Below are 57,005 nucleotides of genomic sequence, written 5' to 3' on the forward strand. Positions count from 1 at the left end.
TTTTGCTTTTTCGTTAGGTGTGTACTGTGTTCGTTTCATAGTGCCTCCGTTTGATTAAATATTACATTCAACCTAACTTAAAAAGCAACTTTTAGTGGTCTAAATTCTTGGGTCCATTATAAAGCGATACAAACACGTCATAGTACACGAAAGTTTAAAACTGATTCTGTAGAGAAAAACAAATTAGAATACATCATTGAAGCGGGTCGTATGGCACCGTCTGGCGGGAATACGCAGTTAACTCATTTTGTAGTTATCACGAATCCAGGGGTGTTGGCTAAGCTCATTACGTTGGTTCAAGAAGAGTATGGAAAAATGGAAATCACCGAAAATATGTTGCCTTATATGGTAAACATTATTAAAGCAGCCGCGGCAGGGACCTTTGTGTTCAATTACAATGCGCCAGCCTTGGTGATTTTGACTAGCCCTAGAACGTATGGTAATAATTTTGCAGACAGTGCTTGTGCTATGCAGAATATGATGCTTGCTGCTAATGAATTAAATTTAGGCAGTTGCTGGGTTAATCAGTTGCGGTGGCTCCACGATAATCCTGTGGTTATGGATTTCTTAGCCACATTAGGTATCAGCCAGGATGAAATGGTTTGTGCTAGTTTGGTCGTTGGTTATGCGAATTTACCTAATGGTTTGCCAATCCGTAAGGTGAATGAACCAAAAGGGTATAAGGTTACTTTCATCGATTAATTGATTTCATAGATTAATTCGTTTTAACGGTTACATTGGATTATTAGTTCCCTCACAACCATCCAGAAATAGCTGTTGAAATCCATAACGGCAGATTGTTCATGGGGGACAACGCAAGTCTATAGGGATGTATGGGTTTTTCCAAGAAGTAAATGGTAATTACTATAGCTTGCCCCAGGTGTGTGCATATTAGTTGATTTAGAAGCTCACTATTCAGAACTAGTGAAATAGAACAGTAGAAATGGTATTATATAAAGAAATAGAAAGGGGTATGTTATGCCAGGGTTAGGAACGGTCCTAAATGTAGTGCTCATTATTTTGGGCAATATCATTGGTCTCTTGTTTCGCCAAGAAATGAAGGAGAGCCTCAAGTCCACCCTTATGGTGGTGTGCGGCCTCATTATTATTTTCATCGGCCTCGGAGGGACGATCCAAAAGATGTTTTATCTCCTCGATGGGGCTCTACAGATGCATGATTCGATGATGCTCATTATCAGTCTCGTCATGGGTTCAGTCCTTGGAGAATGGATTGATTTACATAGCAAAATAGCCCACTTTGGTGAGTGGCTTAAGGTAAAGACGGGGAAACAGCGAGGATAGTGAGTTTACGAATGCTTTTATTACTGCATCCTTAACATTTACTATCGGTGCCATGGGAGTTATCGGCGCTATTGAGGATGGTATTAGAGGCAATTACACCATCCTCCTTGTAAAAGGCGTCATTGACGGCATAATCGTTATGGTTATGTGTTCGTTTATGGGGCGAGGGGCGATGTTTTCCTTTATTCCCGTTGGTGTTGTGCAGATTATCATCACCATACTCGCCTATGTGTCAGAGCCCTTCATCACGAAGGCAGCGATGAATAATTTGTCTTACGTAGGGTCTATTTTGATTTTTTGCGTAGGTTTGAACCTGCTTTGGCCTGACAAGATACGCGTAGCTAATCTACTGCCTGCTATTTTTATTGCTATGGCATTGTCCTATGTGCCGTGGATACCATAATATTTTGTGTTGTTGGAAAAGGAGCCTACTATGACAGAGTCTACCGTGAACGAACCAAGTATTAACGAACCAAGTATTAACGAACCGAGTACTAATAAATTGGGCACTACTATGAATAGCGGAGTGTTAGGTCATCTGCCTTTTGGTGTATGGCATGTTAAATTTCTCCTTATCATGGCGGTAGCCTGGGCCTTTGACGCGATGGACACGGGTATTATTGCCTTCGTATTGCCGAAATTGATGAAAGTATGGTCATTGTCGCCAGGGCAAATCGGTATAATTGGCAGTATGGGCCTCGTTGGTATGGCCATTGGCGCTGTATTAGCAGGGACTTTAGCGGATAAGTTTGGTCGCAAACGAGTTATGATCGGCATGATGGTGGTGTACGGTTTGGCTAGCCTTGGTTGTGCTGAATCTACTAGTTTTGAAATGTTGCTATTGTTCCGCATTATCGTTGGATTCGGTTTAGGTGGTCAATTGCCTGTAGCCGTTACATTAATTAGCGAATACGCGCCTATATCGCACCGAGGACGGATGATTGTATGGGTAGAAAGCTCTTGGGCGGTTGGTTGGCTGGTGGCGGCTATTATGGCCTATTTCGTCATTCCTGATTATGGTTGGGAACCAGCCTTTTACGTAGGTGCTCTTCCTGTGTTGTGGGCCATCGTTGTAGCCTTTACCATTCCTGAATCTGCTCAGTATTTAGAAAAGCAAGGCAATTATGACGCAGCCCGTAACATTGTCGGGCATATTGTACATGACGCTGGCACCGCTGGTACAGTGGCTGTAGAGGCGGCAAAATCAGCTGTAGTGGCTATTAACTCAGATGCCAGTGATACCACGAAATCAGTTAAAGCGTTCACAGTGGCTACGTTGTTTTCTAAACCGTATTTACAACGGACCCTCTGTTTATGGATTGTTTGGTTTGGTCTTGTATTTTCCTACTATGGCATTTTCATGTGGTTACCTACTTTGCTCGTTAAATCTGGACACACTATGATTCAGTCCTTCTCTTTTGTATTGTGGATGACTATAGCGCAAATTCCTGGTTACGCTGTTGCAGCCTATTTGATTGATTGCATTGGTCGCAAGAAAACATTGAGTTCTTTTTTGTTATTATGCGCTGTGTCGGCCTATTTCTTTGGTCACGCTACGTCCAGCACAGAAATCCTTGTGTACGGTTGCGCTATGTCCTTCTTTAACCTTGGTGCGTGGGGCTGTATTTACACATACACGCCAGAAATGTACCCTACAGAAGGGCGCGCTACAGGTAGTGGTTGGGCAGCCGCTTGCGGTCGCTGTGGCGGTATCGTTGCCCCTCTTGTGGTGGGGGCGCTCTTTACAGGACCTGACCAATTTGCCCTTATTTTCGGTATCTTCACCGGTGTTCTCGTTATTATTTCCCTAACATTGTGGTTCTTAGGTGTAGAAACGATGAACAAGGAATTAGATTATATTTAGTAGTGCCCTTTGGGGCGGCTAAATGTTCTATGGTTCAATTAACGCTCTGTGGTGTAATCAAACGTGCTATGGTACAATCATATTTTTTGAAAGGAAATTTCATGTTATACGTAACATATCCTAAATGTACAACTTGTCAAAAGGCTAAAAAATTCTTAGACGCTCACAATATTTCTTATACTGAAAGAAATATTAAAGAAGAGAATCCAACAGCAGCGGAAATCGCTAGTTGGTATCCAAAAAGTGACAAGAAAATCGAACGATTCTTTAACACCTCTGGTTTGGTGTATCGTGCAGAAAATTTGAAAGATAAATTACCAACCATGAGTGAAGAAGAAAAAGTAGCTATGTTAGCTACAAATGGTATGCTTGTAAAACGACCTATTCTAGTGCTAGATCACAAAGTACTAGTAGGCTTTAAAGAAGCAGAGTGGAAAGAAGCACTAGGTATTGCTGAATAATTAAGTATATAGTTTCAACGGATGAAGATGTTATGCGAGCTTTAAGGCTTAAAGCTAAAACACAAGACGATTTGATTGAAGCGGTTAAAGCAAGACTTGGTGGAGGTTGTGATGGAGGCTATGGTTCTTAGGTATCGTTATGTTATGCTGCTATCTATGAAGGACATTGCAAGGAAGATGCATTATACCCTTCGGTGGACGCAGATGATTCATGTTAAGGCGCTTACTCATTTTGAAACACTTCACCCCACTTCACCCTAGTTCATACGACTTCACCCCACTTCATCTAGAGTTCGCCCCCTAGGGTGTGATACGATTAAGCTGTAAGAATAGAAACTAATAAAGCCTTCATAGGAGAAATCCTGTGAAGGCTTTTGTCATAGATAAAGGAGAAAGCGATGCCGAGAAAACCAAGGAGATGCTGTGCGTATCCAGGGTGTCCGAAGTTGGCAGAAGAGAAGAGTACCTATTGTGCTGAACATAAGAAAGTTATGGATAAACAGTATCAGACCTATGAACGCCCTACAGATATTAATAAAAAGTACGGCAGAGCCTGGAAACGAATCCGTGACCGTTATGTTAAAGGCCATCCCTTATGTGAGATGTGTCTTAAACATGGTAAGGCAGTACCGGTGGAGGAAGTCCATCATATTGTGCCAATGTCGAAAGGCGGGACGCATAGCACGGATAACTTGATGTCCTTGTGCCAGTCTTGTCACACAAAGATTCATCTTGAGATGGGAGATAGATAAGAATGGTGCCAGGCGGGGCTAGTTTACGAGAGTTTGGTTTTATCAACCCTGTTATTATCGATAGTGATTATAACGTAATTGCTGGACACGGTAGAATTATGGCTGCCAAGGAAGAGGGGCTTAAAGAGGTGCCTTGTGTGTTGGTAGACTATTTGACGGAAAGTCAGAAAAAAGCCTATATCTTGTCGGATAACCGAATGGCTATGGATGCAGGGTGGGATGAAGAACTTCTTCGTATTGAAATTGAGTCACTTCAAGGTGACGGTTTTGAGATAGGATTCACAGGCTTTGATGAAAATGAACTTGCCGATTTGTTTGGAACAGATGATACATCGGATATAAAAGATGATGGCTATGATTTATCAGCAGCTCTTGAAAAGGCAACTTTTGTAGAAAAAGGTGATATCTGGACGGTAGGGCGACATAGGCTTATGTGTGGTGATGCTACTGCAAGTGTTGATGTGTCCACTCTTATGGATGGAAAGAAAGCGAACCTAGTTATTACGGATCCGCCTTACAATGTGGCTTTTGAAAGCTCTGATGGTCTTTCTATAAAAAATGATAAGATGACTACTGATAAATTTTATGAGTTTTTGCTCGCTGCTTTTAAAAATATGTCAAACCATCTTGAAAGTGGTGGTGCTGCTTATATTTTTCATGCAGACACAGAAGGTTTGAATGTTAGACGAGCTTTTTTAGATGCAGGCTTTCGATTAAGTGGCTGCTGTATTTGGGTAAAAAATGCACTTGTGCTAGATACCTTTGGTGGCAGTGGCTCTACCTTGATGACCTGCGAGAAGATCAATCGTATTTGCTATATGATGGAACTTGATGAAAAGTATGCCTCTGTAATCCTTCGTAGGTATGTAGAAGATACAGGGGATAGTGAGAATGTATTCGTTATTAGAAATGGAGAGAAGTCCACTTACTCAGACCTTGTAAAAGAGGTGGAAGAATAAATAAAATATACTAATTTAACCCTCGGTAGCTTATTTGATGGTTCTGGGGGTTTTCCTTTGGGCGGATTACTATCTGGGATTAGGCCTATATGGAGTTCAGAAATTGAACCTTTTCCGATTAGGGTTACAACTAAAAGACTACCACAAGTAAAGCATTATGGAGATATTTCAAAAATGAATGGTGGTGAGATTGAACCTGTAGACATCATTACCTTTGGTAGTCCCTGCCAAGATATGAGTATTGCTGGTAAACGAGAAGGACTTTCTGGTTCGAAATCTTCTCTTTTTTATCAAGCCATCCGGATTATAAAAGAAATGAGGTGTAAGACCAATGGTAGAAAACCAAGATTTATCGTTTGGAAAAATGTCCCAGGTGCATTTAGTTCCAACAAGGGCGAAGACTTTAGGGCAGTCATTGAAGAAATCTGCAAAATCAAAGATGAATCGGTGTCTATCCCTAAACCTAACAAGTGGTACACAGCAGGAAAAATACTGGGAAATCATTACTCCGTTGCCTGGAGACAACTTGATGCTCAGTTTTGGGGAGTACCCCAGAGAAGAAAACGCATCTATCTTGTCGCAGATTTTGCAGGTAGGAGTGCCGGAAAAATATTATTTGAGTCCGAAAGCTTGTCAAGGTATTTTACGCAGAGCTTCTGCTCGTGGCAAGGAACTGCCGAAAGTGCTGAGGCTGGCATTGGAGAGGCAAGCACTCTTGTTTTAAATGACCAAGGCGGTCAGCGTATGGATGTACTTGATGATAAGACATCAACACTTAGAGCAACGGCGAACCACCCACCTTGCGTTATGTTTGAAAATCATAGCCAGGATACTCGCTATACGGGGCCATTGGATGTTGCACCAACGGTTTCTGCAACTTATGGAACCGGTGGAAACAATCAGCCTTTTGTAACTACGGCAGGATTTTGCACAGAGCATTCATCTAAAAGCCGTGGTATTGGTTATGAGGAGGAAGTTTCACCGACTTTAAGAGCATGAACAGTTCCAGCCGCCATGGCATTAAATGATACTCCAAAAACCCTTAAAATCCGCAGTGGCTGCGAGGGCGGAGGAAAAGGTGCATTAATACAGGATAATAAATCTGCAACTTTATCTTGTAATAATGATCAGACGCTGTTCGAGCCGAAGGTATATGGAATATGTTCTGATGGCAGTAACTCCATGAAATCAAACAATCCTCACAGCGGCATTTATGAGGCTGATACTTCAAGAACGATTGATGGAAACGGAGGCAATCCATCGTGCAATCAAGGTGGAATGGCTGTTATAGAAAGTTTCTCTTTGCAAGGTTCTATGATTGGGGGAAAAGATGAGAATGGTCCTAACGGTGACGGCATTAACAAAGAGGTATCGTTCACCCTTAATACCACGGATAGACACGCAGTTTATTCAATGACAACAGGTGATTTTATGCAGGTCAATATAGAAAAAGCACCAACTCTGGCAGCAAGAGATTATAAAGCCCCCAATGTTGTATCACAGCCTTGCTATTCCATTGATAGAGAAACCTTTAACTGTGGGAAGAACTTTGCGAGAAATCTCGGAATTAAGGAAGATGGTGTTGCAGCTACTTTAAATGCGCAAGGACCATCAGCAGTTGCATGGAATGGAGAAAAGATATCTCCAGTTGAACCGAACTATACGGTTCGTAGACTCACTCCTATGGAATGTGGAAGGCTTCAAGGTTTTCCGGATTTTTGGTGTGAGAACCTTTGCACAGAAAATCCCACTAAGGAAGATATCACATTTTGGACAGCCGTCTTTGAAACACATCGAAAAATTATAGGAGAGTCTGCAAAGCCAAAGACAGAAAAGCAGATTATAAAATGGCTGAAAGACCCTCATTCCGATTCTGCAGAGTATAAAATGTGGGGAAATGGAGTGGCTCTCCCCTGCGTCTGTTTCGTGCTGATAGGCATTGTGTTATTTACACAAGAAACTGCTGATTAATCCAATAGTTGTTTTCTACAGAAAATCCTTAAATGACTTGCTATTTACAGCGTTTAGAGTGATATATGTAGTACCGAAAAAAAGAAAGGCGGTACGAAATATGCAAATTAATTATAATGTGACTGGAGATAAACGAAAATCACTAGTTGGTGCAATCAGTCAGGAACTGAATGCTCCTGCACAATACCTCGGTGCTCCCACATTTTCTTATGAAGTGGGTGGATACCACGTCGATAAAAATGGTGTGGTCACAGGTGAGGATAATTACGAGTTAATAGCAGACTTGAAAGGTTTACACGACCTTGCACCAGTCAGCGAGGAATATGACACACCTCTTCCAGAGGCAGAACCTATACCGGAGAATTTACAAATTCCATATGAGGAAGCACTTGGCAGAAGGATTAGCCCCTACCATGATTATGAGGAACCACCTATGTATGGAATACCTGAGCAAGATGAAACATTGTAACAAACGTGTAACTCTCTTCGTGCATCATCAATAAGTGCGAAATCAAAGATTTCCTTGTTAGTTAGGAAATTTGATCCGTTGAAAAATTCAGGACTAAAGGTCTTAATAGTAACCGCTCCATTCTCATATAAACTTATTCACTTATTTAAACATATTCGCTTACTTAAACGTAGTATTGGAATTAACCCGATGATTTTATTTAAACTTCTTTTTTAACTGTTCCAAAGCAAACTTAGTGTGCCCATAAAACTTAGACAATCCTTGATTATGTAATGCTGCGTAGAGCAATACTACATTCCTGCCACCAATAGGTGGGCGGTCCGGTGCATTCTCTTCGTCTCGCAAATAGTTCATTACATAGTCTACTTGTTCTTGTGAAATCTCAGGCTTTACTAGATTCAACCCGATACACCCAACACCATTACGAATAGCGCGATAGCGATAATATTGAACAAGCTCCGGCATACCTAACTCCGCAGCTAAAGGCTGTCGATACAAAAAGGAACAAAAAAAACCATACTTATTTTTAGCACTTAAATTGCTAGTAATAGAATTTTCATTTTCACAATTATAGTAATATAAAGGCTTTTGCAAGTAATAGATAGATTCTACCTGTTTAAACAGATCAGGCATAATCAAGAAATCTTCAAAATTTGTATTCTCTTGAAATCGAAGGGAGGACCACAAATGCTTTTTGTAAAACTTGTTCCACACAAAACAAGAAATTTTATCTTCAAGAATAGCTTTATATGCTGCCTCTCTATCTTTAAAAAACGCTGTATCCATAGACTGTGGCGTTATGGTGCCATGTTCTACAATGGAAATGTCAAAAATGACAACGTCTACTTCTTTATCGATGGCGGTGCGCAAACAATTCTCTACTAAAGTAGGATTAATATAATCGTCACTGTCAACAAAGACGATAAACTCACCTTTCGCTATATCCAACGCATCATTACGCGTGCAGCTAAGGCCCATATTTACCTCGTGATGAATAACCGTAATGCGTGGGTCACTTTCAGAATAGGTGTCACAAATCGCACCACTACCGTCTGGTGACGCATCGTTCACTAAAATAATTTGCAAATGACTATAGGTTTGGTTCTGAATGCTTTCAATGCATTTCCCAATATAGGCCTCTACTTTATACACTGGCACGATGACCGTCACCAATGGCTGATTTTCATACTTCATAATCGATTAACCCCCTTTATCACAGACGGTACTTATTTAGTCGCTTCCGCCCTCGTTTCAATGGTATTTTTGCCACTGTATAATCCAATTTGCTCTTAAGTACTTTCGCATGGAACTCTACCCAATCTAAGATGGAATCTTTGCGAATCTACACCTCTCACCACATAGGCATGCTGTCGGTACAATTAGTATAAACTAATTGTACCGACATGACAACTCACTGGCCAGTCATATGACGGTTCACAACCTCTTGCAACTCATTCCATTCTACAGGAACACTCTGTACGTACCATGAAACGCACACACCGTCCATCGGTTCTGTTAACACACGACACCGAACACCATCCCAATAATAAAGGGACAATTGAGGCTGCCCCTCCCTAGAATAGACAATCCAATCGTACATAAACTGGTCATTCCCTAGGTTTTGAATAAATCCGTCTAATTTAGGCATAGGTTCATATAATTCTATTTCTGAAAATCCCGCTTCCATCCCATTAACATCTACAATATGAACTTCAATCCACCGAGAAGCATTCGAAACTTCATCAACATTGTTGCAAGTAAGAATGACCTTTTTTATAAGGCTTTACAGATTGCTCCAGAGCGTATGAATTACTGCAAGAAGATGGATAGCCTTTTGGTAGAGAAAGTAAACCACCGCAAACCAAAGACTATGGAAGACATTGAGAAACTATGGTATGAGGGATACAGCGAAAGCACCCGCCAACATTACCATAAAAGCCGCTACCATTTCCTAAACCTGCATAGCTTTTTTACGGGTAACCATACGGTTGAACTGCGAGGCTTTAACAGCGAACTCCACGCAGGCAAGGTTAGAAGCTACATTGTACTTGCTTTAGCACTTAACAACCAAGCCTTGACGCAAAAGTGTGCCAGCAGTAAAAAGCCGCAAACCGACAACGAGAAGTTTGCAATGAGAAATTACCTTAACCGCATAGGCTTTATCGGCGAAGAATTTGCAAATTGCAGAGAACACTTGACCGCACACCTTGATGGTTCAGCGGCTTGGCGATTTCGGGCAGCCTGAACGGTTACCCCATAACAAGGAGGACAAAATACGATGAATAAAACACTTTATCTAGCTTATGGCTTCAATTTAAATCTTGAGCAAATGGCGCACCGATGCCCCACAGCAAAGCCTGTAGGGGCGACCATGCTAAGGGACTACGGATTATTGTTTTACGGTGGAAACGGCGGTGCTGTGGCAACTGTGGAGCCTTGTAAGGGCAAGGCCGTACCATGTCTGTTGTGGGAGATTACCTCAGATGATGAAGCAGCGCTTGACCGCTACGAGGGGTTTCCATTCCTTTACCGTAAGAAAACAGTCAAGGTTAAACTTGGAAAAAAGAACGTAGAAGCAATGGTGTATCTTATGAACGAAGGCAGACCGCTCGGTACTCCAAGCTGTCATTATTACAGCATTATTTTGGAAGGATATAATAAAGCAGGCTTTGATACCGGCATTCTAAAACAGGCTGTTGAAGATTCTATGGAGGAAAATGATGGACAATAAAATTAAGGAACAGATACTAAGGGTACGTGAAACAGGACTGACAAATATGTTTGATACATCAATTGTTCAGCGAATTGCCCATGATATGGAGTTTTTTGAACTGGTTGTTTATCTTGAAGATTACCGCGAGGAGTATGTAAAATTCATTCTCTATGGTGAAGAATAACAAATAACGTTATATCGAAAAGGACGGCTCCGCTGAGGGGCTGTTCCTCGTACACATAGATTTTAAGTCGCTGTCACAGGCGGCTATTTTTATTGCACAAAGGGTGGTGACGGCAAATGCGGAAACTGAAAAAATATAAGTCTACCAAGTTTAAGTCAAAGGACTCTGTTTACAATGAGGAGGCTGCGGATTATGCCGTCAATTTTATCGAGTGCTTATGTCATACCAAAGGTACATGGGCAGGTAAACCCTTTGAATTGATTGACTGGCAGGAGAGGATTATCCGAGATGTTTTTGGGACTTTGAAACCAAATGGCTATCGCCAGTTCAATACTGCATATATAGAAATTCTTAAAAAGCAAGGTAAATCAAAACTAGCCGCAGCCTCTTTACCTTTACGCTTACCAACGATAGTATCTATTTCCCAATGACCAATCTCAAGATGTAGCTTAACGATATCTGGTCGTTTATCAATACTTCGGCCAAAGATGCGTACGTTCTTTGCTTGTTTAGGCTTTGATTTTTTACGACTAAGCAGTTCTGGTACATCGAATAGGGAATGGTAGGCGTGATTGATTAAGGGCGTTATACAGCGTTTTAGCACATACGTCTAATGACCAGTTAGCTTTTTTAACTTGCTCTGCAACCCAAATAGCAAATGGACTTTCAGACGTAATGCGCTGTTTACGACCAGAACGTTTTCTGTTTTCATAGTAAACGGCTTGACCTCGACTAGGTACATACTCTGTTGGTCTGCCTCGATGTGTCGTCTTAGTTGCAGTGCCACGTTTTAATTCGTAGCCCACAGTACTAGGTGAGCAATTAAGTGCTTTTGCAATCTGGCGATAAGAGTAACCTTGCTTATGGAGCGCTTTGATTTCGCATCGATCTTCAAATCTTAAGTGTTGTCCTCTTTCGCGAGGTAGGGTATTAATGGTATTATTTAGGTAGTCCATAGTGATTGCCTCCGGTTAATTTTGTGTCGTAACTTAATTTTACCATTGATGCAATCCTATGGATCTTTTTATTTAGTTTTAGTGTTCAATTTCATTCTACAATTTACGATCCATATTTATTAGACGGCTTGCATATTAATCGACCTAATCAAGTCTGGGCTATCGATATAACATATATCCCATTATCTGCATCATGGCTCTATCTTACAGCTATTATCGACTGGTACTCTAGATACATCATCTCTTGGGAACTCAATGACTCATTAGAAATGAGCTTTGTTTTAGAAGCAAGTAGAAAAGCATTGTCTATGGCTACACCAGAGATTATGAATAGTGACCAAGGAAGTCATTTTACTAGTCATAAATTCACGGATCCATTTTTAAAAGCTGGAAGTAAAATTAGCATGGACCACCGTGGCAGAGCCTTTGATAATATCATGATTGAGCGTTTATGGCGCACTATTAAGTATGAAAACGTGTATCCAATGCAATACTACAGCCCCAAAGAGGCTCGTATCTTAATCAAAGAATACATCAATTTCTATAATACTGAACGGTATCACCAAAGCTTGGATTATAAAAAGTCAGCAGAAGTATATTTTTATAACTAGCCTTTGACCAAACTTAAATGTTAGCAAAAAATGGTCTTGACAATGGGGTCCACTTTAGTGTTTTACGATGACCTTTACCAGATATTAGAGCAATGTCTAGTTCAACTAACTTATCACGTAAAAACGAGAGCAATACTTCATCTGTATCCGCATCGACTTGTTCACCCGTAACGGCTAGAATATCTCCTTTTATGGTATCTAACTTCCCAGGTATCTTCGCAAGTTCTGTATTTACACGCTTTTTACACACAAAGGTATAACGGTTTGCGTCAGCTTCTAATTTAGTGCCATCAATAAATACTTCTCCGAAATCAATACTATCCTTTGTAGATAACCGTTCTATGAATTGAGCGAAAAGCCTTTTTAAAACTTCTGTCGGTATACGTGCAAAAAAGCGTTGAAAAGACATGTGGCTAGGGACTGGGTAGCCACGTAGTAACCACGTAGTAACAACATGTATTGTATATTCACTTGGCACTGATGCTTTATAGCACGGGTTGAATAAATGCCCTCTAACATCGCAAAACAATATACTTTAAAGAAGATGTCCGGCGGTACTACAGATTTTCTCCCTTTAGGAGAATATAAACGCTGCAACTCTGTATAATCCAACTCCTCCAATACAGCGTCTAGTAAACGTACCGGTTCATCATCTGATATCATCAAACCATAATCTAATGGTAAAACCATTTGGCGAGTGCCTGAAAGTTTGTTATAATTTTCTTGGTAATTTATGTTACTAGTCATACTTAAATTATACCAACAAAATAGCCCCGAAAGGGGCTATTTTGCTATACGGATATAGAAAATACGCGGCTCAATCATACTTTCGTATGACTAAACCGCGTGTTTTCATTTTAAGGAGCTATTTTGTTACAGTCCCTTTTTGTCGTGTCGCAACGATTAGAACCGGCCATCCTTAATCATTACAGTAGAGTCATCAACCATTGCTTTTAAGGCATCGTGGGATTCTTCGGTCATTCCATCTACTAAAGATCCATCGACCATATCGTTACGCTGAGCAGCTTCTGTAGTTACTGTTGGCTGTGATGCTTCTTTTTCAGGGAAGGTTACGATTAGAAGCATTTTGAAGTTTTCTATACCATAAACGGCATGTGGGTGATTGGCTGGCATAACAATACTTTCACCTGCATGCAAGATGTAGTCAACACCATCAATTGTGATGCGGCCAACACCTTCTAAGGCATTAACGATAGCATCCCCTTTAGATTCATGTGTGCTGATACCTTCGTCTTTTGCAAAAGCAAATAAAGTTAAACCAACACCATCATTTTGGATTAATGTTTTGCTTGCTACTTGGCCATCTTGATATGTCACTTGGTTTTTAAGTTCTAAAACTTCTTTTTCTGCAATATTTTTTAAGATACTCATAGTTAAAACCTCCTATTGAAATTACCGTATGGGACAATGTGATTATTGATTACGCGTTGTCGATGGTTTTAGTATAAACTTTTTAACTATAAAATTCTGTAGCTGTAGCTACAAATAAATGGATATATTTCGCATTTATACATAATTTTGTATTGATAGGGCATTTCTTGTTGGATTTTTTGACCATATTCTTGTGCTAAATGAATAAAATACGTATTGGCACCGCTTAGATAGGCATCTCTTCGTTTTGCTAAACAGAAATTCCAACATAAATCAGGAAAAATTTCAAACCATGAAATTTGGTCGTGGAGAGGATTGTGTAGTGCTAATGAATAGGAAATAATTGAACAGCAAACGGAAGAGGCAAGCTTTATTAATACATGATTTAGACTTGTTTCAATTAAAATTTGAGGCGTAAAATTTGCTGCTTCAAATTCTTTTTCAATAATATGGCGCATGGTAGAGTTAGCGAACATGAGCGCGAAGTAATCGTCTTCTAATAATTTTAAATCAATTGTTGGCAGCGATTGGCGTAAGGGCCCTCCTTGAGGTGCAAGGAGATGTGTTTTCGGCAACCCAAGGATAAGTTTTTCGGTAAAGATAGGAAGATATTCTAAATCCTCTTGCTCATCTTCTTTCTTTAAGAGGACAAGTCCTAAATCCAGTTTTCCTTCTTTGAGAAGTGTTTCTTGATGTGCTACGTACGTTCTTGGATATGTAGGTTAATATGAGGAAATTTTTCGTGAAAAAGAGGGAAAATAGCTGTAAAGAGATCAATACCATGCGCTTGCGTAGTTCCAAGAAAAATGTCGCCTCTGGCACCATCCTTTAACTCTCCTAATTGTGCATAGGTTACTTTTTGAATTTCCTGTATCTTTTTTGCATTTTCTACATAAATTTTCCCTGCTGGCGTTAAACTTAGATGTTGTTTATTACGCTGAAATAGTTGTAATCCGAGTTCTTCTTCTAGCTTGATTAATTTTTGATTTAATCCTGATTGACTTATGTATAGTGTTTTAGCAGCTCTACTGATATTGCCATGTTCTGCAATTGCCAAGATATAATCGGAACGATTGGTAATCATGAAGGAAGCCTCTTCTTAAATTTTATACTATACTCTCTTAGAATAGTTAAGTTTACTTGAATGCATGCGAGGTATACTACTCTGCTGAGCAGATTCTCTGGTTTTCAGAGGATATGAATTCATTACCTAGAAAGTCCCTTGGGTATGATACGCCTGATGATTTATTTGAAGCTTATTTAGATACCGTCTATGCAGCTTAAATTATTTGGTTAAAGGTGTTCAATTTGAACTTGCAATTTTAGGTTCAATTTGAACTTGCAATTTTAGGAAAATTCATATCGTTAAGCGGTAACTAAGACGTGAGTTATTATAAAATATAATGATAATGTAAACTCGATAATAAATTAATCTTGATTAGAATGACGTAGAGCAGTACCTATAAATAAGGACTGCTCTATTTTATTGACAGATAGTGTACGATATTATAATTTAAATATGTAATATGAAAATAATCTAATGAGCGTATCAGATTGGATAATAAAATTTAATGTTGGTGGGTGAATATAGAATGGAATCACAAAAAAAGATAGCACTTATTAATGATGTAACAGGATTTGGTCGTTGCTCTGTAGCCGTGGAGTTACCGTTAGTTTCTGCACTTAAGGTGCAGGGCTGCGTATTACCAACGGCTATTTTATCTGTTCATACTGGCTTTCCAGAATTTTATATTGATGATTATACAAATCGGATGACTGAGTATATCGACTCGTGGCTGCAAAATCAGCTAACCTTTGATGGTGTTCTTACCGGCTTTATTGGATCCAAAGGTCAGATTGAAATTATTATTGATTTTATAAAGAAACAAAAGCAAGGGACATCCAATCCGTTAATTATTGTAGATCCTGTGATGGGGGACAATGGACAGTTATATGCTTCCTATAATAAAGCAATGTGTAAGGCTATGCAAGACCTTGTGGCTCACGCAGATTTGATTATGCCTAATTATACAGAGGCCTGTTTTTTATTGAATCATCCCTATGGCGATGAATCATTAGTATCTCATCAAACTTTGGTTGATATGGCAGATAAACTGTCAAAACAAGGCCCTCAATATGTTGTTATTACGGGACTTTCACGAGGTGATACCATTGAAACACTTGTGTATGAACGAGGAAAAGAACCTGTGTTTATTAGTTCTAATCGTATCGGTGGTGAAAGGTCCGGAACTGGCGATGTGTTTGCAGCGATTGTAGCATCCAGTTTGGTACAAGGGGAAGCCTTAGAACCAGCTGTAAGAAAAGCAATTGAATTTATCCGTAAAACTTTGTATCATACAGTTAAGCTAGATTTACCCCATAATTATGGGCTAGCCTTTGAAGAGTTTCTAACAGAGTTAAAATAGAAAAGAGGTGGTATTCTTTGATTATTTATATGGCAGATCATGGTAAGTACATGAATCCTGAAACAAGTTTAGCCCAAGACTCTGTAAGTCCTAGGGGCCTATATATTAATATAACAAATCGTTGCCCTTGTGCGTGTACGTTTTGCTTGCGAAGCATGAAACATTTGAGTCAAGAAAATAATCTTTGGTTACAAGATGAGCCGACCGTAGAAGAGGTAAAAAAACTGTTGGATGGTGCACCTTGGGATGTTATTAATGAAGTTGTATTTTGTGGGTTTGGAGAACCTACAGAACGACTTAGTGATGTCATTACATTGCTGAAATATGTAAAGAAAACACATCCGATGTTAAAAACCCGTGTTAATACAAATGGATTATCTGACTTAGTCTATAACCGAGATACATCTGTAGATTTTGAAGGTGGATTTTTAGATACAATTTCTATCAGTCTCAATGATGTTGATGCAGAAAGCTATTTGGCGATAACACGCAGTAAATTTGGCATTGTTTCCTATGAGTCTATGTTAGACTTTGCCGTACATTGCAAAAAATACGTGCCTAATGTTGTTATGACCGTTGTAGACCATGTATTACCACCAGAAAAAATAGAACGATGCCGAGAAATATGCGAGGAACGAGGTTTAACCTTACGTGTTCGTCCTTATGAAGATAGTTAAGCATAAGAAAAAAGAGTAGCAACTCATTACGAGTCACTACTCTTTTTCTTACATGTATGGATAGTTTGATTTTTAGAAGTCTAGATTATTTAACAGAATTTAGAATTCATCCTTATGTTGCAAACTATAATAAAATGCGTATTGCTGCATGACCCCTGCCACATCACCATAACTAGGAAATGGATCGACGCCGTTGTACTTAGTGTTAATGATTTTTTCAATCCATGTATCCACAGGTGCTCGGCCGATGCGGTTATAGCCAAATAACATAATGCAATTGGCTACTTTGTCGCCCACGCCTTTGATGGATTTTAGCATGGTGAATAATGTATGGTCATCGAATTCATACCATTCATTAGTGACGATAGTATTGTATAATGCTTGTTCAACTGCATCCTTAACATAGGGTAATCGATAACCTAGCCCACATTCAGATAATATGTCATCGGTTGCGTCCTTTAATTGTTCAGGTGTAGGGAACAAATACACTATTTCGTGCTCTGTTGTTACAAGACTACCGAAATGTGTACAGAGGGCCTCTACCGATTTCTTGATGGCAGGAATGCTTTTTCGTTGTGAAAGTATAAACGTGATTACCATTTCCCATGGATCTTGGCGTAAGATACGGATACCTAATCCTTCACGAGTGGCCTTTTTCATGAACGTATCCTTGGTGGTTAAGCGTCTAATTTTCTTATAGCTCCGCGTTAAATCGAAATAGGGAAGCCATATGGTATTCCATAGTTCCTCTGTACAACTGATATCGTAGCTTTCATCAGATAACTGTTTGATATATAGAATGTGATTTCTAAAAATGAATCGTGTATATCCATTGACTGTGGGACAACGGAAGCATTGGCCACTGTTGCAGATTTTGAATAGATTAAAATCGTCTTTGATGGTGATGAGCATAATAATATCCTCGATAAAAATAAGGGTAAATATAGGGGAAATTAGTCTTACTATGATTATATACCAACTATAAAAATAAACACTTCTATTTTTTTCGATATGATATGGAGTATAATAAACATGTAATACAAATATGCAGTGCATGTTTATTTTATTTTCATGAAGGTCAACATGAGCGAAAGATTTGATATTGCCATTCTTGGCAAACGTAATTTAACCAGCGCTTTGCGTGCAGCGAATTACAATAAATTAGTATCTGCTGGTGTCACAGTGCTCGATGGTGTTGGTGCTTTCACCAGTGCCACTGACATAGTGGTAACTGCCGGCGATGGTACAAAACAAACAATTACAGCTGAAAAATTCATCATCAATACTGGGGCAGAACCAGTGATGCCAAAGATTCCTGGTCTAGAAAACAATCCATATATCTATGTTAGTGAAAGTCTCCTTGATCTAGATGTATTGCCAGAACGATTGACTATCATCGGTGGCGGTTATATTGGTCTTGAATTTGCATCTATGTATGCTAATTTTGGTAGCAAGGTAACTATTCTACAAATTGAAGATGCATTTTTACCTCGTGAGGATACTGATATGCCGACAATATTGAATCCGTACTCGCTACTAAGGGTGTTATCGTAATTAAAGGCGTTACATTCCAAGCGGTAAAAGGTAATTATACAAATCTTTCAAAGAATATACACGAAACAACCGAGTATGTAAAATTATTTTTACGTAATTTGTTGCTTGGTGAAAGTCATGAGTTAAGAAACCGAGATTTACACATTGATGCGTGATTTTTATTGCTAACGTGTAATTTGATTTTATACAATTAAAATGATATAATTTCATTAAATTCAATATAATACTATCTCTCAATAAAAGAGTGATTATCATGAATACAACCGTATTAGTATTCCACCCACATATTACAGAATCCAAAGTTAATGCAGCATTAGCAAAGGCTATCGAAGGTACAGAAAACGTAACTGTTCGTTACCTATATGACATCTATCCAGATGGCAAAATCAATGTAGAACAAGAACAAGCAGAACTTGCTAAAGCAGATCGTATTATTTTTCAATATCCAGTGTATTGGTATAGCATGCCAGCATTGGCTAGACAATGGATGGATGATGTATTTGCCTATGGTTGGGCCTATGGTAGCAAAGGTAAAGCACTACACGGTAAAGATTTTGCTGTAGCAGTATCCGTAGGTGCACCTCTTGCAGCTTATGCACCAGATGCTGAAGTAGGTCATACTGTAGAGGAGTTCTTACTTCCTTTGAAAGCATCTGCAGCATTCACTGGTATGAATTTCCAAACTCCATTCGTAACAGGTGGTGCTTTTACTATTACTGACGAAGCGTTGGCTAAACAAGTAGAAGCATATAAAGCTTTCATTAAAGCGTAAAATTTATAATAGAGAATGTAAGTAGAAAATAGTGGTTCTGACGAGCCACTATTTTTTTGCACTTTAGTAGAAATAATACAGTGATATAATAATATACATATAATCAAAATAGGGGGACACACTTATGACATATACCATTCGAGAAATCGAATCTAAGGACAACAAAATAATCGAAACCATCATTCGTAATGCTCTGATTGAGTATGGGGGAAATCACGAGGGGACGGCTTGGGCCGATCCTGACTTAGGACGGTTCTCTGAAATATACGGCACTACTGGTAAACGATACTGGGTAGCCGAAGATGAGCAAGGTCGTGTCGTAGGGGGCACAGGTATTGGACCATTACCAGGTGCTGAAGGCGTTTGTGAATTGCAAAAAATGTATTGTATTCCTGAAGCACGCGGTACAGGTATTTCTCATCAATTGATGAATGTGGCTCTGGAGTATGCCAAAAATCATTATAAACAATGTTATTTGGAAACATTAGACAATATGGTGTCAGCTCAACGGTTTTATGAAAAATTTGGCTTTCATAGAACGGATGTATCACCAGTGACAACAGAGCATTTTGCGTGTGATGTAAAATACATCAAGGACTTATAATATTTTCTATTAATAGAATCCATTAGTAAAACTTATTTCAACCCCTTCGAAATGAAATTGATTGCCTCTCGTGATGAGCGATAAAAATATGGACAATGCCAACAATATTGCGACAATTATGAATAATGCAGGATTTGATGTGGTATCAGTTCGGATGGATTTGTCATTTCGTGAATCTATTTTGCAGTTCATCTCTAAGGGACAAGAATACGGCGATATTACAATGCTCATCAATGGCGCTGGTGTCTCCCCATCCTAAGCACCTATCGAGGCCATTTTGAAGGTTGATTTATACGGTACAGCCGTATTATTAGAAGAAGTAGGCAAAGTGATTGCCGAAGGTGGTGTAGGCGTAACCATTTCCAGCCAATCTGGTCATCGCATGAAACAATTAACACCAGAAGAAGATGCACAATTAGCCACTACACCAACAGAGGAATTGTTGAATCTTGAATTATTACAACCTCAAAACGTAAACGATACATTACATGCCTATCAATTGGCGAAACGTTGTAATGAAAAACGCGTTATGGCGGAATCCATTAAATGGGGAGAACGAGGATGATGGTGGCGCTACAGCTAGCTTCTTCTATGGTCCATTGAAACCAAATGCTTAAAATAGGTATATATAATTGAATACACATATGATGAGTTACGTAGTAGGTTGATGGCTAGATAGTTATAAAATTTACGAATTCGATAAATAACTCATAAAAATTAGGCGGTCAAATGATTTTAATTTTGACCGCCTTTTGATATAGTAAAAATAAAGATTAATCACAACTAATTTGTAGGCATTGAAAAGCATATCTTTGCCTAGTCATTTAATGAATGAAAAAAGAGAAAACTATGAATGGTACCTTATTAAAAGTAATAGCGCTGGTGGCCATGACACTAGATCACATAGGGATGATTTTATATCCTGGGGTAAATGAATTTAGGGTGGTGGGCCGACTGGCGTATCCTATCTTCGCCTATATGATTGCCGAAGGATTCCGCTATACGAGATATCGTTGGCGCTATTTCTCCATCATCTGGGTTATCGGCCTCGTATGCTCGGTCATAGACTATATAGCACGAGGCAGTTTATATCAATCTATATTTATTACCTTTGCTATATCGATTTTGTATATGCTAGGTTCAAGCTATGTGAAAGACCAGTATAAGCACATGACCCGGTATCAACATGTACTATGGGCCCTTATATGCATCGTTGTATTAGGTCTGACAGCCTATATCTGTTATGGTAAACCAATTCCTGGATTTATCATCGATTATGGATTCTGGGGCATCGTAACACCAGTCATCATATATTTGGCAAATACGAAAACGGCCAAATTCATTGCCCTCACAGTAGGTCTAAGAATTTTATCTTTTGAACTAGGACCTAATCAAATTTACGCATTATGGGCATTGCCACTATTGGCTCTATATAATGGTGAAAGAGGCCCAGGATTTAAATTGTTTTTCTACGTATATTACCCATTGCATTTGGGCGTACTGTATATGATTAAACAAATCTATTGGTAGAGTAGTGAAATAACTCTAATGATAAAACTATTGATACATGAAGTGCTAGAATGACTGAATGTATGTGTGAATACAATAACTAAATACAATAACTAAATACATACATGGATAAAATAGTTAATATTGAATTATAAGGGTGTGTCATCATATGGAACGAGTAATAACAGTAAAAGGTGTGGGAACCTATTCGGCAAAACCAGATTATGTGAGAGTATCCATGAAACTCATCACCATCAATTTGAAATGAATGCTAATGCAGTTCAAGAAGAACTATTAAGAAGTGCTACCATTAATGCTCGTCAAAAAGCAGAAATTTTATGTGATGGCGCCGGTAGTAAACTAGGTCAATTATTACGCATTGATTACAACTGGTCTGAGATTAATATTTATTCCCGTACGCAGTATGTGGCAGAAGACATGGTGATGTACAATTCATTATCTAGTATCGATATTGAACCAGATGACGTGGAATGCGAAGACACGGCTACATTTGTATGGACGATAGAGTAATAGAGTAAATGTATAAAGAGCTGTCATTATCCTGTGCAAGGGGCCGTTAGTTATATGGTAGTGTGGATGCTAATAGCAATTAGGGAATTAAACGATGATAGTCATTAGTGGAGTATAGCGATATGTTTTATGATTCATTTGAACGACAACCGAAAAAGCGAAAGGAATCGGTACTGACAGAGGAACTAATCTATGAAGTGTTATCCGTAGTAGAGGAGATTCCCTATGGCAGAGTGGCGACGTATGGACAGATTGCTAAACTCATCGGTAGAGATAAGAACTCACGCCTTGTAGGGAAGATTTTAAGTAATGCTGATTACTATGGTAAATACCCATGTCACCGCGTGGTGAATCATGCGGGCCGACTCGTACCAGGTTGGAAAGACCAACGAGATTTGCTCATAGCCGAAGAGGTGGCTATGAAGAATGAGGAGCATGTGGATATAAAAAGATATAAGTGGGATTTGTAATTATGATGATGTAAGGGGGAATAAACTATGACAAAGATATCGACAAGAGAAGAGTTGTCATCAGTTGAAATGAATAAAGAAAATAACTTTACAATTAAATACAGTCTTGGTAATCAATATATATGACAGAACATACAATAGAACAGATTCCCTGCTATATTGAGGCTCATATAGTTTCTAAAAGTGCACAGAATATTCATGTCATATATCTCGGCATCGATGAGCACGATTTAAAAGGTTTAGAGACCACATGTGAGTTAATAAAAGAATCCTGTCCAGATTGTTCCTACATCATCGTCTCCTATATGCCTGGAGACTGGAATACAGAAGCTATGTATGAAATCATACAGGCTAATGCTAATGTAGAGAATCATATACTAGAGTGGAATCAAGGCAAGCATTTTAAGGATGTGCCACAACGAATTGCAAAGGGCATCGTATGGTCCTTACAGCATTAAATAGATTAGAATCCTACCCTATGTCACAAAATATTTAGAAACTTTTCTCAGTGGTGGTACACAGACGAATCAAATCGTCATTAACAGCATGTTGCAATCCTATGAAGGTGTAGTAGCCGCTGAAACAGGTCATGTCAGCGTGCATGAGGCAGGTGCTATTGAATTTTCTGGTCACAAGGTACTAACCATACCATCTCATTTGGGGAAAATTGATGTGGCAGAGCTTTCACAGTATGTAGAGAATTTCTATAATGATGGGAATCATGAGCACATGGTGTTCCCAGGGATGGTGTATATTTCACAACCGACCGAGTATGGCACATTATATACCTTAGATGAGCTCACAGGGATTCGTGAAATTTGCGACAAACATCAAATACATTTCTTTATTGATGGGGCGCGATTAGGTTATGGATTAGCATCACGTGATGCGGATGTGACACTACAAGATATCGCTCGATTATCCGACGTGTTTTATATTGGTAGCACGAAAATTGGTGCCCTTATTGGCGAGGCCGTAGTGTTTACGAAAGAAACACCGAGCCATTTTGTGACGCGCATTAAGCAACATGGTGCATTATTGGCGAAGGGGCGTCTGTTGGGTATTCAGTTCAGTGAATTGTTCACCAACGATCTCTATATGTCCATTAGTCGTCATGCTATCGATATGGCCGAGCAAGTGAAAGAGTTACTTCATGAATATAATTCTAAATTCTATTTGGAATCCCCTACAAATCAACTGTTTGTGATTTTACATAATGATGACGTGAAACGTTTGAGCGAGCACGTACGTGTGGGGTTCTGGGAATCCTATGATGCGGACCATACGGTAGTGCGTTTTGCCACCAGTTGGTCTACCACACAAGCGCATATTGATGAATTTCGTATAATTTTAGGCGATTTCGGCAATAAATAAAATACAGTTATAAAATGTTTTTTGAAGGAATGTTTCATGCAAACACTTTAATTTTATATATTATAGATACTTTAATTTTATATATAGATTAGGTATTCATCAAAAATTTTAAATTTTATGTGATACAATAACGATGTAGTGTATAGGGAATCTTTTTATCATAGGAGGTCTTATCATGGGATTTATTTCTTGGATTATTATTGGAGGTCTAGCTGGTTATATTGCTAGTATCTTTATGAAAACAGAAGAAAAAATGGGTAAAATTGCTAACACCGCTGCAGGCGTTGTAGGTGGTACTGCTGCCAATTATGTATTAGGCAAATTTGGTATCGCTGGCCTAGATGGCTTTGGCATCCAATCCTTAGTTGTTTGCATTATCGGTGCAGCTGTTGTTATCGGTATTGTAAAAGTCATAAAAAAATAGTATCACTACTAATTTAACGATAATATATATGCCACTATGTAATAGTGTGTAAAAGGCTCGTCTGGGAGACGAGCCTTTTAACTTTCACCATAAGATGATTATGTGTGGAGAATAAGAGACATTTATATGAGATTTACATAATGTATACTACAAAAATACAGATGTTTGTGCTATGATTGTGAACATAGGATTAAAGTCAGATATAATCTCGCTAGTTAGGCTATGGAAATTATTAGAGAAAATAGTAAAATACATTGTAAAAATAATTCTATAGTGTTAAGATTGTATGTATATTAGATAGAGAAATTTGGAGGCGATCTTATGAGTCAGAATCTTGATTGGGCTAACCTAGGATTTGGTTACCATGAAACAGAATATCGTTATGTAACTAATTATAAAGATGGAAAATGGGATGAAGGCGGTTTAATTACTGATGCTAACGTCGTATTAAACGAATGTGCCGGCGTATTACAATATGCACAAACTGTGTTTGAAGGTTTGAAAGCGTATTATACAAAAGACGGTCATATCGTATGTTTCCGTCCTGATCTAAATGCAGAACGTTTGAATAACTCTGCAGAACGTTTGATTATGCCTAAACTTCCTGAAGGTCGTTTCGTAGAGGCGATCAAAGCTGTTGTAAAAGCAAATAAAGATATGGTCCCACCATATGGTACTGGTGCAAGCCTATATATCCGTCCTTACATGATGGGTACAAATCCTGTTATTGGTGTTAAACCAGCTGATGAATACCAATTCCGCGTATTTTGCACACCAGTAGGGCCTTACTTTAAAGGTGGGGCAAAACCAATTCGTATCAAAATTTCTGATTATGACCGTGCAGCTCCACATGGTACTGGTGATATTAAAGCTGGTCTTAATTATGCTATGAGTTTACATGCCATCGAAGAAGCACATGAACAAGGTTTTGCTGAAAATATGTTCTTGGATCCTGCGACTCGTACAAAAGTAGAAGAAACTGGTGGCGCTAATTTTATCTTCATTACAAAAGATAACAAATTAGTAACACCTAAATCCAATAGTATTTTGCCATCTATTACTCGTCGTTCCTTGATGTATGTAGCAGAACATTATCTTGGTATGCAAGTAGAACATCGTGAAGTATTGTTTAGTGAATTGAAAGACTTTGCAGAAGCAGGTCTATGTGGTACTGCTGCAGTAGTATCCCCAGTTGGTTCTATTCATACTAAAGATGGGGACATCAACTTCCCAGCTGGTATGGAAGAAATGGGTCCAACAACCAAAAAATTATATGATACATTATTGGGTATCCAACATGGTGAAATCGAAGCACCAGAAGGTTGGGTAGTACGTATCGACTAATTTTTAGTGGATAGACTCAATGACATAAAAAACTAGCAGACAAAATGTCTGCTAGTTTTTTTGTACTGGGTAAGGGCATTTATGATACAAATAGGCCTATAGGGAAGTAAAGAAAAAACACTGACTCGGAAAGAATCAGTGTTTTTGTAAATGTTTTATTTAACGACTACAGATACACCATCAGGGATAACTGTCATTGTCGCATCTTTGCCTTTAATTTCAAAGGCACGTTGTAATGCTTCTTCAAATGTAGAGGCATGTTGCATGTGCATGTCTTTAAACATTTGAGGGTCGCACATATCAGATACCATAATTACGGTAAATTGATCAAGAATACGAGCTAAAATTTGCATTTCCCATTGGTCAGCAATTGTTTCATTACGAGGCACTGTAGCAATGTAATCAAGTAGGGCGCGAGGAGATTCTGCTTTCTTCAATGTTTCATAGAAGGATTCACCGCCATGACCGTCGTCACAAGCTGCAATCATGATGATAACACCACCTGGTTTTGTAGTAGCTTCAGCAGCAGTCATGCCTTTTACTGCTTGATACATATTTTGATCTAGAGGATATCCACCATTTGTAGATACTACAATATCTGCAGGAATTGGTTTTACACTAGATAGTTTGGAAACGAATTCACAACCAACTTTATGAGCTTCTACGGAATCACCAGCGAAGGCATTGATGATTTTTTTATCTGCATCGATAACAACGTTTAGGATGAAAGCTAGTTTTGCTGTTTCTGCTGCATAGAGCATATCTTTATGAATTGGATTATTTTCTAGATTGCCTGTACGAGCATAAGGACTGTTAATAAATTCACCACAATGGTTGGCCATTACAGTAACCTCAGAGGCGATACCAGGTAGAATGGATTTTCGACCACCAGAGAAACCGGCGAAGAAATGTGGTTCAATAAAACCTTCAGAGATTAATAACTCAGTTTCAACGGCTAATTTATTGATGATGCAGTCACCACCAGATGGGAGTACGCCGATTTTAACCATTTGAGAATCATCGCTAGAGATATGATTTACAATATGTTCGTTCTTAGCGATGTCTTCACCAAATTTATTTTTGATTTCTTCCTCTGTAGTAGGGCGGTGGAAACCAGTGGCTAATAAAATCGTAATGTCGATTGTAGGATTGGCTTCTCTAATACGACGAAGTAAGATTGGCATTGTTACATGACTTGGTACAGGGCGAGTGTGATCACTAGTGATGATGACCATGTTCTTTTTACCTTGTACGAGTTCTTCCAGTTTTTTAGAACCAATTGGGTTGTTCAATGCTTGTTCTACAAGTTCTTGTTCAGATGCAGTTGGCGTATAGTCATGTGCACCTGATGTTAAAATGCCTTGTAGATTGGCCTCTGGAACTTCAATAGTCCAGAACTGTTTGTGATACGGTACTTTGATTGCTTTCATAATACATTCCTCTCTTATGTACAACTACGATTATAAACAAACAAAAAAAATAAAAACCGTATATAACGTGCTAACAATAATACCCTCATGGTATTGCAAGTACGGATATACCCATATAGAGTAATCACACAAACATACATTTAGAATACACACTAGATTCATTTAATTATAGTAAATTTAGAGTCAATCAAATCATATTGATAGATTATTCAGTATGTTTATGTTTTGATGAAAGTAAATTTATTTTGCAGCCTTTTGTGCAACTTTAGCCATGAATTTTTCATTATCGATGATGAAACGTTCATGTGTGCCTTTACCGATGCTACCATGACCATCATTTGCTTCGATGTGGAACGTAATTTTACGGCCATCCACGGCAGTTACCTCTGCGGTAGCAGTAATAGTAGCGCCTAGAGGAGAAGGAACATCATGTGTGATAGATAGGCTAATACCTACAGTACCTTGACCAGACTCAAGGACGGGCGCTACGGCTGCTTGTGCAGCTTCCTCCATAAGAGCGCACATTGCTGGTGTGGCAAATACATCAAGGGCACCACTTTTCATAACTTTAGCGGTGTTTTCAGTGACTACAGTTGTTGTTGCTGTAGCTGTCATTCCGATAGTGATATTTGACATAGAAATCCTCTTTTCTTAATACGAAATTACTGACATGTAATAATTAATTGTTCAATTAAGTTATTTAACTCATTTTATGGTCATTATACCATGTTATCATGATATAATAGGAATTAAATTAAATGTTTAGTACATTAGAAATGGATTATTTATGAGTGAAAATAAAAAAAATATATATTATGGAATCTCAGGTGAGCGTTGGATCCAAATCATTGCTCTAGTATTAACTATCGCTGTGCTAGTAGGCATCCATATCATAGATCCTAAATTTTATCCCATGGTGTGGCATTTGGCGACAGCTGGACGGATGGATGAAATTGTTCAATTCCTTCGCCACTATGGTACTTGGGCCATGCTCATTAGTATGGTACTAGATATTTTCGTCAATGCCGTAGGCTTTTTGCCATCTATCTTTATATCCACAGCGAATGGTATCGTCTTTGGCATGTGGCCGGGGATTATTATTTCTTGGTTAGCAGAAACCATTGGTGTAGTCATCAGTTTTTATATCATGCGCTATTTCCTCAGAGATGCAGCGGATAAACTGATTTCAAAAAATAAAACATTGATGAAAGTTGATGATTTTAGTGGGCGCAATGGTTTTGCTGTGATGCTATTTGCTAGAACACTACCATATTTCCCCTCTGGAATCATTACGGCATTAGGTGCTATCAGTAAAATTAAACCTCGTGACTATATTATTGCGAATTTAATTGGTAAATTTCCATCTACTGCTCTAGAAGTTGCCATCGGTACGGATATTGTGAATTTCCGAGAAAATATATCTCGATTGGGAATTATCGTTATCGTGGCGGCCATTGCCTATTTCATTTTGTGGAAGCTCTATCAAAACTATATGGAGAAGCAAAAGGCGAAACATGCCATTGAAGATTCAAAATTAACTGAGCATAATGCAGTGGTAGAGAAGAATAACAATGAGGATAACTAAAATTATCTAGAGGTATATAAAATAAAATTTTACTAATACCCTTTAAAGTGATAAAGTTAAGGATAGATGAATGTGTACATACCATCATCTATCCTTTTATTAGTATAGATATGATTTCATTATGATAGTGAGGATATAATCATGAGTTTTTCTATTCCTGAACGCTCTACCTTAAAGGGACCTAATTTTATACGTGCCGTATTTGAACGCGGTGCTGGCATTCCTGGATTTATTAGCTTTGGTATTGGTAACCCTGCACCAGAGGCGATTCCTGTGAAAGCTATTCAAGACGCATTTGATAAATTGGTACATGAAAATCCGATGTTGTTATTACAATATGGCCCTATGCAAGGTGATGCACATTTGGCGGAACAAACATTACATCGCTTGGTGAATACACATCATATGAATCCAGACGGACAATCTTTGTTGATCTCTGTAGGTGCTGGTCAATTATTAGGACTTGTACCACGCACAGTGTGCGAACCTGGTGATGAAGTATATATGGATGCATATACTTTCACTAGCGGTATTAATGCCGTTCGTAATACTGGTGCTATTGCAAAAGGTATTGCCATGGATGAATTTGGTATGATTCCAGAAGCCTTAGACGAAGCTGTAAAATCTGGGAAGGGTAAATATGTATATTTGATTCCTAATTTTCAAAACCCCACAGGTATTACAATGCCATTAGAACGACGCAAAGCGATTTATGAAGTGGCATCTAAACATGATTTATTCATCTATGAAGATGATCCATATGGTGAAATCCGTTTTGCTGGTGACTATGTGCCAACATTTAAATCCTTTGATACGGAGAATCGCGTATTATATGCTGGTTCTTATTCTAAAACATTATCTGCTGGCTTGCGCGTTGGATTCATGTTTGGACCAAAAGAAGTGGTTGATGTCATTCAAGTATTAAAAAATAACTGTGATGGCCAAATGCCACTCGTTACACAACGTGTTGTATCTACGGTACTTGATAATGTGAGTTATGATGAACAAATCGAAGAAGTGCGTCGCGTATATAAAATGAAATGGGATGCTATGTACGAAACATTCCAACAATATGCGAGCTCCAAAGTTCATATCACTGTGCCAACAGGCGGTATGTTTGCATGGATGACTATGCCAGAGGATGTGGATTGTGATGCGTTCTTTGAAGCCTGTATGGAACACAAGGTAGGCATTGTACCAAGTGGTGCTTTCGCTGCTGATGGCATTCCTAATGGACGTGCATTCCGTTTGAGCTATACAGTGCCAACAGTGGAGACTATAAAAGAAGGTATGAAAATCCTTGGCGAATTGACTGTACAATTCTGCGGGAAATAGTGAGTTATTTCTTATTCCTTCATTAGAAGTTCTCGATAAAATTGTTGATGAAGAAATATAGCACCATTGATAGAAAATATTCAATATGCTACAATAAATAAATAGAGTTGTGAAAGCAATCTCTAATTTAGAAATTAATTTTGTATATAGAACGAGAGGCAAGTCCTCCAGTTAGAAAGTAGGTGTTATTATGGGTTGCAGCGATGGCGGTTGCGGCGGTTGCCCATCTGCATCCGCAGGATGTGGTTCCGCAAATGAACAACAACAGCAACAACAACCTCAAGATATGACAGCTCCTATGCATGAGTTGAGTAATGTAAAGCATGTCATTGGTATTGTTAGTGGTAAAGGTGGCGTAGGTAAATCCTCTGTTACTAGTTTGATGGCTATTACACAAGCTCGTAAGGGATACAAGACAGCTATCCTTGATGCTGATATCACAGGGCCTTCCATTCCAAAAGTATTTGGTTTGAAAGAAAAGGCTTATGCTGATGAAATCGGTATGTATCCTGTCACTTCTAAAGGTGGCGTAGATATTATGTCCGTTAATTTGTTGCTTGAAAATGATACGGATCCAGTTCTTTGGAGAGGTCCAATTTTAGGTAATGTAGTTAAACAATTTTATTCGGATGTCATCTGGAAAGATATTGATTACATGTTCGTAGATATGCCACCAGGAACTGGTGACGTAGCGATTACTGTATATCAATCCTTGAAATTAGATGGTATTATTATCGTCACATCTCCACAAGATCTCGTATCCATGATCGTTGAAAAAGCTGTGAAAATGGCTGATATGATGCAAGTGCCAATTATTGGTGTAGTAGAAAACTATTCCTATTTCCACTGTCCAGATAATGGCAAGGATTACAAAATCTTTGGTGAAAGCCACATTGAAGAAATTCTTCAAAAATATGGATTGTTATTGCTAGGTCGTCTACCAATTGATCCAACTATTGCAAATCTTTGTGATAATGGTGCATTGGAAACAATCGAGAAAACAAATCTAGAAGATGTAGCATTGCCAGAATAATCTGGTTACATGTTAACAGCATTGTCTGTCGTGGTGTTGCTAGAATACTCTGTTATCCTTAGCACACTATGATGAGACTTATTAGAATAGTCTATAGAACAGAAACCTCCCTTGATGAAAGGGAGGTTTTTTTATACAATAAATGTATACATGCAATGATGTGGGGGAATGCAAGACGTAGCTATGTATGATACTTTCATTATGTATATATTTATACAAGAGGTGCGCTATGGAACAAGAAAATCAAAAATTATTACAGTATATTTCAGCTTGTACATCTCCGTATCATACGGTTGATACTAGTCTACAAATGTTATTAGATGCAGGCTATACAGAATTATCTATGGAGGAACAATGGTCATTAGGGGAAGGTAATTATGTAGTAAATGTATTTGGCACAACATTATTTGCATTCCATGTAGGTAATAATCCTAGAAATACATTACGTATTGCTTCTGCTCATACAGATTTTCCAGCTATACGAGTTAAACCAAATCCAATCACTACTGTGAAAGGTTATACAAAATTAAATGTTGAAATGTATGGTGGATTGATTTTAAATACCTGGCTAGATCGTCCATTGGGTGCTGCTGGTACAGTCGTATTAAAAGGTCAAGATGCTTTCGATGTAGATGCTGTATTAGTTGATACAAAACGACCAATAGCATTAATTCCTAATCTAGCCATTCATATGAATCGTGAAATGAATGATGGTGTTAAATTGAGTCGTCAAAAACATATGTTACCAATTATCATGATGACACCAGACGAAGAATCTGAATACGATGCATGGACAACATTGTTAGCGGAAGAAGTAGGATGTCAGCCAGAGGAAATTTTATCCTATGAAATGACACTATACCCTGTAGAACAAGGATGTACAGTGGGTATTCATAACGAATTTATCAGTTCACCACGCCTTGATAATCTAACATCCTGTTATGGTTGTCTAGAAGGTATGTTAGCGGCTCAAAAAAATCAAGTAGATGGTATTCGTGTAGCTATCTTGTTTGATAATGAAGAAGTAGGTAGTCGTACAAAACAAGGTGGGGCAGGTATGATTTTACCATTGCTAGTGGAACGTATTTATCGTGGTCTTGGATTAACTCGAAATGAACTTGATGCTGATATGGGTAAAGGATTCATGATTTCTTCTGATGTGGCTCATGGTTTACATCCTAATTTCTCTGAAAAGAACGATATTACTAATTTCCCTACACTAAATGGTGGCGTTACGTTGAAATTGGCTGCTAGTCAATCCTATGCAGGCGATGCTAAGGCATTAGCTATTGTGAAAGGCCTATGTGAAGAAGCCAATGCAGACTATCAGTTGTATGTAAATAATTCTGATATTGTTGGTGGTTCTACAGTTGGTTCTATTTCGTCTGCTATGTTCCCAATGAGAACAATGGATATTGGGTTACCATTGCTAGGCATGCATTCTGTTCGTGAAACAATGGGGGCGAAGGATCAACGTAATTTAAATCTTTTGATGCAACATTTCCTTGGCGATTTATAGGATTAAATTCATAGTGAATAAAATTGAGTAGACATAGCTATAAAATTTATATCTGTGTCTACTTTTTTTACTAAACTAGTGATTATCTGGCTTTAAAATGTGGACTAAACATGTCCGTTTGGAATGGAGATATGAATACTGGTTATAATATACCTCTAGAATAGGCCTATCATATTTTTTGTGAATATCTTGTGTATTTATTCGTGAAATGCTGTATAATGAGTTTAAAGTTAATGATGATATGGATATAAAAAAAAGTGATAATTTCAAATTATTTATTGATAAATTCGCTTTTTATATTTTTCGATGCATATCAGAAATTATTGAATTCTCAAACAAGGCACTATAAGGATAGTGAGTAATGAGTAGGAGGAATGCCAATGAAAAAGATTAAATCCGTATTAGTAGCAAACCGTGGTGAAATTGCAATTCGCGTATTCCGGGCGTGTAATGAAATGGGGATACGTACTGTTGCTATTTATTCGAAAGAAGACACATTGTCTTTACATCGTAACCAAGCGGATGAAGCGTATTTAGTTGGTGAGGGTAAAAAACCAGTTGAGGCGTATCTTGATATTGAAGATATTATTCGTATTGCCCATGAACATGATGTAGACGCTATTCATCCTGGCTATGGTTTCTTGTCAGAAAATGCGAAATTTGCTAAACGTTGTGAAGAAGAAGGTATTATTTTTATCGGTCCAAATATTGAACATTTAATTATGTTTGGTGATAAAGTCAATGCCCGTGAGCAAGCTAAACTAGCTCAAATTCCTATGATTCCTGGCTCGGATGGAGCCTTGAAGGATTTTGCTCAATTAGAACAATTTGCGGAAGATTATGGATTCCCATTGATGATCAAAGCCGTTAATGGCGGTGGCGGTCGTGGTATGCGTGAAGTAACTCGTAAAGAAGATTTGCGTGAAGCCTATGATCGTGCAAAATCTGAAGCAAAAGCTGCTTTCGGTGATGATGATGTATATGTAGAACGCCTCATTGTGGAACCAAAACACATTGAAGTTCAAATTATAGGTGATAAACATGGTAATGTAGTTCATTTGCATGAACGTGATTGTTCTGTACAGCGTCGTCATCAAAAAGTAGTGGAAATGGCGCCTGCCTTTGCTTTGCCAATAGAAACTCGTCAAGCTATCTGTGATGCTGCTGTTAAAATTATGAAAAATGTTAATTATGTTGGTGCTGGTACAGTAGAGTTTTTGGTGACGGACGATGGTAATTTCTATTTTATCGAAGTTAATCCTCGTATCCAAGTAGAACATACTGTTACAGAAATGATTACAAATATTGACATTGTACATACACAAATTCGCATTGCTGAAGGCTATCGTTTGGACAGTGCTGAAATTGGCATTATGGCACAAGATGCAATTCCTTGCAAAGGAATTGCTATCCAATGTCGTATTACTACAGAGGATCCTAAAAATAACTTCATGCCTGATACTGGCAAAATTTTAGCATATCGTAGTAGTGGTGGTTTCGGTATCCGCCTTGATTCTGGTAATTCATTTACAGGTGCCGTTGTTACACCATATTATGATTCCTTACTAGTAAAAGCTACTGCCTTTGCATCTAATAACGAAGAAACCATTCGTAAAATGCTACGCTGTTTAAAGGAATTCCGTATTCGTGGTGTAAAAACGAATATCCATTTCTTAATCAATGTATTAGAGCATCCTGAATTCCAAAGTGGTCATTATAATGTTAACTTTATTGATGGACATCCTGAGTTATTCAATTTAAAACAAGACCGCGATAGAGGTACAAAATTACTTCGTTATATTGCAGACATTACAGTTAATGGATATGCAGGTGCTGGTCATGAAGCAAAACCTAGCTTTGAACCAATGTTATTACCTCCTAATTTAGATATTGCACCTTCATCTGGTACAAAACAAAAGTTAGAAGAGTTGGGTCCAGAAGCCTTCTCTAAATGGTTAACAGAACAAAAAGAAGTATTCTTTACTGATACAACATGGCGTGATGCTCATCAATCTTTGTTTGCTACTCGTTTACGCTCCATCGATATGGCACGTGTTGCTGGTAATGCAGCACAAGGCGTTCCAAATTTGTTCTCCTTAGAATGTTGGGGTGGGGCTACTTTCGATGTAGCATATCGTTTCTTGCATGAAGATCCATGGGAACGTTTACGTATGTTCCGTAAAGAAGTGCCGAATACATTGCTTCAAATGTTGATTCGCGGTGCTAATGCCGTTGGTTATACTAGTTATCCTGATAATGTAGTTCGTCAATTCATTCAGTTAGCGGCTAAAAACGGTGTTGATGTATTCCGTGTATTCGACAGTTTAAATAGTCTCGATAATATGAGAGTGGCTATCGATGAAGTGCGGGAGCAAAATAAATTGGCAGAAGTAGCATTATGCTACACTGGTGATATTTTGGATGCGAGCCGTACAAAATACAATCTTGATTACTACGTAAAAATGGCGAAAGAATTGGAAAAAGCTGGTGCTAACATCATCGCTATTAAAGATATGGCGGGATTGTTAAAACCTCAAGCAGCGTACAACTTGGTATCTGCATTGAAAGATGCTACAACATTACCAATTCATTTACATACTCATGAAGGCTCTGGCAATGCAATTTATAGCTATGGGCGTGCTGTAGATGCTGGCGTTGATGTGATTGATTTGGCTTACTCTGCCTTTGCTAATGGCACAAGCCAACCAAGTATGAATTCAATGTACTATGCTTTATCAGGTCATGACCGTCAACCTAATATGAATCCTGAATATATGGAACATATGTCCCATTACTTTGGTTCTATTCGTCCATATTATAAAGGGGTGGACCGTGCAGAGTCTTATCCAAATACAGAAGTCTATATTCATGAAATGCCAGGTGGACAATATTCTAATTTACAACAACAAGCAAAAATGGTTGGCCTAGGTGATCGTTGGCCTGAAATTAAAAAAATGTATCATGAAGTTAACATGTTATTTGGAGATATCATAAAAGTAACTCCATCCTCTAAAGTTGTAGGGGATATGACATTGTTCATGGTTCAAAATGGATTAACTGAGAAGGATATTTACGAAAAAGGCGACATTCTTGATTTCCCTCAATCTGTGGTAGAATTCTTTGAAGGTCGTATCGGTATTCCTTATCAAGGTTTCCCAGAAAAACTTCAAAAAATTATTTTGAAAGGTCAACGGCCATTAACAGTTCGCCCTGGTGCTGTATTGCCACCAACTGATTTTGAACATGTACGTAATGAGTTGAGCGATATGGGGGCAGCAATTACTGATGAAGATGTAAGTGCCTATTGCTTGTACCCTAAAGTGTATAGAGATTATCATAAATTTACCACTGACTTTGGCGATGTTTCTGTCCTTGATACGCCAACATTCTTCTTTGGTATGAGTCGTGGTGAAGAAATTTCTGTTACTATTGAAAAGGGTAAAACACTAATTATCCGCATGAATGGTGTATCTGAACCAGATGAAGATGGCAATCGTCTAGTTGTATTTGAATTTAATGGACAACCTCGTGCTATCAAAGTTCATGATAAACATGCGACAACTACAGGTATTACTCGTCGTAAAGCGGATGACAATATACCAGGTGAAATTGGTGCTACATTATCTGGATCTGTTGTTAAAATCCTCGTTAAGAATGGTCAAGCTGTTGCCAAAGGTGAAGCTCTTATCGTTACAGAGGCTATGAAAATGGAAACAACTATTACATCACCAATTGATGGTATTGTAGCTGAAGTGCTTGTACGTGAAGGTAGTCGTATTGAAAGTGGCGATTGCTTGTTACGTGTAGAAGATGAATTGAAACGTTAAGACATGGTCGTTTGATATAGCCTAAGGATATACAATATATACAATAATAAAATATTGTTTTAATTTACTCCTACAAACACAAAGAACTCTTGGGATTTTCCTAGGGGTTCTTTGTGTTTTTGCGTTGTTCATGGTACTATATATAGTATAAGAAAATGGGCATAGTATACAGTCGATGCGATAGTAAAGCGATTATGTTCATAATTTACGTATACAATCAAAATTAGATTAAAGGAGTACAAGCGATGAGATGTCCTTATTGCCAACATACAGATACGAAAGTCACTGATTCCAGAACCACTGATGAAGGAAACAGCATTCGTCGTCGTCGGGAATGTATTAGCTGTGGCAGACGTTTTACTACATATGAAATTATAGAAGAAGTGCCATTAATGGTACTCAAGAAAAGTGGCCGTAGAGAACTCTTTGATCGTGGTAAACTATTGAATGGTTTATTACGCTCTTGTGACAAACGAACTGTACCAATGTCCGTTATGGAACAAGTTGTGAATGATGTAGAACGTGAGATTAGAAATGAAATCAATCAAGAAGTCACTACAGATCGTATTGGCGAACTTGTATTACAAGAGTTGAAAGATATAGACCAAGTTGCGTATGTTCGATTTGCGTCTGTATATCGTAAATTCGATAATATTGATAGCTTCATGGAAGAATTGAAATCTTTGAAGAAATTAGATGAAAAGAAGAAATTAGATGAAAAGAAGAAGAAATAAATTATGATTGATTTACATTGTGATACGGTAATGTGTCTCATTGATGACCTAAGTCAAGGCGATTTATATGAGAATTCTTGGAAAATTGATATTAAGCGATTACAACGTGCTAAAAGTCGTATTCAAGACTTTGCTCTTTATGTGAACATGGAAAAACATCCTAACTCGTATGCTCGCTATTGCGATATGTTAGCACTTTTTCAAGAACAAGTAACGACTTATAGTAATCATATTATGCATATTCGTAGTTATGCTGATATAAAGGCTTGCTACGATACTAATAAAATAGGTGCCTTATTATCTGTTGAAGAGGGCGGTGTATTCGAAGGTGATTTAAATAAGCTTCGCAAGGCTTATGACGATGGTGTGCGGTTGATTACCATTACTTGGAATTATGCCAATGGTCTAGGAGAACCACATTGTGGAGATGCAACAAAGTCATTAACATCTAAAGGTGTGGAATTTGTAGAGCTTATGGAAGATCTAGGAATGATTGTAGATTGCTCTCACTTAAATGATGGGGGAACAAAGCAATTAGGTCAAATTTTAAGAAAACCTTTTATAGCATCCCATAGCAATGCTCGTGCTTTGACAAACCATAGTCGTAATTTATCGGATGAATTAATCACGCTTATTGCCAATAAGGGGGGCGTCATTGGGTTGAATTTTGCCCAAGCTTTTTTAGGGACCTCATCCATCAGTCGTATTGAGGATATCGTAAAACACGGATTATATATTCGTAATCTCGGTGGAGACGATGTTGTCGCATTGGGAACGGATTTCGATGGAATCCGTCCTGATACAGAAATTGAAGATATTGCACATATGCCTGAGTTATATGATGCATTTATTAAAGCCGGTTTGTCAGAGGATTCTGTGGATAAGATTTTCTGGAAAAATGCAGACCGACTATTTAAGGAGATATTATAATGGCAGATGAATTATATCCATTGATTGCCGAGCGATTTTCGGATCACTTGGATGTCTTTGGGAAAACAATGGAACACATGGATGTGATCCAAGATATTGCCGTACGTTGTCAATTCGCACTAGCTAATGGCAATAAAATTTTATTTTGTGGCAACGGTGGTTCTGCTGCAGATGCGCAACATTTAGCCGCCGAGCTGATTGGGCGCTTTCAAAAGGAGCGTCGCTCATTGGCAGCCATAGCATTAACTACAGATACATCGATTTTGACCGCCGTTGGTAATGACTATGGATATGACGAAATTTTTGCTCGTCAAGTAGAGGGGTTAGGTCGTCAAGGTGATGTACTTATTGGTATTTCTACATCTGGAAATAGCAAGAATGTAGTAAAAGCCGTTGAGAAAGCAAGAGATACAGGTATGCATACTATCGCTTTAACTGGTGAAGGTGGCGGCAAATTAGCGGAACTCTGTGACATTACATTAGCTATTCCAAGCAAAGTGACTGCTCGCATTCAAGAAATGCATATTTTAGTAGGTCACATTATTTGCGAACTATTAGAAGAAGAATATTAACAAGGATTCTAGTATGATTAATAAAACTATAAATGAGTTTCTTACGAATACATTGCCTAATTTAAAACTGGCCGTGATAGGAGATATTATGGTGGATCGCTATGTATTTGGCGATGTGAGTCGTATTTCTCCAGAGGCACCCGTACCAGTCAATCGTGTATCAAAAGTGAAAGAAGTGCTAGGGGGGGCCGGTAATGTCGCATCAAATCTAGCTAATCTTGATTGCAAGGTTTACTTAGGTGGTGTAGCTGGTAAAGATGCTCATGGCACTATGTTAGAAAGTTTACTACAAGCTGATCATATTGATACTACGGGAATTCAGTATGTAGAATCTCGTGAAACTATCACTAAAATGCGTATTCTAGGTGATCGTCAACAAATGATGCGATTGGATTTTGAAACATTATCGCCTCTTTCTTTAGACGAAGAAGTCAATCTTTTGACTTGGCTCACGAATTTATGTGAGCAAGGGATTGATGGTATTGTCGTTTCTGATTATGGCAAAGGCGTTTGTACACCATCCCTACTAGAAAAGCTTTTTATTTTGGCTAAGAAATATAATATTCGTACCATTGTAGATCCTAAGGGGAATGATTGGTCTAAATATGCCGGTGCTACTTGTATTACACCTAATGTAAAAGAGTTGGGTGAGTGCGTAGGGCGCGTTTTAGAGAATGAGGATGCTGTTATAGTACAAGCCGCAAAAGATGTATTAGAGTCAATCGATTTAGAATATATTATTGCTACTCGTTCTGCCAAAGGCATTACAGTTGTTTCGAAAGATGGTCGTACTTGGCATAATCCAGCGACACAACAAGAAGTGTTTGATGTAAGTGGTGCAGGTGACACAGTAGTAGCCATGATGTTAACGTGTTTAGCAGGGGGCTTATCCTTGCGGTTGGCTTTGCATATAGCTAATAGTGCTGCTGGCGTCGTAGTGGCAAAGGTTGGCACCTATCCAATTCATCGTGCTGAACTCTTGGAGGTATGGAAAACATTACAAGAGCAAGTGGTACAAAAGGATTTGTACGACATTCATGAAATGGAAACCCTAGTTCGTCATTGGCAAAATAATGGAGAGACAGTTGTATTTACCAACGGTTGCTTTGATATTTTACATCGTGGGCATATTACGTATTTACAAGAAGCCGCACAATTAGGGGATCATTTGATTATTGGTCTTAATAGTGATGGCTCTGTACGTCGATTAAAAGGTGAAACTCGACCAATCGTGAGCGAACGAGATCGCGCTGCGCTATTGAGTGCGCTCGGTTGTATTAATGGTGTCGTATTGTTTGAAGAAGACACACCAGCGGAATTGTTGTCCGTATTACGACCAAATATTTTGGTTAAAGGTGGGGATTATAAAGTAGAAGATGTGATTGGACGTGAATCTGTTGATTCCGTTGAGATTTTATCTTTCAAGGAAGGATATTCTACATCTGATATTGTACAGCGCATAGCTACAATGGCTAAGGAGGGCAAATTATGATTATTGTAACCGGGGGTGCTGGTTTTATTGGCAGTAATATTGTAAAAGCATTGAATAACCGTGGTCGTAACGATATTTTAATTGTTGATGATTTAACAGACGGTCGTAAAATTCGTAATTTGCAAAGTTTGGATTTTCTAGATTATATCGATTGCGAAGATTTTGATGCAGCCATTGAGGATGGCACATTTGATGTAGGTCCTATCGAAGTTGTGTTCCATGAAGGTGCTTGTGCTGATACTATGGAATACAATGGTCGTTACATGATGAAAAATAACTATGAAGGCTCTAAAAATCTTTTCCATTATTGCCAAGATCGTAGAATTCCATTTATCTATGCGTCTTCTGCATCTACGTATGGTAATGGTACAAATGGTTTTGTGGAAAATCCTGAATGTGAAGAAGCTTTAAATCCATATGCTTACTCTAAATTGTTATTTGATCGTTATGTACGTAAATTTGAAGGTGAATATACGGCTCAAGTAGTAGGCTTGCGTTATTTTAACGTATATGGCCCTAATGAAGCACATAAAGATAAAATGGCTTCCTTAGTGCGTCAAATGTTCTACAAAAACCAAGAAACAGGTGTTATTAACTTGTTCGAAGGTACAGATGGCTATGAAAATGGCGGTCAAACACGCGATTTCATTTATGTGAAAGATGTAGTAAATGTGAATTTCTATTTCTGGGAACACCCTGAAATCACTGGTACATTCAACTGCGGTACTGGTAATGCTCATTCCTTTAATCAATTCATGCAAGCCGTTATCGACTATAACGGAAAAGGAAAAATTGCGTATGTGCCATTCCCAGAGGTATTAAAAGGTAAATACCAAAGCTTTACACAAGCAGATACAACAAAATTGTTGGCAGCTGGTTATGATAAAGGCTTCACAAAAATGGAAGATGCCGTTAAAGAATATTGTGAATTATTAGACAATAACGAAGGTTATTTACGTTAATACACGTATAGATGTGATGTAGTATTCACCTAATATGTTAGGCGCATACTACATCTGTTGTAAGCACATATGCCTGTCATGTAGAAAGGACGTTACCATGAAAAAAGTATTATTTTTGGACCGTGATGGCGTCCTAAATCGTGACACCGGGTATCTACACTCTGTGGATGAACTCGAGTGGATTCCAGGTGCCAAAGCGGGATTAGCCTATGCGCATAGCAAGGGCTATGATCTCATTGTGGTGACAAACCAAAGTGGTATTGGTCGTGGTTACTATACCGTAGAGGATATGAATATCTTACACGAACATATGAATAGAGAACTCACAGCCAATGGTGCACCTATTTTGCATTTCTATTATTGTCCTCATCATAAGGAGGGGACCATTCTAGAATATGCTATAGAGTGCGATTGTCGTAAACCAAAACCAGGCATGATTTTACAGGCCTTTCATGATTATGACATTGACCAAAAGGCTAGTTTTCTTATTGGCGATAGCCCTAGAGATGTAGAAGCGGCTGAGGCTGCTGGCATTCAGGGCTATTTGTTTGATGGTGTTAATTTATTACATACGATACAAGCAATTCTGCAGGAGCGTATACAATAGGAAGAGAGTATATGAAAGACTACAAAAATATACTAATTATAAAAATGAGCTCTTTAGGGGATATTATTCATGCATTGCCTACGCTCTATGCATTACGCAAGAACCTACCAAATGCCAAAATTACTTGGGCTATTCACGAACAATTTGCTGGGCTGTTACCAGGAAAACCGTGGGTTGATGAGGTTATCATCATTGACAAGAAACAATTGAAATTATTTGGATATTTGAAACAATTGTACACAGATTTACGGGGTCGCCATTTTGATATGACCTTGGATCTACAATGTTTAGCGAAGAGTGCTATTGTATCGTGGTTATCTGGTGCACCTGAAAAATATGGTTACTGGGAATTACGTGAGGGCAGTCAATTCGTCAACAAGGCACTAGTAGGTAAACATCAATACGATCATGTTATTGAACGCTATCTCGACACCGTTAGACAACTTGGCGGATCGGTGGATACTATTGAATTCCCATTGCCAAGTGATGCGACCTGTTACCAGCATGTGGTAGATATGTTAGGTTCTGAGGGGATACAAGATGACTATGTTTTGGTGGCTCCAGGTGCCCGTTGGACGGTGAAAGAATGGCCAGTGCTGTCCTTCGCTGAATTGTGCAATCGATTATGCCAAGAGGGACGCAAAGTTGTTCTCATGGGTGCTAAAGATGATTTAGGAAAAAGTCAATCTATTGTGGATGCCGTTCAAAGCAATAATCTAGTAAATTTAACTGGAAAAACAACAATGCCTGAATTGATTGAATTGATTCGTCATTGTAGTTTATATATTAGTGCCGACACAGGGCCATTGCATATTGCTAATGGACTTAAGAAACCGTTGATCGCTTTGTTTGGTACTACATCGCCAGAACGAACAGGTCCTTATGGTGGGGATTACATTCATTTAGTGATTTCACCTACATCTAAGGCCACTCCAGAGAACCCATTGATTGATGATCCAGAGTGTATGGCCCAAATTACAGTGGACCAGGTGTGGGATGTATATAAAGCACTATAATTATTGAAGTAGATTAAATTTGTTGGTACATTAATATAATTAAAGCCAATTGTTATTGTATAGACTTAGAATCACATTATATTCGGTATGACCTATTGAAGGAGAGGAGCTCATATGGAACTTGATCATAAGCGTATCGTTGTAACATTTCTTATGCATTTAGGGGATGTTATTTTAACGACACCATTTTTAGAAGTCTTACGTAGAGCAGCTCCTCATAGTCATATTACCTATGTAATGGATGAGAAATTACAAGAGGTTATGCAATATAATCCCAATATTGATGCATTAGTGACGGTCGATAAAAAAGGTCGTCATAATAGTATCTCCGGTTTAAATGAAGTGGCTAAGGAAATTAATCGACAAGGAAAGCCAGATATTGTGATTAATTTACATCCTAATGAGCGTACATCCTATTTAGCATGGAAAATTGGAGCTAAGGTGACAACAGGAATGAGTCATTTCTTGTTCCGCCCTTTCATGACAAAATATACTCGTTTGGACCGGAAAACATTACATGCGGCAGATATGTACATTAATGTATTAGAACAACTAGGTGTATCTAATACGATGAATCATGGGCTTACCATTGAAACTTCTGAGGCATGGGATAATCAAGCACATGATTTTTATGAAACTTATGATGTGACTCGTGATGATATTGTCATTGGATTCAATATTGGTAGTGCTGTTCCAGAAAAGCGTTGGCCACGGGAGCGATTTGCTCATGTGGCGGATTATTTTGGTCATCAAGGGTATAAAACGGTATTCTTTGGTGGTCCTATGGATCAGGATATGGTAAATGATGTGGTACAGGTGATGGAAACTGAGCCTATTATCACTACTGGTAAATTTTCATTAGGGCCATTGGCATCAGCGATGAAACGGTGCCAATTAATGATTACCAATGATTCTGGCCCTATGCATGTGGCTATTAGTCAACATGTTCCAATTGTAGCTTTGTATGGACCATCTAATCCATTCTTTTACGGGCCGTATCGTGCTAATGCTATCGTACTTGAATCGATGGATAAATACGAAGTTGGTAAAAGTATGAAACAAGTAATTCGGGAAGGAAAATATAAAGGATTACAAGTGATATCAGAAGAGGCTGTTATTGATGCAGCTGAACAATTAATTATCACTAAGTAAGGAGTTTATATGAATTATGTAGTCTTTGATTTGGAATGGAATCAACCCTTTGGTAATGATATTAGTTTTATGAAGCATACTAAAATGCCTATTAGTGGTGAAATTATCCAAATTGGCGCAGTAAAACTCAATGAAGACTTACAAATCATCGACCAATTTTTAGTGATGGTAAAGCCTAAATATTTAACTCGAATGCATAAGCATGTACGAGAGTTAACAGGTATTAGCAATCAGGATTTAAATACAGGTGTGCCCTTTAAAACGGCATTCGTACAGTTTGATTTATGGTGTGGTGACGATTGCATCCTCCTATCTTGGGGAAGCGATGATGTAACTATGCTTCGTGAGAATATTGTATTACACAAAATTAAAACGAACCGATTAAGTTCTTGGGTAGATGCACAATTATTATATGCTTATGAACGTCATGGCAATTCTGAACAAGTATCTGTACAACGAGCAATGGCGGATTTACAAATTTCTCCTGGTAATTTGACAGCCCATAATGCATTACATGATGCTATATTTACAGCTGAGATTTGTCAAAAAATATCTTTTAAACAAGGATTATTACATTATGAAGATATACGGAAATTAGGTCCCAATCCATTTTTATTTCCCCCTATAATATCGTTTTTCATTTATGAGAACTTTCAAGAAAAGAAACGTATTCTCTATGATAAACGTATTCGAATATCCTATTGTCCGTATTGTCAGAAGGAATTGACAATGCTAAAGCCGGAACGACAGCAGGGAGATAAATTTTTGGCACTTGGACATTGTCCTACTCATGGTGCATTTGCTATTCAATTACGGATTGGTAAATACACAAAGAAAAATAATATTACGAATTTTTTTGTTACTAAAACGATTACGCATATGACGGATGAAATCCGATTAGTATATGAAGAAAAGGCCCGCATTAATCGTGAAAAGGAAGAACGATATTTAGCGAAGTTGCAGGCTCAACAAGTAGAAGAACATTGATAAAGGAGATAAATATGGAAAGAAAATACGCATGGCATGAATATACTGATGCTGATTTACAAGCAGTCGCTATATTGGGCGACCAATATAGAGCATTTTTAGATAATGGTAAAACTGAACGTCAATGTGTGACACAATCTGTAGTAGCCGCTAAAGCAGCAGGATATAGAGATTTAAAAGAATTTATTGCTAATGGTACCGAAATTAAAGCTGGAGATAAAGTATATTATACACATATGGATAAATCCATTGCATTATTTAATATTGGTACGGATGATATTGAATTAGGCATGAATATTTTAGGTGCTCATATTGATTCTCCTCGTATTGATGTAAAACAAAACCCTCAATACGAAGATAGCAATTTAGTATTCTGGGATACACATTATTATGGGGGTATCAAAAAATACCAATGGGTGGCTATGCCATTGGCCATTCATGGTGTTGTTGTAAAAAAAGACGGAACTATCATTAACCTATCTATCGGTGATAAAGAAAACGATCCGGTGTTCTGTATTACGGATTTGCTTCCACATTTAGGGCAAGAACAAATGGAGAAAAAGGCAACGAAAGTAATTGAAGGGGAAGCCCTTGATTTATTAATTGCTAGCCAACCTGTGAAAGGTGAATTAAAGGATGGGGTTACACAATTTCTAAATATTATCCTCGAAAAAGAATATAACTTTACAGAACAAGATTTACTATCTGCTGAACTTGAAATCGTGCCTGCCGGTAAAGCACGTGATATGGGCTTTGACCGTAGTATGATTATGGCCTATGGACAAGATGATCGTGTATGTGCTTACACATCTTTAGTGGCTATGCTTGAGGTGGAATCTGTAAAACGTACAACTTGCTGCCTATTGGTGGATAAAGAAGAGATTGGATCTGTTGGTGCTACTGGTATGCAATCTAGATTCTTTGAAAATGCCTTAGCAGAAATTCTTGAGTTGATGGGGAAAACTAGTGCTTTGAGTGTACGTCGGACATTGGAAAAATCTCGTATGCTATCCTCTGATGTTAGTGCAGGCTATGATCCTTTATATGCATCTGCTTTTGAAAAGAAAAATGCATCGTATCTTGGCATGGGCGTAGTATTCAACAAATTTACAGGGTCCCGTGGTAAATCTGGGTCCAATGATGCGAATGCAGAATATATGGGCTTTATTCGTCGCATTATGGACGATAACAATGTAACATTCCAAACGGCAGAACTTGGCCGTGTTGACCTTGGTGGGGGCGGTACTATTGCTTATATTATGGCATTATACGGTATGAATGTTATAGACTGTGGTGTAGCTGTTTTGAGCATGCATGCACCATGGGAAGTGACAAGTAAAGCCGATATTTACGAAGCAAAAAAATGTTATGTAGCATTCTTGAAAGCAGATGATAAGGATTTAGGCCATGAGTAAACACGAAGAGTTAGACTTAGCAACAATTCAAAAAACATTTGATGAAGTGAAACAAGAGGAATCAAAAGTTAAAACTGTGAAAGTAGATATTTTTGATGTTCCAGAAAATGAAGTAGAAGAATATAAGAAAATCCGAGAAGAAGTAGCAACTGCAGCTATGGATATTATGAAACCTTATTGTGTATCTGTGAAACGAGAAACACTAGATGCAGAAGAAGGAGAGGCTGTCGTAGGCTATTATATAACTGGTGAAATTTTGATGGCGGTTATCCTTGATCCCTTTGAAGTGCCAGTGATGAAGGTTGCTAATGATAAAGGAAAATTAAAGGAATATATTTTTGCTGCTAATGAATTAACTGAAGAAATGATTCATTCATTACAGTCTCAATAATCTAGAAGTAATCATTGTTTGATGTTACACTAACGAAAAGTATGATAATCTATTTAGATGATGTTTTGCTGTCAATATTAAAAAGTAATTTTACTAGGTTAAAAGTACATCCATATTGGACAGTCGTATAAAAAATATCGTACGATTCATTGATACAATGACGAATACATATTATAATAAAAGTATTATTGTTGTCATTGTAAGGCGGAAAGGGGTTTTCCCATGAAATGGAAGAAGGGCTTAGCCGTTGCCATCAGCGCTATTACATTAGCTGTTGCTATTGTTGGTTGCGGTAATGATGCACCAAAAAAATCTGATGGTCAATATAAGGTGGGGGTTGTCCAACTTGTTGAACATCCAGCGTTAGATGCTGCTAACAAAGGATTTGTTGATGGATTAGCATCTAAAGGTTTTAAGGATAAAGTTGTGATTGATCAACAAAATGCACAAGCTGATCAATCTAACTTGAATAGTATTGCGCAACGATTTGTATCTGATAAAAAAGATTTAATCTTAGCCATTGCTACACCAGCTGCGCAAACTATGGCAAATGCAACGAAGGATATTCCTATCCTTGGCACTGCTATTACTGATTATGAAAGCTCTAAGCTCGTTCAATCTAATCAAAAGCCAGGTGGAAATATATCTGGTACAAGTGATATGAATCCTATTAGTGAACAAGTAGACTTGATTCTAAAGGTGGTACCAAAAGCAAAGACAATTGGTGCTATTTATAGCTCTAGTGAAGTAAATTCACAAATTCAAATTGATAAGATGAAAGCATATGCAGAATCTAAAGGTTTGAAGGTTGTGGAAGTCACAGTTTCTAATGTTAATGATATCCAACAAGCTGCACAAAACCTTGTATCTCAGGGCGTAGATGCAATTTATGTACCAACTGATAATGTTGTGGCTTCTGCTATGGGAAATCTAGTAAGTATTACGGATCCTGCTAAAATCCCAGTATTTGGTAGTGAAGATAATCAGGTAAAAGGTGGCGCTTTAGCGACATATTCTGTTGATTACTATCAACTTGGGTATCAAACTGGTATCATGGCAACAGCAATTCTTTCTGGTGAAAAAAAGGTATCTGATATGCCTATCGAAGTACAAAAAGAATTCAAATTAGTTGTGAATAAAGAAAAGTTAAATACATTAGGTATTACATTGCCAGAAGAATTAAAAAAAGAAGCACAAATGATTTAATCATTGTGTAACATAACTTATAGGAGGACATACTATGAATTGGAAAAAAAGTCTTGTTATTGCATTAAGTGCCATTACCGTAATGGCAGCTGTTGCTGGTTGCAGTTCTGATAAAGCAGCAGACGATAATGGTCAAAAAAAAATTGGGGTTATTCAGTTAGTTGAACATCCTGCATTAGATGCAGCTAATAAAGGTTTTGTAGAGGCATTAGCATCTAAAGGTTATAAAGATGGGGATAAAATCAAAATTGATCAACAAAATGCTCAAGCTGATCAATCTAACTTGAATAGTATTTCTCAACGATTTGTATCCGATAAGAAAGATTTAGTGTTAGCGATCGCTACGCCTGCAGCACAAAGCATGGCAAATGCAACAAAAGATATTCCTGTTGTTGGTACAGCTATTACCAATTATGAAATCGCTAAATTAGTTCAATCAGATGCTCATCCAGGTGCTAATGTTACTGGTACATCTGATGCAACACCGGCAGAACAACAATTAGATTTAATTCTTAAATTAGTACCTAATCTTAGAACAATGGGTGTAATTTATAGTTCTTCTGAAGTGAACTCACAAATTCAAGTAGACGAAATGAAAAAATTAGCAGCTGCTAAAGGTATTACTGTAGTTGAATCTACTGTTTCTAATGTTAACGACATCCAACAAGCTGCCCAAAATTTAGTAAACCAAAACGTACAAGCTGTATATACTCCAACAGATAATGTATTAGCATCTGCTATGGCTAACTTAGCATCCATTACAGATAATGCTAAAATCCCAGTATTTCCAGCTGATGAAGGAATGGCTAAAACTGGTGGTGTTGCATCCTACTCTGTTGATTATTATAAACTTGGATATCAAGCAGGTTTAATGGCTGCTAAAATTTTAGCAGGTGAAGCAAAACCAGCTGATATGGCGATTGAACATCAAAAAGATTTCAAATTATATATCAATGATGAACGTGCACAAAAATTAGGAATTACAATTCCTGAAGAGTTGCGTAAACAAGTGAAATAATAAATAGGGGGGCGGTGACGCCTCCCGTATTTTTCGAGGAGGATTCCATGTTAGAATTAGTGGTCGGTACCATAACGCAAGGGTTATTATGGTCACTATTAGCCATTGGCGTTTTTATTACTTTTAGAGTATTAGATATTGCAGATTTAACAGTAGAAGGTACATTCCCAATGGGGGCCGGTATCTCTGCAATCTTATTAACAAATGGTGTAAATCCATTTGTATCTGTACTAGCGGCAGCTATTGGTGGCATGCTAGCAGGTGCAGTAACCGGTTGGATTCATACGAAATTAAAAATTCCCGCATTATTAGCCGGTATTTTAACAATGATTGCATTGTATTCTGTGAATTTACATATTATGGGTAAAGCGAATATTTCTTTACTTCGCGTTGATACTGTATATTCCTTGTTAGGTAATTTATTCTCTACACCAACAATGTGGACGGTTGCCATTGTCGGTCTTGGTGTGGCAATTTTAAGTGGCCTCGTGTTACTTTGGTTCTTCGGTACTGAAATTGGGGCTGCATTACGTGCTACAGGTGTCAATCCTCAAATGATTCGTGCTCAAGGTGTGAATACAGATACTATGATCGTATTAGGTCTTTTAATTTCTAATGCCTTCGTGGCTGTCTCTGGTGCTTTGATTGCGCAAAGCATCGGCTTTGCTGACGTTGGTATGGGGATTGGTACTATCGTTATTGGTTTGGCCTCTGTTATCATCGGCGAAGTATTATTCGGCGTAAAGTCCTTCGTGCGTAGTATGGTAGCTGTTGTACTTGGTTCTATTGCATATCGTATTGTTATTGCCTTGGTATTGTACCTAGGTATGCCACCAAATGATTTGAAATTATTTACTGCAGTTTTAGTAGCCATTGCGCTTTCACTTCCTACGTTGAAAGCAAAATGGTTAGCTCGATAGGAGGCGTTGCTATATGTTAGAAGTAAAAAATATGGTAAAAACCTTCTTTAAGGGTACTGTAAATGAAAAAACAGCTCTTCAAGGCGTAAACCTAAAGTTAGAAGAAGGCGATTTTGTTACTGTTATCGGTGGTAATGGTGCTGGCAAAAGTACGCTTTTAAACTCTGTGGCCGGTGTATTCCCTATAGATGAAGGTGAAATCCTTATCGGTGGTAATGATGTTACAAAAATGCCAGAATACAAACGTGCTAAATACATAGGTCGTGTGTTCCAAGATCCTATGGTGGGAACAGCTGGGAATATGCAAATTGAAGAAAATTTGCTCTTGGCATTACGTCGTGGCAAGAAGTTGGGATTAAAATGGGCTTTTGTACCAGAAGAAAGGGAGTTCTTTAAGGAACGCTTATCCTTACTTGGTTTAGGGTTAGAAGATCGTTTAACAGCTCGTATGGGCCTTTTAAGCGGTGGTCAACGCCAATCCATTACATTGCTTATGGCAACGATGTTAAAACCTGAATTACTATTGTTAGATGAACATACGGCAGCGCTTGATCCTCGTACTGCAGAAAATGTATTACAACTAACGGATAAACTCGTACAAGAACATAACTTGACGACATTGATGATTACTCATAACATGAGAGATGCCCTTCGTTTTGGCAATCGTTTAATCATGATGAACGCGGGTCAAATCATTTTTGATGTACGTGGTGATGAAAAGAAAAATATGACTGTACAAGATTTGCTTGAACGTTTCTCTGTGGCAGCAGAAGGTGCTGTTAGTGATAGAATGATGCTAGCAAAAGACTAAAAGGCTATTGTATGGTCATTTCGTAATAATGCTTATATTCAGCACATAGCAGATATGGCAAAATTACTGGTAAAAGTAAATACAAAACACTGATAAACCCTTTACAAATGTAGAGGGTTTATTGTATACTCAATAAGGTTATTACACCAATCGTAAGCGAAGTATTCGAATCTCCAACGGTTACTTGGGCTTAACGAGATGTATATTTTTTAGGAGGAAACATTAACATGTTAACTACAGAAGCAAAACAAGAAATTATCAAATCCTTTGCAACTCACGAAGGTGACACTGGTTCTCCAGAAGTACAAATCGCGATTTTGACTAACCGCATTGTATATCTTACAGAACATTTGAAAGAACACAAAAAAGATCATCACTCCCGTCGTGGTTTGTTGAAATTGGTTGGTCAACGCCGTAACATGCTTGACTACCTTCGTCGTAAAGACATCGAACGTTACCGTTCTATCTTGGAAAAACTTAACTTGCGTAAATAATTGCGTATTAAAAAAGCGGCCTCGGTCGCTTTTTTTGTTTACCCTTTACATGTTACTAGTGGAAATTAGTTTTACAAGTTAGGGATACATTTCATTTTCACCAACGACGTATAATATGTTATGGTAAAAAGAGTGGCGATTTGATACAATAATAAGGTATATAATGAATGTGATATAAATAGGAGGAACTGGAATGGAACAATTCCAAATGGATTTATCTGGTCGTACCCTTACCATTGAAACTGGGGAATTAGCTAAACAAGCAGGCGGTGCCGTTATGGTACGTTATGGTGATACAGCTGTATTGGTAACAGCTACGGGTTCTAAAGAAGCGAAAGATATCGATTTCTTCCCACTCACTGTAGATTATGAAGAAAAAATGTATGCTGTAGGTCGCATCCCTGGTGGCTTTATTAAACGTGAAGCACGTCCACCAGAAACAGCAATTTTGAACAGTCGCTTGATTGACCGTCCAATCCGTCCTTTATTCGATAAAGGCGTTCGTAACGAAGTTCATGTAGTGGCTACTGTTATGTCCGTTGATTATGACTGTGATCCTGCTATTTGTGGCATGATTGGTGCTTCTGCAGCGTTGACTATTTCTGATATTCCTTGGAATGGTCCAATTGCAGGCGTACGTATGGGTCGTGTGAATGGTGAGTTCGTAGTTAACCCTACAAAAGCACAATTAGAAGAGACTGACCTTAATGTTGTTGTAGCGGGTACAAAAGACGCTATCCTTATGGTTGAAGGTGGCGCTCAAGAAGTTCCGGAAGAAGTATTGTTAGAAGTAATCATGGCTGCTCACGAAGAAATAAAAAAAATCGTGGCATTCCAAGAAGAATTCCAACCTAAGGTAGGTAAAGTAAAACGTGAATTCCCTAACAAAGACGTTCCTAAAGAAATCGTAGCAGCTGTTAAAGCATTTGCTCATGATAAATTAGATGCAGCTGTTCGTTGTGCTGATAAACAACAACGTGATGAGCAAGAAAATGCTGTTCGTGCAGAAACTTACGAACATTTCGAAGAAATCTACCCTGAAAACATGAACGATGTACGTCTTGCTTTCGACAAATTGGTGAAAGAAGTTGTTCGTCATATGATCACTGTAGAAAAAATTCGTCCAGATGGTCGTCAATTAGATGAAGTGCGTCCAATTACTTGCCGTGTTGGCGTATTGCCTCGTACACATGGTTCCGGTTTGTTCACGCGTGGTCAAACACAAGTATTGAACATTACTACATTGGCACCATTGTCTGAAAAACAAACAATTGATGGTATCGGTATCGATACTGAAAAACGTTACATCCATCACTACAATTTTCCATCCTTCTCCGTAGGTGAAACTCGTTCTTCCCGTGGTCCAGGGCGCCGTGAAATTGGTCATGGTGCATTAGCTGAACGTGCATTGGTTCCTGTTATCCCAAGTGAAGCAGATTTCCCATATGCAATGCGTCTTGTGTCTGAAGTATTAGAATCCAATGGTTCTAGTTCTATGGCCAGCGTATGTGGTAGCACATTGTCCTTGATGGATGCTGGTGTGCCTATTAAAGCTCCTGTAGCGGGTATCGCTATGGGCCTTGTTACAAAAGACGATCACTACACAATCCTTACTGATATTCAAGGTATGGAAGATGCGTTAGGCGATATGGACTTTAAAGTAGCAGGTACTGCTAAAGGTGTTACAGCGATTCAAATGGATATCAAAATTTCCGGTTTATCCCGTGAAATCTTGCATGAAGCTTTGGAACAAGCTCACAAAGGTCGTATGCACATCATGGGCATTATGATGGAAACTATTAATGCTCCTCGTGAAAGTATGTCTGCCTTCGCACCTCGCATTATCACAATGAACATTAACCCAGATAAAATCCGTGACGTAATCGGTTCTGGCGGTAAAGTGATTCGTAGTATCATCGAAGAGACGGGCGCAAAAATTGATATCGAAGATGATGGTACAATCTTCATCGCTGCTACTGAACAATCTAGTGCAGATAAAGCGATTGAAATTATCACTAACTTGACTAAAGAAGTAGAAGTTGGTGAAGTATACATGGGTAAAGTCACTCGTTTAATGGCTTTTGGTGCTTTCGTAGAAGTATTGCCAGGTAAAGAAGGCTTGGTACACATTTCTAAATTAGCGAAAGAACGTGTAGAAAAAGTAGAAGACGTAGTAAATGTAGGCGATGAAATCATGGTTAAAGTTATCGAAATCGATAAACAAGGCCGTGTAAATTTGTCTCGCAAAGATTGCCTTAAATAATCGACCTTGCTAGGAGATAGATCATGGATATTAGAGGTTTTGAAGTAGTATCTTCTTTTGAAGACGCACAAATTAATTTACCCCAACGTACAACAGCAGAAAGTGCTGGTTACGATATTGAATGTGCTGAAACAGTGACAATCAATCCGGGTGAAGTGAAAATTGTACCTACTGGTATTAAAGCTTTTATGGCCTATAACGAATTCTTGGCTATCCACATTCGTTCTAGTATTGGTATCAAACGTCATATTATGTTGGCCAACTGCACAGGCATTATCGACAGTGATTATTACAATAATGAAGATAATGAAGGACATATCCTATTGGGCTTGTATAATCTTGGTACAGAAGCGGTTACTTTGGAAAAAGGTGAACGCGTTGCACAAGGTATTTTTACAAAATATCTTGTGGCCAATGATGATGAAGCTAATGGTATTCGTCGTGGTGGTATTGGTAGTACAAACTAAATAATCTAGGCTCTCTTGAGGTTATCCTTGGGAGAGTCTATTTTTGTGTTACAATAGTAATAGTTATTAATTAATTTGTATATGTGTATGCATCACTATAATCTAAGCGTACAAGTAGTTGATTGATTGGCTTAGGATGATTAATTATTTTCTTGTGCAGAGATATTTTAAAAGTCCATAAGGACATACATGAAAGTAGGCAAACAGATGGCAGTAAAAAAAGAAATTCAAAAATCCTCGGAGTTAAAATTTGATGGTAAACTTATCAAACTTACCTATGATATTGCAGAGGTGAATGGCAAGGAAGCATGGCGTGAAGTAGTACATCATCCTGGGGCCAGTGCAGTCGTAGCTGTGGATAATCAAGGTCGCGTTGTCATGGAGCGTCAATACCGTTATGCACTTTCAAAAGCGTTATTGGAAATTCCTGCTGGTAAATTAGATGGCCTAGAGGATCCAATGGAATGTGCAAAGCGTGAATTAGCAGAGGAAACAGGTTATCGTGCTACTGAGTGGGTATCATTAGGTGCTGTAGCAACGAGCCCTGGATTCTGTAATGAAGTGATTCATTTATATTTAGCCAAAGGATTGACTATGGGGGAAACGAACTGGGATCCAGATGAATATGTAGAACTGGAATACTACACGGTAGATGAATTACTAGAAGCCATCAAAAACGAAGATATCAAAGATGGTAAATCCTTGGCAGGTTTAATGTTGGCTATGCCATATTTGAAATAAATTGGTTCTTTTAACCGATGGTATTTATTGGGATGCAAGCTATTTAAGTTGTGTCTATTAAGAATGTGTCATTGGTCTAGTAAATCGGTTTTCTTAGGAGGTCAGTATGTTTAAACGAATTATCCTCATCGTTATGGATAGTGTTGGCATTGGTCATGGTATTGATGCTGAAAAATTTGGTGATGCAGGTTCGAATACAGTAGGCCATATTGAAGATGTGGCAGGACAAATCCACTGTCCGACATTGCACTCCCTAGGTTTTGGTCGGATTGCAGATATAGCACCTATGGATATACTTGTGGTGGGTGCTTATGGCCGCATGCAAGAGGTGAGCACTGGTAAGGATACGACGAGTGGGCATTGGGAAATGATGGGGCATCCTGTGGAACAGCCATTCCCTACATTTTATGAGGGATTTCCAGATGAGGTAATGGAGGCTTTCACTAAAGAGACGGGGTATGGATATCTCGGAAATGAGGTGGCATCGGGAACGGAAATTATTGAACGACTCGGTGTGGAACATATAAAAACGGGCAAACCTATTATTTATACATCGGCGGATTCCGTATTTCAAATTGCCGCCCATGAGGATATCATTCCCCTAGATAAGCTCTATGACATGTGTCATATCGTACGTGAAAAAGTTTGTATCGGTCCCTATTATGTAGGACGCATAATTGCTCGTCCCTTTGTGGGAACGCCAGGTCATTTTGTGAGGACCTCCAATCGTCATGACTATAGTCGCATGCCGGAACATACAATGATTCAAGAATTGCTGCAAAAACATAACCTACAGACTATTGCTGTAGGTAAAATAGGGGATATTTATGCGCATGTAGGTTGGTCTGAATCTCATCCAACGAAATCAAATGCCCATGGCATGAATATGGTGCCATATTTGATGGAGAATGCCTTTACTAAAGGTCTTATGATGGTGAATTTGGTAGAATTTGATTCCCTCTATGGTCATCGTCGTAACCCAGAGGGCTATAAACGTTGCATTGAAGACTTTGATTATCAATTAGGCGGTTTATTGCCATTGTTGCGTGATGATGATCTTTTGTTGATAACTGCGGACCACGGAAACGATCCAACCTGGGTGGGTACAGATCATACACGTGAACTGGTACCAGTTTTAGGATATAATCCGACTTGGACTGAACCCATCGAGTTGGGAGATAGACATTCCTTTGGAGATGTTGGGAAAACTATTGCACATAATTTTGGCATTACCTCTGAACACATTGGGGAATCATTTCTTGATGCATTAAGGTAAACGTGAAAGCACCATACATATACAACGTACTCTAAGTAGGGCGTGTGCATGTATGGTGCTTTCTATATGGGAAGTCATATATTGTAATTTAGGGTATAAAAAAAGACCGCATCCGCCGGACGAGGTCTTATATTTTATGCGCTATTCTTATAAAGCGTTAACTTTAGCTGCAAGATTGGATTTTTTACGAGCTGCAGTGTTTTTATGAAGAATACCTTTGGAGGCTGCTTTATCAATTACGCTAGTAGCATTAACAAGTGCTTGTTTTGCTTCTTCTACTGCGCCTGCTTGAACAGCTTCTACAGTTTTGCGAGATGCTGTACGGATTTGAGATTTCACAGCGGAGTTCTTCGCACGACGTTCTGCATCGGTTTTTACGCTTCTGATACTGGATTTAATATTTGGCAATTGAGTCACCTCCTTATGTAACTTATTACTATACCTGAATTATTATATCACAGTGGACTAGGTTTTGCAAGAACTTTTACTAGGTCTGTAAAAGTATTTTATATAACCTATCTAATTATACATGATTCTAGATGAACTGTCACATGAATATAGGCATTCTATGGTATAATAAGGTTTACAGATATGCGAGGTGTACTATGAAAAAATTAATGATTATAGATGGCAGTAGTTTATTATTCCGTGCGTTTTTTGCACTACCACCGCTTAAAACTGCGTTAGGTGTTCCTACAAATGCAGTGTACGGATTCTTGACGATGCTCATCAAATTATATGAAGAAATTAATCCAGATTATATAGCGGTAGCCTTTGATAAAGGTCGTCAAACATTCCGTACGGAAATGTATAGCGAATATAAAGGTAACCGTCCTGATGCGCCAGAGGATTTGCGCCCTCAATTTAGCCTAATTCAAGACGTATTAAAATCATTAGGTATATGCGTAATAGAACAAGAGGGTTTTGAAGGTGATGATATCCTTGGTTCATTGAGCAAACAATTTGGCTCTGATGAGCTGACTATTGCTATTATTACTGGTGATAGAGATAATCTACAACTAGTTGATAAACATAGTTCTGTATTCCTTACAAAAAAGGGTATCTCTGACATGTTAGAGGTAACAGTAGAGAACATGGAGGAACTCTATGGCTATGGCCCAGATAAGATCATCCAAATGAAAGCCCTTATGGGGGATTCTTCTGATAATATTCCTGGTGTACCAGGTGTAGGTGAAAAAACAGCCCTTAAATTGATTACCGAATATGGTGATTTGGAATCCGTATACGAGCATATGGAGGATATTTCTGGTAAGAAGTTAAAAGAACGATTAGCAGAAAATAAAGAATTAGCATTCCTATCTCGTGAATTGGCTACCATAAAAACAGATATGGAATTGGATTATAAGCTAGAACAATTTATACAACAGTTCCACGGCTCTGAAGTAAAACCAGTGTTTGAGAAATTAGGTTTTACTAAATTAACGCCGCGTATTATGAAAGCCATGGGTGAGGATGAGGTTGACTTAGGTGGTCAAGATTCCC

General features: G+C 38.3%; 65 protein-coding genes and 3 pseudogenes (1 of these 68 running past the window's edge). 56 read left to right on the forward strand and 12 right to left on the reverse strand.

The features are described from left to right. Positions 1–126 precede the first annotated feature (126 nt). The 10 genes from RVY80_RS05570 (at position 127) to RVY80_RS05615 (ending at position 7,778) form a co-directional block, all read left to right on the forward strand. Positions 127–702 (forward strand): nitroreductase family protein, encoded by a 576-nt coding sequence (locus RVY80_RS05570; RefSeq protein WP_317329998.1) that lies wholly within the window; start codon positions 127–129, stop codon positions 700–702. Positions 703–978: 276 nt separating this feature from the next. Further along, positions 979–1,302: a DUF554 family protein gene (locus RVY80_RS05575; protein WP_317329884.1), complete on the forward strand. Its 324-nt coding sequence runs from the start codon at positions 979–981 to the stop codon at positions 1,300–1,302. Between the two features lie 52 nt (positions 1,303–1,354). Next, complete coding sequence (locus RVY80_RS05580) at positions 1,355–1,705, forward strand: DUF554 family protein (protein ID WP_317329886.1); 351 nt, start codon at positions 1,355–1,357, stop codon at positions 1,703–1,705. Positions 1,706–1,735: 30 nt separating this feature from the next. Beyond that, on the forward strand, positions 1,736–3,166 hold the full coding sequence (locus RVY80_RS05585) for an MFS transporter (protein ID WP_317329888.1): 1,431 nt from the start codon (positions 1,736–1,738) through the stop codon (positions 3,164–3,166). Between the two features lie 101 nt (positions 3,167–3,267). Beyond that, positions 3,268–3,627 (forward strand): arsenate reductase family protein, encoded by a 360-nt coding sequence (locus RVY80_RS05590; protein WP_295191683.1) that lies wholly within the window; start codon positions 3,268–3,270, stop codon positions 3,625–3,627. A 398-nt stretch (positions 3,628–4,025) separates the two neighbouring features. After that, positions 4,026–4,379 carry an HNH endonuclease gene (locus tag RVY80_RS05595; RefSeq protein WP_317329891.1) on the forward strand — a complete coding sequence of 118 codons (354 nt, stop codon included), beginning with the start codon at positions 4,026–4,028 and terminating at the stop codon, positions 4,377–4,379. Between the two features lie 2 nt (positions 4,380–4,381). After that, positions 4,382–5,338, forward strand: coding sequence for a site-specific DNA-methyltransferase (locus RVY80_RS05600; RefSeq protein ID WP_317329893.1), 957 nt, complete (start codon positions 4,382–4,384; stop codon positions 5,336–5,338). Then, positions 5,339–6,337 carry a DNA cytosine methyltransferase gene (locus RVY80_RS05605; protein WP_317329999.1) on the forward strand — a complete coding sequence of 333 codons (999 nt, stop codon included), beginning with the start codon at positions 5,339–5,341 and terminating at the stop codon, positions 6,335–6,337. Between the two features lie 15 nt (positions 6,338–6,352). Next, positions 6,353–7,309, forward strand: a complete 957-nt coding sequence (locus RVY80_RS05610) for a hypothetical protein (RefSeq protein WP_317329894.1) — start codon at positions 6,353–6,355, stop codon at positions 7,307–7,309. Between the two features lie 100 nt (positions 7,310–7,409). Next, the gene (locus RVY80_RS05615; protein WP_317329895.1) at positions 7,410–7,778 is read left to right on the forward strand and encodes a hypothetical protein; all 369 of its coding nucleotides are present in this window, start codon (positions 7,410–7,412) and stop codon (positions 7,776–7,778) included. Between the two features lie 195 nt (positions 7,779–7,973). Here RVY80_RS05615 and RVY80_RS05620 read toward each other — a convergent pair whose 3' ends face one another. Both RVY80_RS05620 and RVY80_RS05625 read right to left on the reverse strand, forming a co-directional pair. Further along, positions 7,974–8,972, reverse strand: coding sequence for a glycosyltransferase family 2 protein (locus tag RVY80_RS05620; RefSeq protein WP_317329896.1), 999 nt, complete (start codon positions 8,970–8,972; stop codon positions 7,974–7,976). Positions 8,973–9,189: 217 nt separating this feature from the next. Next, the gene (locus RVY80_RS05625; protein WP_317329898.1) at positions 9,190–9,465 is read right to left on the reverse strand and encodes a hypothetical protein; all 276 of its coding nucleotides are present in this window, start codon (positions 9,463–9,465) and stop codon (positions 9,190–9,192) included. Positions 9,466–9,474: 9 nt separating this feature from the next. On the opposite strand from RVY80_RS05625, the gene RVY80_RS05630 reads away from it, so the two are divergent. From RVY80_RS05630 to RVY80_RS05645, 4 genes are all read left to right on the forward strand, one after another. Continuing rightward, positions 9,475–10,023 (forward strand): amidoligase family protein, encoded by a 549-nt coding sequence (locus RVY80_RS05630; RefSeq protein ID WP_317330000.1) that lies wholly within the window; start codon positions 9,475–9,477, stop codon positions 10,021–10,023. A 33-nt stretch (positions 10,024–10,056) separates the two neighbouring features. Beyond that, a complete protein-coding gene (locus RVY80_RS05635) occupies positions 10,057–10,509 on the forward strand; it encodes a gamma-glutamylcyclotransferase family protein (RefSeq protein ID WP_317329900.1) in 453 nt (150 codons plus the stop codon). Beyond that, the gene (locus RVY80_RS05640) at positions 10,499–10,675 is read left to right on the forward strand and encodes a DUF5049 domain-containing protein (protein WP_317329902.1); all 177 of its coding nucleotides are present in this window, start codon (positions 10,499–10,501) and stop codon (positions 10,673–10,675) included. The genes RVY80_RS05635 and RVY80_RS05640 overlap by 11 nt, the downstream gene beginning before the upstream one ends. 116 nt (positions 10,676–10,791) lie before the next feature. Continuing rightward, a complete protein-coding gene (locus RVY80_RS05645) occupies positions 10,792–11,106 on the forward strand; it encodes a hypothetical protein (RefSeq protein WP_459350132.1) in 315 nt (104 codons plus the stop codon). Here the strand turns inward: RVY80_RS05645 and RVY80_RS05650 are convergent. Further along, positions 11,058–11,631 (reverse strand): annotated as a pseudogene (locus RVY80_RS05650) (transposase); the annotation flags it as partial. The gene RVY80_RS05645 and the pseudogene RVY80_RS05650 sit on opposite strands and share 49 nt — an antisense overlap. Positions 11,632–11,732: 101 nt before the next feature. Between RVY80_RS05650 and RVY80_RS05655 the strand changes: the two are divergent. Next, entirely contained in the window at positions 11,733–12,242 is a 510-nt protein-coding gene (locus RVY80_RS05655; RefSeq protein ID WP_317330001.1) for an IS3 family transposase, read from the forward strand. A gap of 13 nt (positions 12,243–12,255) precedes the next feature. Here the strand turns inward: RVY80_RS05655 and RVY80_RS05660 are convergent, their stop codons facing one another. The 5 genes and pseudogenes from RVY80_RS05660 to RVY80_RS05675 form a co-directional block, all read right to left on the reverse strand. Beyond that, entirely contained in the window at positions 12,256–12,651 is a 396-nt protein-coding gene (locus RVY80_RS05660) for a hypothetical protein (protein ID WP_317330005.1), read from the reverse strand. Next, on the reverse strand, positions 12,606–12,989 hold the full coding sequence (locus tag RVY80_RS10220; RefSeq protein ID WP_411040701.1) for a transposase: 384 nt from the start codon (positions 12,987–12,989) through the stop codon (positions 12,606–12,608). Before RVY80_RS10220 ends, RVY80_RS05660 begins: the two co-directional genes overlap by 46 nt. A 156-nt stretch (positions 12,990–13,145) precedes the next feature. After that, the gene (locus RVY80_RS05665) at positions 13,146–13,634 is read right to left on the reverse strand and encodes a cupin domain-containing protein (protein WP_317329906.1); all 489 of its coding nucleotides are present in this window, start codon (positions 13,632–13,634) and stop codon (positions 13,146–13,148) included. A gap of 86 nt (positions 13,635–13,720) precedes the next feature. Then, positions 13,721–14,317: pseudogene (locus RVY80_RS05670) on the reverse strand (LysR family transcriptional regulator substrate-binding protein); the annotation flags it as partial. A gap of 14 nt (positions 14,318–14,331) precedes the next feature. Then, a complete protein-coding gene (locus RVY80_RS05675; protein ID WP_317329908.1) occupies positions 14,332–14,718 on the reverse strand; it encodes a LysR family transcriptional regulator in 387 nt (128 codons plus the stop codon). Positions 14,719–14,795: 77 nt separating this feature from the next. On the opposite strand from RVY80_RS05675, the pseudogene RVY80_RS10280 reads away from it, so the two are divergent. From RVY80_RS10280 to RVY80_RS05685, 3 genes and pseudogenes are all read left to right on the forward strand, one after another. Further along, positions 14,796–14,918: pseudogene (locus RVY80_RS10280) on the forward strand (IS30 family transposase); the annotation flags it as partial. A gap of 308 nt (positions 14,919–15,226) precedes the next feature. Beyond that, positions 15,227–16,060: a pyridoxamine kinase gene (locus tag RVY80_RS05680; RefSeq protein WP_317329910.1), complete on the forward strand. Its 834-nt coding sequence runs from the start codon at positions 15,227–15,229 to the stop codon at positions 16,058–16,060. A gap of 29 nt (positions 16,061–16,089) precedes the next feature. Beyond that, on the forward strand, positions 16,090–16,737 hold the full coding sequence (locus RVY80_RS05685; RefSeq protein WP_295193643.1) for a TatD family nuclease-associated radical SAM protein: 648 nt from the start codon (positions 16,090–16,092) through the stop codon (positions 16,735–16,737). Between the two features lie 99 nt (positions 16,738–16,836). Here RVY80_RS05685 and RVY80_RS05690 read toward each other — a convergent pair whose 3' ends face one another. Then, positions 16,837–17,649 carry a DNA-3-methyladenine glycosylase family protein gene (locus tag RVY80_RS05690; RefSeq protein ID WP_317329911.1) on the reverse strand — a complete coding sequence of 271 codons (813 nt, stop codon included), beginning with the start codon at positions 17,647–17,649 and terminating at the stop codon, positions 16,837–16,839. Positions 17,650–17,820: 171 nt separating this feature from the next. Between RVY80_RS05690 and RVY80_RS05695 the strand changes: the two genes are divergently transcribed. The 12 genes from RVY80_RS05695 (at position 17,821) to RVY80_RS05750 (ending at position 25,319) form a co-directional block, all read left to right on the forward strand. Then, entirely contained in the window at positions 17,821–18,291 is a 471-nt protein-coding gene (locus RVY80_RS05695) for an FAD-dependent oxidoreductase (RefSeq protein ID WP_317329913.1), read from the forward strand. A gap of 253 nt (positions 18,292–18,544) precedes the next feature. Next, positions 18,545–19,063, forward strand: coding sequence for an NAD(P)H-dependent oxidoreductase (locus RVY80_RS05700; RefSeq protein ID WP_317329915.1), 519 nt, complete (start codon positions 18,545–18,547; stop codon positions 19,061–19,063). Between the two features lie 124 nt (positions 19,064–19,187). Continuing rightward, positions 19,188–19,667, forward strand: a complete 480-nt coding sequence (locus RVY80_RS05705) for a GNAT family N-acetyltransferase (protein ID WP_317329917.1) — start codon at positions 19,188–19,190, stop codon at positions 19,665–19,667. A 73-nt stretch (positions 19,668–19,740) separates the two neighbouring features. After that, on the forward strand, positions 19,741–19,926 hold the full coding sequence (locus RVY80_RS05710) for a Rossmann-fold NAD(P)-binding domain-containing protein (RefSeq protein ID WP_317329919.1): 186 nt from the start codon (positions 19,741–19,743) through the stop codon (positions 19,924–19,926). Between the two features lie 18 nt (positions 19,927–19,944). Beyond that, positions 19,945–20,232 carry a Rossmann-fold NAD(P)-binding domain-containing protein gene (locus RVY80_RS05715; RefSeq protein WP_295193655.1) on the forward strand — a complete coding sequence of 96 codons (288 nt, stop codon included), beginning with the start codon at positions 19,945–19,947 and terminating at the stop codon, positions 20,230–20,232. A gap of 284 nt (positions 20,233–20,516) precedes the next feature. Then, positions 20,517–21,197: a TraX family protein gene (locus tag RVY80_RS05720; protein ID WP_317329920.1), complete on the forward strand. Its 681-nt coding sequence runs from the start codon at positions 20,517–20,519 to the stop codon at positions 21,195–21,197. 243 nt (positions 21,198–21,440) lie between these two features. After that, entirely contained in the window at positions 21,441–21,707 is a 267-nt protein-coding gene (locus RVY80_RS05725) for an SIMPL domain-containing protein (RefSeq protein ID WP_295193660.1), read from the forward strand. A gap of 122 nt (positions 21,708–21,829) precedes the next feature. Continuing rightward, positions 21,830–22,177 (forward strand): MGMT family protein, encoded by a 348-nt coding sequence (locus RVY80_RS05730; protein WP_295187766.1) that lies wholly within the window; start codon positions 21,830–21,832, stop codon positions 22,175–22,177. Positions 22,178–22,299: 122 nt separating this feature from the next. Next, entirely contained in the window at positions 22,300–22,635 is a 336-nt protein-coding gene (locus tag RVY80_RS05735) for a hypothetical protein (protein WP_295187769.1), read from the forward strand. Between the two features lie 10 nt (positions 22,636–22,645). After that, the gene (locus RVY80_RS05740; protein WP_317330002.1) at positions 22,646–23,551 is read left to right on the forward strand and encodes a threonine aldolase family protein; all 906 of its coding nucleotides are present in this window, start codon (positions 22,646–22,648) and stop codon (positions 23,549–23,551) included. A gap of 175 nt (positions 23,552–23,726) precedes the next feature. Next, positions 23,727–23,975, forward strand: a complete 249-nt coding sequence (locus RVY80_RS05745) for a GlsB/YeaQ/YmgE family stress response membrane protein (protein WP_295187772.1) — start codon at positions 23,727–23,729, stop codon at positions 23,973–23,975. A 321-nt stretch (positions 23,976–24,296) separates the two neighbouring features. Beyond that, a complete protein-coding gene (locus RVY80_RS05750; protein WP_310746297.1) occupies positions 24,297–25,319 on the forward strand; it encodes a branched-chain amino acid aminotransferase in 1,023 nt (340 codons plus the stop codon). Positions 25,320–25,474: 155 nt separating this feature from the next. Here the strand turns inward: RVY80_RS05750 and larA are convergent, their stop codons facing one another. Together larA and RVY80_RS05760 are read right to left on the reverse strand one after the other, a co-directional pair. Then, a complete protein-coding gene (gene larA, locus RVY80_RS05755) occupies positions 25,475–26,749 on the reverse strand; it encodes a nickel-dependent lactate racemase (protein WP_295187777.1) in 1,275 nt (424 codons plus the stop codon). 240 nt (positions 26,750–26,989) lie between these two features. Further along, the gene (locus RVY80_RS05760) at positions 26,990–27,385 is read right to left on the reverse strand and encodes a thioesterase family protein (protein WP_317329922.1); all 396 of its coding nucleotides are present in this window, start codon (positions 27,383–27,385) and stop codon (positions 26,990–26,992) included. A gap of 151 nt (positions 27,386–27,536) precedes the next feature. Between RVY80_RS05760 and RVY80_RS05765 the strand changes: the two genes are divergently transcribed. The 25 genes from RVY80_RS05765 (at position 27,537) to RVY80_RS05885 (ending at position 55,502) form a co-directional block, all read left to right on the forward strand. Beyond that, a complete protein-coding gene (locus RVY80_RS05765; RefSeq protein ID WP_317329923.1) occupies positions 27,537–28,334 on the forward strand; it encodes a TVP38/TMEM64 family protein in 798 nt (265 codons plus the stop codon). A gap of 141 nt (positions 28,335–28,475) precedes the next feature. After that, positions 28,476–29,669, forward strand: a complete 1,194-nt coding sequence (locus tag RVY80_RS05770; protein WP_317329924.1) for an aminotransferase-like domain-containing protein — start codon at positions 28,476–28,478, stop codon at positions 29,667–29,669. Between the two features lie 190 nt (positions 29,670–29,859). After that, entirely contained in the window at positions 29,860–30,702 is an 843-nt protein-coding gene (locus RVY80_RS05775; protein ID WP_295187786.1) for an Mrp/NBP35 family ATP-binding protein, read from the forward strand. A gap of 229 nt (positions 30,703–30,931) precedes the next feature. Then, the gene (locus RVY80_RS05780) at positions 30,932–32,221 is read left to right on the forward strand and encodes a M18 family aminopeptidase (RefSeq protein WP_295187789.1); all 1,290 of its coding nucleotides are present in this window, start codon (positions 30,932–30,934) and stop codon (positions 32,219–32,221) included. A 380-nt stretch (positions 32,222–32,601) separates the two neighbouring features. After that, positions 32,602–36,048: a pyruvate carboxylase gene (locus RVY80_RS05785; protein WP_295187792.1), complete on the forward strand. Its 3,447-nt coding sequence runs from the start codon at positions 32,602–32,604 to the stop codon at positions 36,046–36,048. Positions 36,049–36,293: 245 nt separating this feature from the next. Next, positions 36,294–36,782, forward strand: coding sequence for a transcriptional regulator NrdR (gene nrdR / locus RVY80_RS05790; protein WP_295187795.1), 489 nt, complete (start codon positions 36,294–36,296; stop codon positions 36,780–36,782). Between the two features lie 3 nt (positions 36,783–36,785). Beyond that, positions 36,786–37,712: a dipeptidase gene (locus RVY80_RS05795; protein ID WP_295187798.1), complete on the forward strand. Its 927-nt coding sequence runs from the start codon at positions 36,786–36,788 to the stop codon at positions 37,710–37,712. Continuing rightward, positions 37,712–38,284 carry a D-sedoheptulose 7-phosphate isomerase gene (gene gmhA, locus RVY80_RS05800; RefSeq protein WP_295187801.1) on the forward strand — a complete coding sequence of 191 codons (573 nt, stop codon included), beginning with the start codon at positions 37,712–37,714 and terminating at the stop codon, positions 38,282–38,284. Before RVY80_RS05795 ends, gmhA begins: the two co-directional genes overlap by 1 nt. Before the next feature lie 13 nt (positions 38,285–38,297). Next, entirely contained in the window at positions 38,298–39,776 is a 1,479-nt protein-coding gene (gene rfaE1 / locus RVY80_RS05805) for a D-glycero-beta-D-manno-heptose-7-phosphate kinase (RefSeq protein WP_317329925.1), read from the forward strand. After that, entirely contained in the window at positions 39,773–40,738 is a 966-nt protein-coding gene (rfaD, locus tag RVY80_RS05810; protein WP_295187808.1) for an ADP-glyceromanno-heptose 6-epimerase, read from the forward strand. The genes rfaE1 and rfaD overlap by 4 nt, the downstream gene beginning before the upstream one ends. 97 nt (positions 40,739–40,835) lie before the next feature. After that, the gene (locus RVY80_RS05815; RefSeq protein ID WP_295187810.1) at positions 40,836–41,345 is read left to right on the forward strand and encodes a D-glycero-alpha-D-manno-heptose-1,7-bisphosphate 7-phosphatase; all 510 of its coding nucleotides are present in this window, start codon (positions 40,836–40,838) and stop codon (positions 41,343–41,345) included. 11 nt (positions 41,346–41,356) lie between these two features. Next, the gene (locus RVY80_RS05820; RefSeq protein WP_295193672.1) at positions 41,357–42,361 is read left to right on the forward strand and encodes a glycosyltransferase family 9 protein; all 1,005 of its coding nucleotides are present in this window, start codon (positions 41,357–41,359) and stop codon (positions 42,359–42,361) included. Positions 42,362–42,475: 114 nt separating this feature from the next. Beyond that, positions 42,476–43,513 carry a glycosyltransferase family 9 protein gene (locus tag RVY80_RS05825; RefSeq protein WP_295193675.1) on the forward strand — a complete coding sequence of 346 codons (1,038 nt, stop codon included), beginning with the start codon at positions 42,476–42,478 and terminating at the stop codon, positions 43,511–43,513. 9 nt (positions 43,514–43,522) lie between these two features. After that, entirely contained in the window at positions 43,523–44,500 is a 978-nt protein-coding gene (locus tag RVY80_RS05830; RefSeq protein WP_295187817.1) for a 3'-5' exonuclease, read from the forward strand. Between the two features lie 14 nt (positions 44,501–44,514). Next, positions 44,515–45,915 (forward strand): aminopeptidase, encoded by a 1,401-nt coding sequence (locus tag RVY80_RS05835; RefSeq protein ID WP_295187819.1) that lies wholly within the window; start codon positions 44,515–44,517, stop codon positions 45,913–45,915. Then, on the forward strand, positions 45,908–46,306 hold the full coding sequence (locus tag RVY80_RS05840) for a hypothetical protein (RefSeq protein ID WP_295187821.1): 399 nt from the start codon (positions 45,908–45,910) through the stop codon (positions 46,304–46,306). The genes RVY80_RS05835 and RVY80_RS05840 overlap by 8 nt, the downstream gene beginning before the upstream one ends. Positions 46,307–46,528: 222 nt before the next feature. Beyond that, the gene (locus tag RVY80_RS05845; protein ID WP_295193678.1) at positions 46,529–47,512 is read left to right on the forward strand and encodes an ABC transporter substrate-binding protein; all 984 of its coding nucleotides are present in this window, start codon (positions 46,529–46,531) and stop codon (positions 47,510–47,512) included. Positions 47,513–47,546: 34 nt separating this feature from the next. Continuing rightward, complete coding sequence (locus tag RVY80_RS05850) at positions 47,547–48,530, forward strand: ABC transporter substrate-binding protein (RefSeq protein ID WP_295193681.1); 984 nt, start codon at positions 47,547–47,549, stop codon at positions 48,528–48,530. A 47-nt stretch (positions 48,531–48,577) separates the two neighbouring features. After that, a complete protein-coding gene (locus RVY80_RS05855; RefSeq protein ID WP_317329927.1) occupies positions 48,578–49,450 on the forward strand; it encodes an ABC transporter permease in 873 nt (290 codons plus the stop codon). Positions 49,451–49,463: 13 nt separating this feature from the next. Continuing rightward, a complete protein-coding gene (locus RVY80_RS05860) occupies positions 49,464–50,261 on the forward strand; it encodes an ABC transporter ATP-binding protein (RefSeq protein WP_295187832.1) in 798 nt (265 codons plus the stop codon). A 227-nt stretch (positions 50,262–50,488) separates the two neighbouring features. Next, positions 50,489–50,755: a 30S ribosomal protein S15 gene (rpsO, locus tag RVY80_RS05865; protein WP_295187835.1), complete on the forward strand. Its 267-nt coding sequence runs from the start codon at positions 50,489–50,491 to the stop codon at positions 50,753–50,755. A 193-nt stretch (positions 50,756–50,948) separates the two neighbouring features. Continuing rightward, positions 50,949–53,018, forward strand: a complete 2,070-nt coding sequence (locus RVY80_RS05870) for a polyribonucleotide nucleotidyltransferase (RefSeq protein ID WP_317329928.1) — start codon at positions 50,949–50,951, stop codon at positions 53,016–53,018. A 23-nt stretch (positions 53,019–53,041) separates the two neighbouring features. After that, positions 53,042–53,485: a dCTP deaminase/dUTPase family protein gene (locus RVY80_RS05875; RefSeq protein ID WP_295187840.1), complete on the forward strand. Its 444-nt coding sequence runs from the start codon at positions 53,042–53,044 to the stop codon at positions 53,483–53,485. A gap of 207 nt (positions 53,486–53,692) precedes the next feature. After that, on the forward strand, positions 53,693–54,226 hold the full coding sequence (locus tag RVY80_RS05880) for an NUDIX hydrolase (protein ID WP_295187842.1): 534 nt from the start codon (positions 53,693–53,695) through the stop codon (positions 54,224–54,226). A gap of 106 nt (positions 54,227–54,332) precedes the next feature. Beyond that, complete coding sequence (locus RVY80_RS05885) at positions 54,333–55,502, forward strand: phosphopentomutase (protein WP_295187844.1); 1,170 nt, start codon at positions 54,333–54,335, stop codon at positions 55,500–55,502. 147 nt (positions 55,503–55,649) lie between these two features. Here the strand turns inward: RVY80_RS05885 and rpsT are convergent, their stop codons facing one another. Continuing rightward, positions 55,650–55,910 (reverse strand): 30S ribosomal protein S20, encoded by a 261-nt coding sequence (rpsT, locus tag RVY80_RS05890; protein ID WP_295187847.1) that lies wholly within the window; start codon positions 55,908–55,910, stop codon positions 55,650–55,652. A 197-nt stretch (positions 55,911–56,107) separates the two neighbouring features. On the opposite strand from rpsT, the gene polA reads away from it, so the two are divergent. Next, a protein-coding gene (gene polA, locus RVY80_RS05895; protein ID WP_317329929.1) for a DNA polymerase I crosses the window boundary here: on the forward strand, positions 56,108–57,005 show its 5' end (the start). 1,739 nt of this gene lie beyond the right edge of the window; 898 of the gene's 2,637 nt are visible here — the first part of the coding sequence; it begins with the start codon at positions 56,108–56,110; its stop codon lies off the right edge, out of view.

The sequence above is a fragment of the Veillonella absiana genome (assembly GCF_032970865.1).
Taxonomy (GTDB): domain Bacteria; phylum Bacillota; class Negativicutes; order Veillonellales; family Veillonellaceae; genus Veillonella; species Veillonella absiana.

What these genes read in the sequence shown, in the direction of transcription:
- RVY80_RS05575 (WP_317329884.1), top strand. Translation starts at nt 979, where the DNA reads ATGCCAGGGTTAGGAACGGTCCTAAATGTAGTGCTCATTATTTTGGGC.
- RVY80_RS05580 (WP_317329886.1), top strand. Translation starts at nt 1,355, where the DNA reads ATGGGAGTTATCGGCGCTATTGAGGATGGTATTAGAGGCAATTACACC.
- RVY80_RS05585 (WP_317329888.1), top strand. Translation starts at nt 1,736, where the DNA reads ATGACAGAGTCTACCGTGAACGAACCAAGTATTAACGAACCAAGTATT.
- RVY80_RS05590 (WP_295191683.1), top strand. Translation starts at nt 3,268, where the DNA reads ATGTTATACGTAACATATCCTAAATGTACAACTTGTCAAAAGGCTAAA.
- RVY80_RS05595 (WP_317329891.1), top strand. Translation starts at nt 4,026, where the DNA reads ATGCCGAGAAAACCAAGGAGATGCTGTGCGTATCCAGGGTGTCCGAAG.
- RVY80_RS05600 (WP_317329893.1), top strand. Translation starts at nt 4,382, where the DNA reads ATGGTGCCAGGCGGGGCTAGTTTACGAGAGTTTGGTTTTATCAACCCT.
- RVY80_RS05610 (WP_317329894.1), top strand. Translation starts at nt 6,353, where the DNA reads ATGGCATTAAATGATACTCCAAAAACCCTTAAAATCCGCAGTGGCTGC.
- RVY80_RS05615 (WP_317329895.1), top strand. Translation starts at nt 7,410, where the DNA reads ATGCAAATTAATTATAATGTGACTGGAGATAAACGAAAATCACTAGTT.
- RVY80_RS05620 (WP_317329896.1), bottom strand. Translation starts at nt 8,972, where the DNA reads ATGAAGTATGAAAATCAGCCATTGGTGACGGTCATCGTGCCAGTGTAT.
- RVY80_RS05625 (WP_317329898.1), bottom strand. Translation starts at nt 9,465, where the DNA reads ATGGAAGCGGGATTTTCAGAAATAGAATTATATGAACCTATGCCTAAA.
- RVY80_RS05635 (WP_317329900.1), top strand. Translation starts at nt 10,057, where the DNA reads ATGAATAAAACACTTTATCTAGCTTATGGCTTCAATTTAAATCTTGAG.
- RVY80_RS05640 (WP_317329902.1), top strand. Translation starts at nt 10,499, where the DNA reads ATGGACAATAAAATTAAGGAACAGATACTAAGGGTACGTGAAACAGGA.
- RVY80_RS05645 (WP_459350132.1), top strand. Translation starts at nt 10,792, where the DNA reads ATGCGGAAACTGAAAAAATATAAGTCTACCAAGTTTAAGTCAAAGGAC.
- RVY80_RS05660 (WP_317330005.1), bottom strand. Translation starts at nt 12,651, where the DNA reads ATGTCTTTTCAACGCTTTTTTGCACGTATACCGACAGAAGTTTTAAAA.
- RVY80_RS10220 (WP_411040701.1), bottom strand. Translation starts at nt 12,989, where the DNA reads ATGACTAGTAACATAAATTACCAAGAAAATTATAACAAACTTTCAGGC.
- RVY80_RS05665 (WP_317329906.1), bottom strand. Translation starts at nt 13,634, where the DNA reads ATGAGTATCTTAAAAAATATTGCAGAAAAAGAAGTTTTAGAACTTAAA.
- RVY80_RS05675 (WP_317329908.1), bottom strand. Translation starts at nt 14,718, where the DNA reads ATGATTACCAATCGTTCCGATTATATCTTGGCAATTGCAGAACATGGC.
- RVY80_RS05680 (WP_317329910.1), top strand. Translation starts at nt 15,227, where the DNA reads ATGGAATCACAAAAAAAGATAGCACTTATTAATGATGTAACAGGATTT.
- RVY80_RS05685 (WP_295193643.1), top strand. Translation starts at nt 16,090, where the DNA reads ATGGCAGATCATGGTAAGTACATGAATCCTGAAACAAGTTTAGCCCAA.
- RVY80_RS05690 (WP_317329911.1), bottom strand. Translation starts at nt 17,649, where the DNA reads ATGCTCATCACCATCAAAGACGATTTTAATCTATTCAAAATCTGCAAC.
- RVY80_RS05695 (WP_317329913.1), top strand. Translation starts at nt 17,821, where the DNA reads ATGAGCGAAAGATTTGATATTGCCATTCTTGGCAAACGTAATTTAACC.
- RVY80_RS05700 (WP_317329915.1), top strand. Translation starts at nt 18,545, where the DNA reads ATGAATACAACCGTATTAGTATTCCACCCACATATTACAGAATCCAAA.
- RVY80_RS05705 (WP_317329917.1), top strand. Translation starts at nt 19,188, where the DNA reads ATGACATATACCATTCGAGAAATCGAATCTAAGGACAACAAAATAATC.
- RVY80_RS05710 (WP_317329919.1), top strand. Translation starts at nt 19,741, where the DNA reads ATGAGCGATAAAAATATGGACAATGCCAACAATATTGCGACAATTATG.
- RVY80_RS05720 (WP_317329920.1), top strand. Translation starts at nt 20,517, where the DNA reads ATGAATGGTACCTTATTAAAAGTAATAGCGCTGGTGGCCATGACACTA.
- RVY80_RS05725 (WP_295193660.1), top strand. Translation starts at nt 21,441, where the DNA reads ATGAATGCTAATGCAGTTCAAGAAGAACTATTAAGAAGTGCTACCATT.
- RVY80_RS05730 (WP_295187766.1), top strand. Translation starts at nt 21,830, where the DNA reads ATGTTTTATGATTCATTTGAACGACAACCGAAAAAGCGAAAGGAATCG.
- RVY80_RS05735 (WP_295187769.1), top strand. Translation starts at nt 22,300, where the DNA reads ATGACAGAACATACAATAGAACAGATTCCCTGCTATATTGAGGCTCAT.
- RVY80_RS05745 (WP_295187772.1), top strand. Translation starts at nt 23,727, where the DNA reads ATGGGATTTATTTCTTGGATTATTATTGGAGGTCTAGCTGGTTATATT.
- RVY80_RS05750 (WP_310746297.1), top strand. Translation starts at nt 24,297, where the DNA reads ATGAGTCAGAATCTTGATTGGGCTAACCTAGGATTTGGTTACCATGAA.
- larA (WP_295187777.1), bottom strand. Translation starts at nt 26,749, where the DNA reads ATGAAAGCAATCAAAGTACCGTATCACAAACAGTTCTGGACTATTGAA.
- RVY80_RS05760 (WP_317329922.1), bottom strand. Translation starts at nt 27,385, where the DNA reads ATGTCAAATATCACTATCGGAATGACAGCTACAGCAACAACAACTGTA.
- RVY80_RS05765 (WP_317329923.1), top strand. Translation starts at nt 27,537, where the DNA reads ATGAGTGAAAATAAAAAAAATATATATTATGGAATCTCAGGTGAGCGT.
- RVY80_RS05770 (WP_317329924.1), top strand. Translation starts at nt 28,476, where the DNA reads ATGAGTTTTTCTATTCCTGAACGCTCTACCTTAAAGGGACCTAATTTT.
- RVY80_RS05775 (WP_295187786.1), top strand. Translation starts at nt 29,860, where the DNA reads ATGGGTTGCAGCGATGGCGGTTGCGGCGGTTGCCCATCTGCATCCGCA.
- RVY80_RS05780 (WP_295187789.1), top strand. Translation starts at nt 30,932, where the DNA reads ATGGAACAAGAAAATCAAAAATTATTACAGTATATTTCAGCTTGTACA.
- RVY80_RS05785 (WP_295187792.1), top strand. Translation starts at nt 32,602, where the DNA reads ATGAAAAAGATTAAATCCGTATTAGTAGCAAACCGTGGTGAAATTGCA.
- nrdR (WP_295187795.1), top strand. Translation starts at nt 36,294, where the DNA reads ATGAGATGTCCTTATTGCCAACATACAGATACGAAAGTCACTGATTCC.
- RVY80_RS05795 (WP_295187798.1), top strand. Translation starts at nt 36,786, where the DNA reads ATGATTGATTTACATTGTGATACGGTAATGTGTCTCATTGATGACCTA.
- gmhA (WP_295187801.1), top strand. Translation starts at nt 37,712, where the DNA reads ATGGCAGATGAATTATATCCATTGATTGCCGAGCGATTTTCGGATCAC.
- rfaE1 (WP_317329925.1), top strand. Translation starts at nt 38,298, where the DNA reads ATGATTAATAAAACTATAAATGAGTTTCTTACGAATACATTGCCTAAT.
- rfaD (WP_295187808.1), top strand. Translation starts at nt 39,773, where the DNA reads ATGATTATTGTAACCGGGGGTGCTGGTTTTATTGGCAGTAATATTGTA.
- RVY80_RS05815 (WP_295187810.1), top strand. Translation starts at nt 40,836, where the DNA reads ATGAAAAAAGTATTATTTTTGGACCGTGATGGCGTCCTAAATCGTGAC.
- RVY80_RS05820 (WP_295193672.1), top strand. Translation starts at nt 41,357, where the DNA reads ATGAAAGACTACAAAAATATACTAATTATAAAAATGAGCTCTTTAGGG.
- RVY80_RS05825 (WP_295193675.1), top strand. Translation starts at nt 42,476, where the DNA reads ATGGAACTTGATCATAAGCGTATCGTTGTAACATTTCTTATGCATTTA.
- RVY80_RS05830 (WP_295187817.1), top strand. Translation starts at nt 43,523, where the DNA reads ATGAATTATGTAGTCTTTGATTTGGAATGGAATCAACCCTTTGGTAAT.
- RVY80_RS05835 (WP_295187819.1), top strand. Translation starts at nt 44,515, where the DNA reads ATGGAAAGAAAATACGCATGGCATGAATATACTGATGCTGATTTACAA.
- RVY80_RS05840 (WP_295187821.1), top strand. Translation starts at nt 45,908, where the DNA reads ATGAGTAAACACGAAGAGTTAGACTTAGCAACAATTCAAAAAACATTT.
- RVY80_RS05845 (WP_295193678.1), top strand. Translation starts at nt 46,529, where the DNA reads ATGAAATGGAAGAAGGGCTTAGCCGTTGCCATCAGCGCTATTACATTA.
- RVY80_RS05850 (WP_295193681.1), top strand. Translation starts at nt 47,547, where the DNA reads ATGAATTGGAAAAAAAGTCTTGTTATTGCATTAAGTGCCATTACCGTA.
- RVY80_RS05855 (WP_317329927.1), top strand. Translation starts at nt 48,578, where the DNA reads ATGTTAGAATTAGTGGTCGGTACCATAACGCAAGGGTTATTATGGTCA.
- RVY80_RS05860 (WP_295187832.1), top strand. Translation starts at nt 49,464, where the DNA reads ATGTTAGAAGTAAAAAATATGGTAAAAACCTTCTTTAAGGGTACTGTA.
- rpsO (WP_295187835.1), top strand. Translation starts at nt 50,489, where the DNA reads ATGTTAACTACAGAAGCAAAACAAGAAATTATCAAATCCTTTGCAACT.
- RVY80_RS05870 (WP_317329928.1), top strand. Translation starts at nt 50,949, where the DNA reads ATGGAACAATTCCAAATGGATTTATCTGGTCGTACCCTTACCATTGAA.
- RVY80_RS05875 (WP_295187840.1), top strand. Translation starts at nt 53,042, where the DNA reads ATGGATATTAGAGGTTTTGAAGTAGTATCTTCTTTTGAAGACGCACAA.
- RVY80_RS05880 (WP_295187842.1), top strand. Translation starts at nt 53,693, where the DNA reads ATGGCAGTAAAAAAAGAAATTCAAAAATCCTCGGAGTTAAAATTTGAT.
- RVY80_RS05885 (WP_295187844.1), top strand. Translation starts at nt 54,333, where the DNA reads ATGTTTAAACGAATTATCCTCATCGTTATGGATAGTGTTGGCATTGGT.